Here is a 55,128-nt window from a genome sequence, read left to right as displayed (position 1 = left end):
AGACCGTGGCGCTGATCGCCGGCGGCCACACTTTCGGCAAGACCCATGGTGCGGGTCCGGCGGATCACGTTGGCGCCGAACCCGAGGCAGCCGGCCTCGAGGAGCAGGGGTTGGGCTGGGGCAGCTCGTTCGGCAGCGGCAAGGCCGGCGATGCCATCACCAGCGGCCTGGAAGTCACCTGGACGACGACGCCTGCGCAGTGGAGCAACAACTTCTTCGAGAACCTTTTCGGGTTCGAGTGGGAATTGACCAAGAGTCCGGCGGGCGCCCACCAGTGGGTGGCCAAAAACGCCGAGGCGATCATCCCTGATGCGCACGACCCATCGAAGAAACGTCTGCCGACCATGTTGACTACCGACCTGTCGCTGCGCTTCGATCCGGCCTACGAGAAAATCTCCCGGCGTTTCCTGGAGAACCCGCAAGCGTTCGCCGAAGCATTCGCCCGCGCCTGGTTCAAACTGACCCACCGCGACCTCGGTCCGAAGTCCCGTTACCTGGGCCCGGAAGTGCCGAAGGAAGAGCTGCTCTGGCAAGACCCGGTGCCAGCTGTGCATCATCCGCTGATCGACGCTGCCGACGTCGCCGCGCTGAAGGCCCAGGTGCTGGGCTCCGGTCTGACGGTGTCCGAGCTGGTTGGCACGGCGTGGGCTTCGGCCTCGACCTTCCGGGGCTCCGACAAGCGTGGCGGTGCCAATGGCGCCCGTGTTCGCCTGGCGCCGCAAAAGGATTGGGCTGCCAACCAGCCTGAGCAGCTGGCCAGGGTGCTGGCAACGCTCGAGGGGATCCGTGGCGAGTTCAACCGCACCGCTACCGGTGGCAAGCAGGTCAGCCTGGCCGATTTGATCGTACTGGCGGGTAATGCCGGTATCGAGCAGGCCGCCGGCAAAGCCGGTCACTCGGTAAGCGTGCCGTTCTCGGCAGGGCGCGCCGATGCCTCGCAGGAGCAGACCGATGTCGATTCCTTCGCCGTGCTCGAGCCGATCGCCGACGGTTTCCGCAACTACCTCAAGGGTCGCTACAGCGTGCCGCCGGAGGCGTTACTGATCGACAAGGCGCAGTTGCTGACCCTGACCGCGCCGGAGCTGACCGTACTGATCGGCGGCCTGCGGGCGATCAATATCAACGTGGGTGACGCTGGGCATGGCGTATTCACCGACCGGCCGGGTGCGCTGAGCAACGACTTCTTCGTCAACCTGCTCGACATGGGCACGGCGTGGAAGGCGGTGCCAGGCGATGCCAACCTGTACCAGGGACGTGACCGCAACAGTGGCGAGCTGAAGTGGACCGCTACCCGCGTGGACCTGGTATTTGGCTCCAACGCCATTCTGCGTGCACAGGCCGAGGTATACGCCAGCACCGACGCCCGCTTCATCGAGGATTTCGTGGCCGCCTGGACCAAGGTCATGAACCTCGACCGCTTCGACCTCGCCTGATCGCTGGCCGGGCGCTCGCGTCCGGTCTGCTGAGCCGATGCAGCCAACGCCTCCGCCAAGGGGGCGTTGTGCTTTTTACTTGACCCCAACGGATGATGGGTCGAGCATTCACCTATTCCATTCGCTGCACCAAGGATTTCCCCGCATGAAGGGCCACATCGAAGTCATCGACTACCTCAAAACCCTGTTGAAAGGCGAGCTGGCCGCGCGCGATCAGTACTTCATTCACTCGCGCCTGTATGAGGATTGGGGCTTCAGCAAGCTCTACGAGCGCATCAACCACGAGATGGAAGAAGAGACCCAGCACGCGGACGCGTTGCTCAAGCGCATCATCTTCCTGGAAGGTGTACCGGACATGGTGCCCGACGCCTTTACTTTCGGTCAGACCGTACCGGATGCCTTGAAGCTGGATCTGGCCCTGGAGTACCAGGTGCGTGCCGCGCTGAGCAAGGGCATCGAACTGTGCGAGCGCCATCAGGATTACCAGAGCCGCGATATCCTGCTGCTGCAACTCAAGGATACCGAGGAAGACCATGCCTACTGGCTGGAGATCCAGCTACAGCTGATTGCCAAGCTGGGCCTGGAGAAGTACCTGCAGAGCCAGATGTAAAATCGCAGCCAAGAAAAAGCCCCGCACATGCGGCGCACATGCGGGGCTTTTTCGTGAGCGAGCGGGTCGTCAGGCCCGGTCACGCTCCAGCAACGGCTTGAGGAAGTGCCCGGTGTGGGACTGCGGCATCTCGGCGACTTCTTCCGGCGTGCCCACGGCGATGATCTGGCCGCCTTTGGAGCCGCCTTCCGGGCCCAGGTCTACCAGCCAGTCGGCGGTCTTGATGACGTCCAGATTGTGCTCGATCACCACCACGGTGTTGCCGTGATCGCGCAGGCGATGCAGTACGTCGAGCAGCTGCTGGATGTCCGCGAAGTGCAGCCCGGTGGTCGGCTCATCGAGGATATACAGGGTCTTGCCGGTATCGCGCTTGCTGAGCTCACGCGATAGCTTGACCCGCTGCGCCTCGCCGCCGGACAGGGTGGTCGCCGACTGGCCGAGCTTGATGTACGAAAGGCCGACGTCCATCAGCGTTTGCAGCTTGCGCGCCAGCGCTGGTACGGCATCGAAGAATGCGCGAGCGTCCTCGATGGTCATCTCAAGCACTTCATGGATGCTCTTGCCCTTGTACTTGATCTCCAGGGTTTCGCGGTTGTAGCGCTTGCTCTTGCACACGTCGCAGGGCACGTAGATGTCGGGGAGAAAGTGCATCTCCACTTTGATCAGGCCGTCGCCCTGGCACGCTTCGCAGCGGCCGCCCTTGACGTTGAACGAGAAGCGGCCCGGGCCGTAACCACGTGAACGGGATTCCGGCACGCCGGCGAACAGCTCGCGGATTGGCGTGAACAGCCCGGTGTAGGTCGCCGGGTTGGAGCGCGGCGTACGGCCGATCGGGCTCTGGTCGATATCCACCACTTTGTCGAGATGCTGCAGGCCGTCGATGCTGTCGTGGGCCGCCGCTTCCAGCGTGGTGGCGCCGTTGAGGGCGGTGGCGCTGAGCGGGAACAGGGTGTTGTTGATCAGTGTCGACTTGCCCGAGCCGGAGACCCCGGTCACGCAGGTCAGCAGGCCGATGGGGATGTCCAGATTGACGTTCTGCAGGTTGTTGCCGCGGGCGCCCTTGATTTTCAGCGAGAGCTTCTTGTCGCGCGGCGTGCGCTTGGCAGGCACGGCGATCTTCACGCGGCCGGACAGGTATTTGCCGGTCACCGAGTCGGGGTGGGCCATGACTTCCTCGGCGGTGCCCTCGGCGACGATCTGGCCGCCATGCACACCGGCGCCGGGGCCGATGTCGACCACGTAGTCGGCCATGCGGATGGCGTCTTCATCGTGTTCGACCACGATCACCGTGTTGCCGATGTCGCGCAGGTGGCGGAGGGTTCCGAGCAGGCGCTCGTTGTCGCGCTGGTGGAGGCCGATAGAAGGTTCGTCGAGGATGTACATCACGCCCACCAGGCCGGCGCCGATCTGGCTGGCCAAGCGGATGCGCTGGGCCTCGCCACCGGACAGGGTGTCGGCGCTGCGATCCAGAGTCAGGTAGTCGAGGCCGACGTTGACCAGAAACTGCAGGCGCTCGCAGATTTCCTTGAGGATCTTGCTGGCGATTTCACCGCGCCGGCCTTCCAGCGTCAGGTCGCCGAAGTACTCGCTGGCGGAGCCAATCGGCATGCCGGTGACCGCCGGCAGGGTCTTCTCGCCCACCCATACGTGACGGGCTTCGCGGCGCAGGCGGGTGCCACGGCAGTCGGGGCAGGGTTGCGTGCTGAGGAACTTGGCCAACTCTTCGCGCACGCTGGTGGACTCGGTCTCGCGATAGCGGCGCTCGAGGTTGGGCACGATGCCTTCGAACGGGTGCGAGCGTTTGACGATATCGCCGCGGTCGTTGAGGTATTTGAAATCGACGTTCTGCGAGCCGCTACCGCTGAGAATTACCTTCTGGTGGTCACTGTCCAGCTCGCCGAACGGTTCATCCAGGCTAAAGCGGTAATGCCCGGCGAGTGAGCCAAGCATCTGGAAGTAATAGACGTTGCGCCGGTCCCAGCCACGTATCGCACCTTCGGCCAGGGTCAGCTCCGCATTGACCAGGCGTTTGGTATCGAAGAACTGCTTCACGCCCAGGCCATCGCACGTCGGGCAGGCACCGGCAGGGTTGTTGAAGGAGAACAGCTTGGGTTCGAGCTCGCTGATCGAATGGCCGCACACCGGGCAGGCGAAGCGGGCCGAGAAGATGATCTCCTCGCCTTCTTCGCCTTCCATGGGTGCGATCAGCGCCAGGCCATCGGCCAGCTTGAGGGCGGTCTCGAAGGATTCGGCCAGGCGCTGTTGCAGGTCGCCCCGGGCCTTGAAGCGGTCGACCACGGCATCGATGCTGTGCTTTTTCTGCTTGTCGAGCTTCGGCAGCTCATCCAGCTCGTAAATCTTGCCGTTGACCCGTACACGCACGAAGCCCTGCGCACGCAGCTCGTCGAACACAGCCAAGTGCTCGCCTTTGCGCTCGCGAATGATCGGCGCCAGCAGCATCAGCTTGGCGCCCTCGGGCATGGCCAGCACCTGATCGACCATCTGGCTGACGGTCTGCGCCTCAAGCGGCAGGTCGTGATCCGGGCAACGCGGTTGGCCGGCGCGTGCATAGAGCAGGCGCAGGTAATCGTAGATCTCGGTGATGGTGCCGACCGTCGAGCGGGGGTTGTGCGAGGTGGACTTCTGCTCGATGGAAATCGCTGGCGACAGTCCTTCGATGGTGTCGACGTCGGGCTTTTCCATCATCGACAGGAACTGCCGGGCATAGGCCGACAGCGACTCGACATAGCGGCGCTGACCTTCGGCATACAGGGTATCGAATGCCAGGGACGACTTGCCCGAGCCGGACAGGCCGGTGATCACGATCAGCTTGTCGCGTGGCAGGGTCAGGTCAATATTTTTCAAATTGTGGGTGCGAGCACCCCGGATCAGAATCTTGTCCAAAACAGCCTCGCGTTGCGGGCGGATAAACCGCCGAGTATACGGGGGGCAACAGCCGTGCGGCAAAGCGCCGCTGCTGTGCCAGTAGGGTTTCGACTGGTAGAATCGCCGGCTTGTTTCAACAGGTTATCGACGATGCGCGATTCGCACAGCGAACGCATGAGTGGCGCGGAGACTCGGGCGGCCGGTGGGCTGGCGCTGGTGTTCGCATTCCGCATGCTGGGCATGTTCATGGTATTGCCGGTATTGGCTACCTATGGGCAAGAGCTCGCCGGTTCAACCCCGGCACTGATCGGTCTGGCGATCGGCGCCTATGGCCTGACTCAGGCCTTTCTGCAGATTCCCTTTGGCGTGTTGTCCGATCGCATTGGCCGGCGCCCGGTGATTTACTTTGGTCTGGTGATCTTTGCGGCAGGCAGTTTACTGGCGGCCAACGCCGACTCCATCTGGGGGGTGATCGCCGGGCGCGTGCTGCAGGGCGCCGGGGCGATCTCCGCGGCGGTGATGGCGCTGCTTTCCGACCTGACCCGCGAACAGCACCGCACCAAGGCCATGGCCATGATCGGCATGAGTATCGGTTTGTCCTTCGCCATCGCCATGGTGGTCGGCCCGCTGCTGACCCGTGCGTTCGGCCTGTCCGGCCTGTTCCTGGCCACCGGCGCCATGGCGCTGCTGGGCATTCTCATCGTTGCCGGGCTGGTGCCATCCAGCGCCGGGCCGCTGCAGCACCGTGAGTCGGGCGTCGCCAGGCAGGCCCTGTGGCCGACCCTGACGCACCCGGACCTGCTGCGCCTGGACTTCGCTATCTTCGCCCTGCATGCCATCCTCATGGCCAGCTTCATCGCCTTGCCACTGGCACTGGTGGAGCAGGGCGGGCTGCCCAAGGAGCAGCACTGGTGGGTGTATCTCACCGCGCTGTTGGGGGGCTTCTTTCTGATGGTGCCGTTCATCATTTACGGCGAGAAGAAACGTCAGATGCGTCGCGTGCTGATCGGCTCGATACTCGTGCTGCTCGGCTGCGAGCTGTTCTTCTGGGCATTTGGCCACGGGCTGCGCAATCTGGTGCTCGGTATCGTGGTGTTCTTCACCGCGTTCAACCTGCTGGAGGCCTCGCTGCCTTCGCTGATCAGCAAGGTGGCGCCTGCGGGTGGCAAGGGCACGGCGATGGGCGTTTATTCGACCAGCCAGTTCCTCGGCTCGGCCCTGGGCGGCATCCTTGGCGGCTGGCTGTATCAGCACCATGGCCTGGCCGGCGTGTTCGGCGGCTGTGCGTTGTTGACGGTTCTCTGGCTCGCCTTTGCTGTTACTATGCGTGAACCGCCGTATGTGACCAGCCTGCGTTTGCCGCTATCCAGCGGGGCGCTGCAGGAAGCAGGCCTGGCCGAGCGAATTCAGGCGGTGCCCGGCGTGGCAGATGCCGTGGTAGTGGCCGAAGAGGCTGCCATCTATGTGAAGGTAGACACCCAACAATTGGATCGCACGTCGCTGCAGCGCCTGATCGAAGCGGCGCCGGTGACGTGCTGAAAGTAGGAGAGCGTTATGGCCCGTGGGGTTAACAAAGTTATTCTGGTCGGTACCTGCGGACAGGATCCGGAAACGCGCTATCTGCCCAGCGGCAACGCCGTGACCAACCTGAGTCTGGCAACCAGCGAGCAGTGGACCGACAAACAGACCGGTCAGCGCGTCGAGAAAACTGAATGGCACCGCGTGTCGCTGTTCGGCAAGGTCGCGGAAATCGCCGGTGAGTACCTGCGCAAGGGCTCCCAGGTCTACATTGAGGGCAAGCTGCAGACCCGCGAGTGGGAAAAGGATGGTGTGAAGCGCTACACCACCGAAATCATCGTCGATATGCAGGGCACCATGCAGCTGCTTGGCGGCCGTCCAGACGGCGCCAGCGCCGGCGGTGGCGACTCCGCTCCGCGCCAGTCGCGCCCGGCCCCGCAGCGCGAGCCGCAACACCAGGCGCCGCGTCAGTCCGCTCCGCAGCAGCAGAAGCCGCAGCCCGCGCAGGACTACGACAGCTTCGACGACGACATCCCGTTCTGATCGTCTGGCGTTAATACAAAGGCCCCGCAATGCGGGGCCTTTGTCGTTGTACCTGCCAACGCTGTCAGGCTGGGCTGTAGAGGCGTTTGCGCAGCAGGTCCTGACCGATCCACAGCGCCAGGGCGATGCTGATGCCGCAGAGGTTGGCGAGCATGTCCCACTGGCTGAATTCGCGGCTGGTCTGCAAGACGTGCTGCAGCCATTCCAGCAGCGGTGCCTGGATGTACAGCAGGCCCCACAGCAGCCAGCCGGATACGTTGGGGAAGGCGATGCGGGTAACCAGCGACAGACCGGTAAATGCCAGCAGGTGCAGAAATTTGTCCGAAGCCTCGAACAGGTCGGGGGGCGACTCCGGGCGGAACAGGCCGTAGGCAAGCACGGCGCAGCAGGCCAGGAACATCAGCTTTTTCAATTTTCCGTCCTTTGTTCATCAGGCGTGTGGCACTGTGACCACAGCATGCGCTGCAGGTTGCCGGTGCGGGGCTACCCGGTGAACAGGTGTCTTGGCATCGGCGGAGCGCGTCAAGAGAGTGCGTGGTGGATGACGCCACCGGCTAAAAACAGCAAAATGCAGGCCATAGGGCTGAACCGTCCGGGATCTGCCGAGTATTTAGCGGCTGGCGCGCCATGATGCGGTGCGAGCTCAAACCTGATTGTGGAGCCTCTAGTTTCGTTATGCGCATGCGCCTGTTGTTGCTGGGTGGTGGCAGTACGCTGGGTAAGGCGTTGATTCGCCTGGGAGCCGAAGAGGATATCGGTTTTCTCGCCCCGCGCCCGCCAGCCCAGGGTTGGGATGCCGCGAGCCTGACCCAGTTGGTCGACGATACCCGCCCCGACGCGGTGATCAACTTCGCCTATTACTTCGACTGGTTCCAGGCCGCGAAGGTCAGCGAGGAACGTTTTGCCGCGCAGGAGCGCGCCGTGGAGCGTCTTGCCGAACTGTGCCAACACCATGATATCCGTCTGTTGCAGCCCTCCAGCTATCGCGTGTTCGACGGCACTCGGGCAACCGCCTACAACGAAAAGGATGATCTGCAACCGCTGAGCCTGCGTGGCCAGGCGCTGGCACGGATGGAGCAGAGTGTGCGCGCCGTGTGCCCGCGCCATGTGCTGTTGCGTTTCGGCTGGTTGCTGGATGACAGCCCGGATGGCTTGCTGGCGCGGTTCCTGGTGCGTGCCGAGCACGATCAGGCGCTTTATCTCGCCGATGACCGGCGCGGTAACCCGACGCCTGTCGAAGATGCCGCACGGGTCATCCTGGCTGTGCTCAAGCAGCTCGACTGTGCTGCGCCGCTATGGGGCACTTACCACTATGGAGGCCACGAGGCGACTACCGCGCTGGCGCTCGGCCAGGCGATCCTGAGCGAGGCGCGGCACCTGCGCGCCAATCTCCTCGACGACATCGTCGGTCAGGCTCACGCCGCCCGGGCGGACGCAGCCGATGAGCCGCAACACGGCGTGCTGTCGTGCAAGAAAATCCTTCATACCTTCGGCGTCAAACCGCGTGCCTGGCGCGCTGGCCTGCCGAGCCTGCTGGAGCATTACTACCGTCATGTCTGACCCCATCATCCTCGTGACTGGCGGTGCCGGTTTCATCGGCTCCAACCTGGTCGACGCCTTGCTGGCCCGTGGCAACCAGGTGCGTGTGCTGGACAATCTGTCCATGGGCAAGCTCGGCAACTTGCCGGTCAGCGATCCGCGACTGACCTTAATCGAAGGCGATGTAGTCGACGCGGCGCTGGTCAGCCGCTGCGTTGCCGGCTGTGCGGCCGTGGTACACCTGGCCGCCGTGGCCTCGGTGCAGGCTTCGGTAGACGACCCGGTCAGCACCCACCAGAGCAATTTCATCGGCACCCTGAATATCTGCGAGGCAATGCGCGAGCATGGCGTGCGCCGCGTGGTGTTCGCCTCCAGCGCCGCGGTGTATGGCAACAATGGTGAAGGCGTGGCCATTGACGAGCAGACCGCAAAGGCGCCGCTGACACCCTACGCAGCAGACAAGCTGGCCAGCGAGCACTACCTGGAGTTCTATGGAAGGCAGCACGGCCTGGAGCCGGCGATCTTCCGATTTTTCAATGTGTTCGGGCCGCGTCAGGATCCGTCGTCGCCCTATTCGGGGGTGATCAGCATCTTCACCCAGCGCGCCCAGCAGGGCTTGCCGATAAGCGTCTTCGGCGACGGCGAGCAGACCCGCGATTTCTTCTACGTGGCCGACCTGGTCGAGTTGTTGTTACAGGCGCTGGATGCCGGGCAGGTGGCGCAGGGGGCGGTGAATGTCGGCTGGAACGAGACGGTGAGCCTCAAGCAATTGCTGGCGCAGATCGGCGAGTTGCTCGGTGGCCTGCCGACAGTTACCCACCTCGAGCCGCGGGCAGGCGACATTCGCTACTCGCGAGCCGACAATAGCCGCCTGGCTGCCAACTACCGGCTGCCCGTGCAGACGTCGCTACGCGATGGTTTGGCAGCGTTGCTCAGTAGCTGAGGCGTTCACCGCAGCACAGAAAAAGCCGGCATTGCCGGCTTTTTTGCGTTTGGATGGGCCGCGGGAGAGATCCATGTGGGCGCGGGCCATGTCCGCGATTTCTGCGCGTGGTGCACTCGCGCAAGGGAACGCTAAACGCCCGCGCGACCCAAGTCACCCGTTAGAACCTGTAACCCAGCCCAACCATGTAGACGAACGGATCGACGTCCACGTCGACCTTGGCGCGCACGCCGAGATCGGGGTGGTCGACATAGGCGGTGGTGTCGATATCGATGTAGCGCGCCTGGGCGTTGATCATCAGGTTATCGGTGAGCATGTAATCGGCGCCGACCTGCCAGGCCAGGCCCCAGGAATTCCTGGCGCGGAAATTGTCGAAGCCGGCTGCCGAGGCGCCGCTGCCCACGTGTTCATCGTAGATCCAGGTGTAGTTGATGCCTGCGCCTACGTAAGGCTGGAACACGGCGTGCGAATCGAGCGGGTAATACACCACGCTCAGGGTCGGCGGCAGGTGCTTGAGAGTGCCGAGTTTGCCGTTGGCGGCATCCAGGGCGGTGCCCCTGATCTTTACGTCGTGCTCGAAGGGGGTGGCGGCGAGCAGCTCGATGCCGATGTTGCTGGTGAGCATGTAAGCGACGTTGAGGCCCAACTGGGTGTCGCTGCCCATGGTCGCCTTGCCGCCCAGGTCGGTGCCGGCGAGGCCGCCGCGATCGACCTTGACCGTAGAGCTGTCGGCCTCGGGATTGACCGTGATGGCGCCGGCGCGGACCAGGATATCTCCGGCCTGATGCGCCTGAGCCATGGGGGCGGCCAGCGCCAGGGCGATCAGCGAGGCAGGGAACAGCGACTTGTGCATGGTGAGCTCCTAACGGGTCATTCGAATCATCTCGGATGGCGTCAGGGTAGGGCGCTGGGCGATGCGTCCCTTGACTCAGCTCAATGCCCGTGGGGTAAGCGGTGCGACCTTTTGCCGCGATGTCAGTTGGCCGGCAGCTCGTAGGGGTAGATCTTGTCTGCGGCCAGTTGGTAGCCGACCTCGGCCAGTTCGCTGCTGCTGTGCTCCACCTTGAGCGGGCCTTCGATCCAGAACGGCTGATACAGCGCATCGAGCAGCACGCCCAGCTCGGTGTGGACGTGGATGATCTGGTTGGACGGCGGTGGCGGCACGTGGATGCAGGCGCCGAAGTAGGGCACCAGCAGAAACTCGGTCACGCGGCCTTCCTCGGTCACATCCAGCGGCACGATGTAGCCGGGAATCTTCACCTGCTGCCCATCCATTTCCTTGACCACCGGCGCCGAGGGGAACTGCTGCAGCGACACGGCGCCCCCTTCGGACAGCGCGTCGCCGAGCTGCGACATGTCGTGCATGGGCGTCATCTGGCTGGCCTGGGGCGGGGCATCCTTGGGGATCAGTTCCTGCCAGTTCAGGGTGCGCAATTCGGCGGCCCAAAGTGGCGCGGCCAGGGCAAGGAGAAGCGTGGTGAGCAGAGCGCGACGCATGACACTACCTTTAGATGGGAGACGCAGCCGGGGCCGGCAGACCCGGCTCCGTACGTTCAGAGGCGAATCGACAGCCCATCTGCCAAAGACTGCCGATAGGCCCGCCAGGCAGGCACGCAGCCCATCAGCAGGGCGGCGGTCAGGATAGCGCCGAGCAGCGTCCACTCATAGGGCGTCGGCGCACTCAACGGCAGATACAGGCCGTAGTTGGCCTGCACATAACCCTGCGCCCCGGCGATGCCGCCATACAACAGTGCAACGCCGGCCACCACACCGGCCACCGCCAGCGAAAAGGCTTCGAGGATCAGCAGGCTGGCGACATGCCACGGCCGCGCGCCCACGGAGCGCAGGATGGCCATTTCCCGGCGCCGCTCGTTGAGGCTGGTGAGAATGGCTGTGAGCATACCGATCAGGCCGGTCAGCACCACGAACAGCGACACCACGAACAGCGCTTTTTCCGCCGTGCCCATCAAACTCCACAACTCCTGCAGGGCAACGCCTGGGAGAATCGCCAGCAGCGGTTCGCCGCGGTATTCGTTGACCTCGCGCTGCACTGCGAAGGTGGCGATCTTGCTTTTCAAACCCAGCATCACCGCGGTGATCGCCTTGGGTTGCAGGTCCATGTGGCGTGCCTGGTCAGCGCTGACCTTGCCGGCGCCGCGAGCCGGCACGCCGTTCTGCCAGTCGACGTGCAGCGCCTCCATGCCCTCCAGGGAAATGTGCAGGGTGCGGTCCACCGGCGTGCCGGTACGGGCAAGGATGCCGCTGACCACGAAGGGCTTGTCGTCATGCTGCTGCAGGCTGATGGTCGCCACCCCGTGAGACAACACCAGCTTGTCGCCAAGCTTGTAGTTCAGCGCCTGGGCCACTTCGGCGCCGAGCACCACGTCGAACAGGTCGTCAAAGCGCGCCCCCTGGGCCAGTTGCAGGGCCTGGCCACGACCGTAGTGGTAGTGATCGAAGTAGCCCGCGTTGGTGCCCATCACTCGGTAGCCGCGGTGCGAGTCGCCCAGGGAAATGGGGATGGCCCAGTCGACCTGGCGATGGGCGGCGAGCTTCTCGAAGCTGTCCCAACGAATGTTGTTGGTTGCATTGCCGATGCGAAATACCGAGTACAGCAGCAGGTTCACGCTGCCGGAACGCGCGCCGACGATCAGGTCGGTGCCGCTGATGGTGTTGGCGAAACTGGCGCGTGCCTCGGTGCGCACCCGCTCCACGGCGAGCAGCAGGCACACCGACAGGGCGATGGCGAACGCCGTGAGCAGGGCGGTGAAACGGCGGTTGGCCAGGCTGGCCAGGGCGAGTCGTAACAGGAACACCTCAGACCTCCTGGGGTTTGCTGGCGCGATTGAGTTCAGCCAGTGACAGGCTGCGGTCGAACAGCGTGGCCAGGCTCTGGTCGTGGCTGACGAACAGCAGGCTGGCCCCGACGTCGCGGCATTCGCCAAACAGCAGTTCGAGAAAAGCCTGGCGCGCATCGGCGTCCAGCGCGGAGGTCGGTTCGTCGGCGATCACCAGTTCCGGCTGGCCGATCAGCGCGCGAGCGGCAGCCACGCGCTGCTGCTGGCCGATGGACAGTGAATCGGCGCGACGCTCGAGCAGCGCCGGACGCAGGCCCAGGTGTTCCAGCAGGCTGGCGGCCGCCTGGTCGATGCTGCCGTAACGCTGCGCGGCGCGATCGGCGCGCAGGCGGGAAAAGCGGCACGGCAACTCGACGTTGGCGCGCACGCTGAGAAAGGGCAGCAGGTTGAATTGCTGGAAAATATAGCCGGTGTGGTCGACCCGGAAACGGTCCCGTCGCGCCGCCGAGAGGGCCGCGAGGTCTTCACCGAGCAGGCGAACATGGCCTCGGCCAGGCTTCTGTACACCACCGAGCAGGCCCAGCAGGGTGGTCTTGCCGCTACCGCTGGGGCCTTTGAGAAACAGTGTTTCGCCGCGCTGCAGATTGAAATTCGGGATATCCAGAAGCTCTTCCTGGCCGGGCCAGGCAAAGCCGAGGTCGGTGAGTTCGATCAGTGCTGAGGTCATGGGGGCTGCTGGCAATGAGGGCAAACGGCAAGTGTGCCAGATACGGAGCAATCGACCAGGGCTGCGCTGTTGCAGCACATTGGAAGAGCGGGCGCCGGTGCGGCACCCGCCGTGCGATCAGAACGTCAGGCGCGGATTGGCTGGCGTCGACTCGACACCCTGCTGGCCGCTTGGACCGATCAGTTGCACATTGATCTTCTGGGTGGCCGGGAACTGCTTGTAGAAGGCCGACAGGTCGAGGGTCTTCAGGGCCTCGGGCTGCTTGCAGGTGAAGGTGTAGTCGGCGTCGATATCGCTGTGCTCGTGATCATGGTCATGATCGGCTGCATCGTCGTCATGGTCGGCAGTGCCGAACAGCGGGCTGTGCAGCTCGTGCTCGGTCAGGCTGCAGCCAGCGGCGGCAGGCAGGCTGAACAGGGCCAGTGGTTTCTCCAGCTGGGCGCGGGCGGCCGCGACGGTTTTCTTGTCGGCATCGCTGGTCGCGGCATGTTCGAAGCCAACGATATTCATGGCCGGGCTTTCCAGCTCGATTTCCAGGGTGCTGCCTTCCAGCGCCACGTTTAGCGTGGCAACGCCATGCTCATGCTTGCCGAGGCTGCCGTGGTCATGGTCGTGATCATGGGTTTGTGCCTGGACAGCGGCCAGGGGAAGCAGGGCGAATGGCAGGGCGAGCAGTAAACGGCGCATGGAGCGGCTCCGGGCAGGGAATGGTGTTGATACGTTATAACAAATTGATGCCCGGTGGTAGGGGTGCTTGGTTTGCTGGCGCGCGCGTGGGAGCATGGCGCATCGACAGGCTGGAGGGATTATGGTGCGTATTCGTGGGCGAATCGGTGACTGGCCGGTGGATCTGACCATAGAGCTCGATCCAGAGGATTGGGCACAACTGGCGGCCGCCGCGCCGCCGGTTGCACAGGCTGGTGCCGCTGCGCCTCAGGCCGCGCCGCCGCCGGACCAGGATGCGCAGTGGCAGACCGTATTGGAGCTGCTGCGCCGCGCCGGGCGCGTCGAGGGCCCGCAATTGCTGGCGCAGCTGGCAGTACTGGCCGGCGGCGAGATGGCCGGCAAGCGCCTGCTGGTGCGGTTGCGCCATTGCGAGCAGGTGCGCATGGAAACCAGCGGGGATGCGCCGGTTTACTGCTGGGTGGAGCAGCCGTAAGCGGCCACGCTTTCGCAGTGGTGAACGCCTACCTTGGCAGCGGCCCGCAGCCTTGAGCGGGTGCGTGGGCGCTCGACGGCTGTCTAAACGGTGCTCAGTACAGCGCCTGGTAGACGCGGCGGCGGTACAGGGTCACCAGCGGGTGATCATTGCCGAGCAGATCGAAGACCTGCAGCAGCGTCTTGTGCGGCAAACCATCGGCGTAGTTGCGGTTGCGCACGAAAAGCTTCAGCAGGGCGTCCAGGGCTGGCTCGTACTGCTGGCGGGCGAGTTGCTGAATGGCCAACTGGTGAATCGCTTCGTCATCCTCGGCGTTCTGCGCCACACGGCTCTTCAGGGTGGCGGCATCCGGCAGGTCGGCGGCTTCGCGCAGAAAGGTCAGTTGCGCGCGTGCGCCGGCCAGGGCCTGTTTGTGTTCATCGCCCTTGACGGCATCGAGTACCTGCTGGGCCTCGCCCAGCTCGCCGCGTTCGGCCAGACAGCGGGCGTAGAGAATCAGCGCGGCACCATTGCTGTTGTCCTCGCCGAGCAATTGCTTGAGCAGCGCTTCGGCCTCGCCGATGCGGCCGTCGGCGAAGGCCTGCTGGGCGACCTCCAGCAGATCGGCCTCGGGCGCCTGCGGTTCGGCAACATGGGGTTGCAGCAGCGCGCGGATCGCCGACTCGGGCTGTGCGCCCTGGAAACCATCGACCGGCTGGCCGTTCTTGAACAACACTACGGTCGGCAGGCTGCGAATGCCGAAGCGCGCGACGATTTCCTGCTCGATATCGCAGTTCACCTTGGCCAGCAGCAGTTCACCCTGATAGCCCTCGGTGATCTGCTCCAGCAGTGGCATCAGCGCCTTGCAGGGCGCGCACCAGTCGGCCCAGAAATCCACCAGCACCGGTTTGGTGAAGGAGTTCTCGATCACCAGCTGTTCAAACTGGACGGCGCCATTGATATCGAAGATGTGGGGGGTGTCGCTCATGATCGGTCTCTGTCCGGGCGAAAAGTGATGTGACTAAAAATGTGGGCGCCGGTGCACGGCTACAAGGGGGCGCGGTCGGCGTGATACAGGCTGACGTGACGAAAGGTTTCCGGCTCGGCCAGGTCGGGCCAGGTGCACCCCTTGAGCCCGGCGATGCGCCGGTAGGCCGGATGGCTGAAATCGCGCACCCGTGAGTCGGCTACCAGCACCTCGCGGGCGTGCTCGAGCACGCGGTCGAGCAGCGGCAGGTTGGCGCGGTCGTAGAGCACATCGGCAACGATTGCCAGGTCATAGTCGCGGTGTTCGGCGAACAGGTCGGCCGAGTAGCCCAGCGACACGCCATTGAGTTCGGCATTGGCCCGGCAGGCGGCCAGTGCCAGTGGATCCAGGTCGCAGGCCACCACCTGGGCGGCGCCGGCGCGCGCTGCGGCAATGGCAGCTACGCCGGAACCACTGCCAACATCCAGCACTCGCTTGCCGCGCACCCACTCGGGGTGCTGCGCCAGCCAATCGACCAGTACCAGGCCGCTGGCCCAGCAGAAGCACCAATAAGGTGGCTCTTCAAGGATGCGCCGGGTCTCCTCCGGGCTGAAGCAGCGATCCATGTTCGCGGGGTCGAGCAGCCACAACCGCAGGTCAGTGCCCGGCAGCGTCGTCGCGCTCAGCCGCGCATCACCAAGCAGATCGCTCAGTGCCGCCTGCAGCGCCGGAGGTGGTGTCACAGTGCGGGCGTGACGCGGATTTCCCCGAGCGCCTGGCTCTGTGGCTCGCGGATCAGCTGGCTGGGCATGTGCAGCACCAGCTTGGCGGACTGGTGCACGCGGCCGCGCAGCTCGACGCGAATCCCCTGGTCGAAATTCTCAGGGTTGAATTGCAGGCGAAACGGCAGCGGCGCGCCAGTGCCGCGCAGCTGGATATTGCCGAGCAGCTTGAAGGGCAGGCCGCGTTCGTTGATGGTCAACAGCGCCAGTTCGACCTCGGCGCCTGCTGGCACATCGAGCAGCGTGCCGGTGAGGTCGCGCAGGTGCGCAGGCGTGGCGGCAGGTTGCGGTTTGGCAGCAGGCGCGGCAGGCGGTGTGGCGGGCGCTGGCGGTTCGCCGGCGCAGGCCACCAGCAGGGCGGCAAGGCTGAGCAGAGCAAGGGGGCGCAATGGCATGGGGCAATCCTCGGGACGATGGCTGGATTCTCCCCATAGCCACCTGCGAATGCAAAGGAAAGTGGCCTTGCGGCGCTTGGCACCGAGCCCGGTGGATGCGCTAACATGCGGGCTTTCCCGCCCGGCTGTTCCGATCATGCATTGCCCTTTTTGCTCTGCCAACGACACCAAAGTCATCGATTCGCGTCTGGTCGCCGAGGGCGAGCAGGTGCGTCGCCGCCGTGAATGCCTGGCCTGCGGCGAGCGCTTCACCACGTTCGAGACCGCTGAACTGGTGATGCCGCGCCTGATCAAGCAGGACGGCAGCCGCCAGCCCTTCGATGAGGAGAAGTTGCGCGCCGGCATGCAGCGTGCGCTGGAAAAGCGCCCGGTGAGCATCGAGCGGCTGGAGGCGGCCATCGCCCATATCAAACATCGCCTGCGTGCCACTGGCGAGCGCGAGATCAAGTCGCTGGTGCTGGGCGAACTGGTGATGACCGAACTGCAGAAGCTCGACGAGGTGGCCTATATCCGCTTCGCCTCGGTGTACCGGCGTTTCCAGGATCTCAACGAGTTCCGTGAGGAAATCGATCGTCTTTCCCGCGAGCCCAATCAGGATTGAGATGAGCCACAGCGACCAGGCATTCATGGCCCGCGCGCTCGAGCTGGCGCGCAAGGGGCTGTATTCCACCCATCCCAATCCGCGGGTCGGCTGCGTGATCGTGCGTGACGGCAGGATCGTCGGCGAGGGCTGGCACGCCAAGGCCGGCGAGCCCCATGCCGAAGTCCATGCGCTGCGCCAGGCTGGCGACCAGGCCCGCGGCGCCACGGCATACGTGACCCTGGAGCCATGCAGCCACCATGGGCGCACGCCGCCGTGCGCCGATGCGTTGGTCGCGGCCGGCGTCACTCGGGTGGTGGCCGCCATGCAGGACCCCAACCCGCAAGTGGCCGGCCGTGGCCTGTTGCGCCTGATGAATGCCGGCATTGCCGTGCAGAGCGGGGTGCTGGAAGTTGATGCACGTGCGCTGAACGCCGGCTTCGTCAAGCGCATGGAGCGCGGCTTGCCACTCGTGCGGGTCAAGCTGGCCATGAGTCTGGACGGGCGTACGGCTATGGCCAGTGGTGAGAGCCAGTGGATCACCGGGCCAGCTGCGCGCGCCGCGGTGCAGCGCTTGCGCGCACGCTCCAGCGTGGTGCTGAGCGGCGCCGATACCCTGCTCGCCGATGCGGCCCGCCTGACGGTGCGCCCCGACGAGCTGGGCCTGGGCGCCGAACTGACCGCTCTGGCGCAGGCCCGCCCGCCGTTGCGGGTGCTGGTCGACGGGCGCCTGCGCGTGCCCTTGAGTGCCCCGTTCTTTCAGGCCGGCCCGGCGCTGGTGGCCACCTGTGCCGCTGCGGCCTCGCGTGATCGCTATGTCGATGACGGCCATGAGCTGCTGGCGATGCCTGGCAGCAATGGGCATGTCGACCTGCGCAAGCTGTTGCTGGAGTTGGCGGGGCGCGGTGCCAACGAGGTGTTGGTCGAGGCCGGGCCGAAATTGGCCGGGGCGTTCGCCCGGTTGGGGCTGGTCGATGAGTACCAGCTGTTCGTTGCACCGAAGTTTCTCGGCTCCAGCGCCCGGCCGCTGCTCGATCTGCCGCTGGCGCGCATGGCAGAGGCCAAGCCGCTAAAGATCGTCGACATACGTGCAGTGGGTGACGACTGGCGCATCATCGCCGTGCCCGATTCGGCCACCTGACGCACGCCGCTCGGGCACTCGCGCCGTGCACCACTGCGGCAACTATGGTAAAACGCCTGTCGGCCGCACCGCGTGGCCACAACGTTCTCAGGGCGGGGTGCGATTCCCCACCGGCGGTAATGACGCGCAATGCGCCTAGCCCGCGAGCGCCCGATACGGCACCAGCCGCTCGGGGTCCAGCAGATCCGGTGTGATTCCGGAGCCGACGGTATAGTCCGGATGAAGAGAGAGCGGGATTTGCCTGACTAGGCGCCCATTCGGCTGCCGATTGTCCGTGATGTCCCTATCGATCCAAGCTGCCCTGTTTTAACCAAACAGGAGTTGAACATGTCCATTGCTTCTCACGTGCGCCGGGTCGCCTTCGTACAGGCCTGTTGGCACCGTGAAATCGTCGACCAGTCCCGTCATGCTTTCATCGAGGAAATGCAGCGCCAGGGCTATGCCGCCAGCGAGATCGACTGCTTCGAAGTCGGCGGTGCTTTTGAAATCCCGCTGCATGCCAAGCGCCTGGCCAAGAGCGGTCGCTACGCTGGCATCGTTGCCGCCGGGCTGGTGGTCGATGGCGGCATTTACCGCCATGAGTTCGTCGCCCAGGCCGTGATCGAAGGCCTCATGCAGGTGCAGTTGGAAACTGACGTGCCGGTATTCTCGGCGGTGCTCACACCCCATCATTTCCACGCCGGCGAAGAGCACCAGGCGTTCTTCCGCGAGCACTTCCTGGTCAAGGGCGCCGAAGCGGCGCGCACCTGTGCCGACACCCTGCGCAAACTCGCAGAACTGCCTGTCTGAGAGGATTCTTCATGTTTACCGGAATCATCGCATCCATCGGCAGCATCGCCGCCATCACCCCCAAAGGCGGCGACGTGCGTGTCTACGTGAAGACCGCCAAGCTCGATTTGAGTGACGTGGTGCTGGGCGACAGCATCGCGGTCAATGGTGTATGCCTGACTGCGGTCGAGCTGCCGGGCGACGGCTTTTGGGCCGACGTCAGCCGCGAAACCCTGGCGCGCACTGCGTTCATCGACCTCAAGAGCGGCAGCCGGGTCAACCTGGAAAAGGCCCTGACGCCGACCACCCGCCTGGGCGGCCACCTGGTCAGCGGCCATGTCGACGGCGTTGGCGAGATCGTATCCCGCGAGGAGAACGCTCGCGCCATCCAGTTCAAGGTGCGCGCACCGCGCGAGCTGGCCAAGTACATCGCCCACAAGGGCTCGATCACCGTCGACGGTACCAGCCTGACGGTGAATGCCGTGGACGGCGCCGAGTTCGAGCTGACCATCGTGCCGCACACCCTGGCCGAAACCATCATGGCCGACTACCGTCCCGGGCGTCGGGTCAACCTCGAGGTCGACCTGCTGGCCCGTTACCTGGAGCGTCTGTTGCTCGGTGACAAGGCCGCCGAGCCGACCAGCGCCGGGCTCACCGAAGGGTTTCTCGCCGAACACGGCTACCTGAAGCATTAAGGACACCGCCACCATGGCACTCAACAGTATCGAAGAACTGGTCGAAGACATTCGCGCTGGCAAGATGGTCATTCTCATGGATGACGAAGACCGCGAGAACGAAGGCGACCTGATCATCGCCTCGGAATGCGTGACCGCCGAGCACATCAACTTCATGGCGCGTTTCGCCCGCGGCCTGATCTGCATGCCGATGACCCGCGAGCGCTGCGAAACGCTCAAGCTGCCGCTGATGGCGCCGCGCAACGGGTCGGGTTTTGGCACCAAGTTCACCGTGTCAATCGAAGCCGCCGAGGGCGTCACCACCGGCATTTCCGCCGCTGACCGGGCGCGCACCGTGCAGGCCGCTGCGGCCAGGCATGCGGTGGCTGAAGACATTGTCAGCCCCGGCCATATCTTTCCGCTGATGGCCCAGCCCGGCGGCGTGCTGGCCCGAGCCGGCCACACCGAGGCGGCCTGTGACCTGGCACGCATGGGCGGCTTTGAACCGAGTGGGGTGATCTGCGAGATCATGAACGACGACGGCACCATGGCCCGTCGCCCGGAGCTGGAAGTGTTCGCCGAGCAGCACGGCATCAAGATCGGCACCATCGCCGACCTGATCCACTACCGCATGCTCCACGAACGCACCGTGCAGCGCATCACCGAGCAGCCGCTGGACAGCGAAGTCGGCCATTTCAACCTGGTGACCTACCGCGACTCGGTAGAGGGCGACGTGCACATGGCGCTGACCCTGGGCACCATCTGCGCCGAAGAGCCGACCCTGGTGCGGGTGCACAACATGGACCCGATGCGTGACCTGCTGATGGTGCGCCAGCCTGGCCGCTGGAGCCTGCGTGCGGCGATGACCGAAGTTGCCAGCGCCGGCAGTGGCGTGGTGTTGCTGCTCGGCCACTCACTGGGCGGTGATGAAGTGCTGGCACACATCCGCGAGGCGGACGGCACTGCTACCACCAGGGCGCCGAGCACCTACAGCACGGTCGGCGCCGGTTCGCAGATACTGCGTGACCTCGGTGTGCGCAAGATGCGCCTGATGAGCGCGCCGATGAAGTTCAACGCGATATCCGGTTTCGATCTGGAAGTTGTAGAATACCTGCCCCCGAAATAATGGGGTGACCACCGCGGTGAGCTATTTTCAACTCATCGCCACATTTTCAGGGCCTGCCGCGGCATGCCCTGGCTCTTTAAGACAGCTCGAGAACTCGCTATGACACTCAAGACCATCGAAGGTACTTTCATCGCTCCCAAGGGCCGCTTCGCCCTGGTGGTCGGCCGCTTCAACAGCTTCGTGGTCGAAAGCCTGGTCAGCGGCGCCGTCGACGCGCTGGTGCGCCATGGCGTCAGCGAAGACGACATCACCATCATCCGCGCGCCGGGTGCCTTCGAAATTCCCCTGGTCGCCCAGAAGGTTGCCCAGCAAGGCGAATACAACGCCATCATCGCCCTGGGGGCGGTGATCCGTGGCGGTACCCCGCACTTCGAGTACGTGGCGGGCGAGTGCACCAAGGGTCTGGCCCAGGTGTCCATGGAGTTCGGCGTACCGGTTGCGTTTGGCGTACTGACCGTCGATTCCATCGAACAGGCCATCGAGCGTTCCGGCACCAAGGCCGGCAACAAGGGCGCCGAAGCTGCCCTGTCCGCCCTGGAAATGGTCAGCCTGCTGGCGCAGTTGGAGGCCAAGTGAGCCAGAACGACAACAAGCCGGCCAAGAAGGGCCCGAGCGCCAAAGTGCTGGCTCGCCGTCAGGCGCGCACCCTGGCCATGCAAGCGCTGTACTCCTGGCACATCGCCGGGCAGGCGCTCAACGAGATCGAAGCGCAGTTTCGCGTCGACAACGACTTCACCGCGGTCGACGGCGCCTACTTCCACGAGATCCTGCACGGCGTGCCGCGCCAGAAGAGCGAGATCGACGGCGCCTTCGAGCCGCTGCTCGATCGCCCACTGGCCGAGATCGACCCGGTGGAGCTGTCCATCCTGCGCCTGTCCACCTACGAGCTGCGTAACCGCATCGACGTACCCTACCGCGTGGTGATCAACGAAGGCATCGAGTTGGCCAAGGTGTTCGGTGCCACCGACGGGCACAAGTTCGTCAACGGCGTGCTGGACAAGCTGGCGCCGACGCTGCGTGCCGACGAAGTTCGCGACTTCAACAGCAAGCGCTAAGCGTGTTGGGCGAGTTCGAGCTGATCCGCCAATACTTCGCCGCGGCCGCCTGTGCGCAGGTGGCCGATGGAGTGGCGCTGGGCATCGGTGACGACTGTGCCCTGCTGGAGGTGCCCGCCGGCGAGCGACTGGCGGTATCCACCGACACCCTGGTGGCGGGTGTGCACTTTCCGCTCAATGCCAATGGCCGGCTGCTCGGCCAGCGCGCCCTGGCCGTCTCGGTCAGCGACCTGGCCGCCATGGGTGCCACGCCGCTGGCGTTTACCCTGGCCCTGACACTCCCCGACGTTACCCCCGGCTGGCTGGCCGACTTCACCGCCGGGCTGGACAGCATGGCGCGCCAGTGTGGCATCCGTCTGGTCGGTGGCGACACCACCCGTGGACCGCTGAGCCTGACCCTGAGCGTATTCGGCCGTGTGCCCAGCGGCCTGGCGCTGACCCGCGCCGGCGCCCGGGCCGGCGATCTGCTGTGCGTGGGCGGGCCATTGGGCGATGCGGCCGGCGCCTTGCCATTCGTGCTCGGCGAGCGAGACATCCAGGAGGACGCCGCGCAGTTGCTCGCCCATTATTGGTCGCCAGCGCCGCAGCTGGCGCTCGGGCAGGCGTTGCGCGGGCTGGCGACGGCCGCATTGGATGTCTCCGATGGGCTGCTTGCCGATTGCGCGCATATCGCCCGGGCGTCAGGTGTAGCACTGATCGTCGAGCAGGAGCGCCTACCAATCTCCGCTGCGTTGCGAGCCTGTGTCGGCGACGAAACGGCGCGCCAATTGGCGCTTGGTGGTGGCGATGACTACGTGCTTGCCTTTACCCTGCCAGCCGAGAAGCTGGACGCGCTGTGCGCCATGGGGCAGCCTGTACACGTTATCGGTCGCGTCGAGGCCGGGCAGGGCGTCCATCTGCAGGACGCCGAAGGCCGTGCCATCAAGCCGCTGTACCGCGGCTACCTACATTTCGGATCGCAAAGTGACTGACCATCCCAAGCAAGTCCCCGCCGAGTTCGTGCCACCGTCCGTGTGGCGCAACCCGTGGCATTTCCTGGCCTTCGGGTTCGGCACCGGCACCATGGCCAAGGCCCCGGGTACCTGGGGCTCGCTGGCGGCAGTGCCGTTCATTCCGTTGTGGCAAATGCTGCCGGATTGGGGCTACTGGCTGATGCTCGGCGTGACCATGGTGTTTGGCGTGTGGTTGTGCGGCAAAGTTGCCGAGGACTTGCGGGTGCATGACCATGAGGGCATCGTCTGGGACGAGATGGTCGGCATGTGGATCACCCTCTGGCTGGTGCCGGAGGGCTGGGGCTGGATCCTGGTGGGGTTCCTGATGTTCCGCTTCTTCGACATCATCAAGCCCTGGCCGATTCGCTGGATCGACCGGCACGTGCACGGCGGCTTCGGCATCATGCTCGACGACGTGCTGGCCGGTGTGTTCGCCTGGCTGGCCATGCAGGGTTTGGTCTGGGGCTGGAGCAATGGCCTGGCGACCAGTCTGGGCTTCGGGTAAGGCTGGAGGAGCGATGATTCGCGGTTTCTGCTTGGCTGTGCTGTTGTCGTTCACCGCCTGGGTTCAGGCGAGCAGCGACCTGCCCGCGAACATCCGCATGGCCAGCGACGTCTGGGTCGACCGGATCAATGCCGATGGTACCGGCCTGTCGTGGGACATCCTGCGCATGGTCTTCGAGCAGGGCGGGGTCAGGCTGGACATGCAGATCGTGCCCTATACCCGCTCCGTTGGCCTGGTCAAGCGTGGCGAAGCGGACGCCTGGGTGGCCTCCTACCAGAACGAGGTCAGCGGTGGCGTGGTGTACCCGACCTGGCACTACGACTCGGACCTGATCAGCGCCCTGAGCCTGACCACCAAGCCCGAGCCGAATCAGAAGATTCTCGCCGGCTCGCGCCTGGTGTGGATGCGCGGCTACGAATACCAGCGCTACATTGCCGGGCTCACTCACTACAACGAGCTGCTGCGCCGCGGCGGCATCCTGCCGATGCTCGACTATGACCATGCCGACTACTACATCGACGCGCAGCCCGAGGTGCTGGAAGTGCTCGCCACGGCCAAGGACCCGTCCCGGTATCGGATGACCGACCTGATCCGGCTGCCTCTGTACATCGGCTTCGCCGACACACCCCGCGGGCGTGCGCTGGCGAAATTCTACGACCAGCGTATGGGCGAACTCGTCGAACACGATGCCCTGCGCCCGGTTTTCGAGCGCTGGGGCCAGCATTACCCCTTCGACTAAGCGAGAGAGGCAAGGATGCGTCGATTGATCGTTGGCATCGCCAGCCTGCTGGTGGTGCAGCTCTGCCAGGCCGCGCCTCAAGTGCAGGTGGTGGGGTTGTTTCCCGGCGCTGCGGTGATTTCCGTGGACGGCCAGCGCAAGCTGGTGCGCGTCGGCCAGAGCGGGCCTGGTGGTGTGCAGGTGGTGAGCGCGGACAGTCGCAGCGCCGTGCTGCGGGTCGCTGGCGTGGAGCGCACCTACAGCCTCAGCCGCGAGTACAACGCCAGCGGATTTGCCGAACCGCAGAAGCAGACCTTTAGCATCGCGCGCAGCAACGGCGGCCATTACTGGGCCGCTGGCGCGATCAATGGGCAATCCCAGCAGTTTCTGGTCGACACCGGCGCCACCTCGATCGCCCTGAACGAGAACCATGCCCGGCGCCTGGGGCTCGACTACCGCACCCGCGGCCAGCCGATTCAGGTCAACACGGCCAGCGGCACTGCCCGTGGCTGGCGCCTGACACTCGACAAGGTCAGCGTAGGCGGGCTGCAGGTGCTCGGCGTCGAAGCCGTGGTGCTGGAGGGCGCGTCACCGAATGAGGCACTGCTCGGCATGAGCTTTCTCAACCGGGTCGGCTGGCGGGTAGAGAACAACCTGCTGGTACTCGAATCGCGTCTGTGAACGCGGGCACCGATGACGGCGCCCCGGTTGCTCAGTGTCGACCGTCTGCGGCGGCTGGCGGCTGGTCGCGGTACAGCCGGCTGACCAGTGGCCCGATGGACAGGCCCTGCACCAGGATCGAAGTGAGCACCACGATGTAGGTCAGGCTCAGCAGCAGGTCGCGTTCCTCGCCCAACGGCAGCGACAGCGCCAGGGCGACCGATACGCCACCACGCAAGCCACCCCAGGTCAGTATCCGGATCGCACCGTGGGACACCTGCCGGCGCCCGCCGGCGCGGCGGCGCATGATGAAAACTGCCGGCGCCACGGTCAGCAGGCGTGCCATCAGCACTGCACCGCCGAGCACGAAGGCCGCGACGATGTGCAGCCAGGAGAACGGCAGGAGCAGCAGTTCCAGGCCGATCAGGGCGAACAGCAGGGCGTTGAGGATCTCGTCGATCAGCTCCCAGAAACCATCCACGTAACGCCGCGACTCGTCCGACATGGCGTGCTTGCGGCCCAGGTTGCCGATGATCAACCCGGCCACCACCATGGCGATCGGCCCCGACACGTGCAGGCGTGACGCCAGCGCCGCACCGCCGAATACCAGCGCCAGGGTGAGCATCACCTCGACCTGATACTGGTCGACGCTGCGCAGCATCAGCAGCACGCCGTAGCCGAGCGCCGCGCCGACCAGCAGCCCGCCCACCGCTTCGTGGATGAACAGCCAGCTCACCGTGCCCAGGGTCGGTGTGCTGCCCAGTTGCAGGATGCCGAGCAGGATGGTGAACACCACCACCGCCGTGCCGTCGTTGAACAGCGATTCGCCGACTATGGTGGTCGCCAGCGGTTTCGGCGCGCCCGACGACTTGAGAATACCCATTACCGCGATCGGGTCGGTCGGCGAGATCAGCGCGCCGAACAGCAGGCAGTAGATGAAATCCACCTGCCAGCCAAACAGCGCAAAGATGGTGTAGGCCAGGGTTCCAATGACGCTGGTGGCGATCAGCACACCCACGGTGGCCAGCAGGCCAATCGGCCACTTGTAGCTGCGCAGGTCGCTCAGGTTCACGTGCAGGGCACCGGCGAACAGCAGTGCCGGCAGGAACCAGGTCATCAGGATGTCGGAGAAATCGATACGGCGAATGATTTCCTGCGCTTCCCGTTCGATCAGCGGATAGCCGAGTTGGCTGAGCCCCTGAACGATCAGCGAAAACACCAGGGCCGTGGCCATCACGCCAATGGTTGGCGGCAGGCGGATGAAGCGGTAGTTCACGTAGGTGAGCAGGGTGGTCAAAACGATGAAAGCAGCGACGAGGTCGAGCACGAGGTCTCCTTTGAAAGGTGGGTGGTCGCCTTCCTGGCGAACCGCTTGGAGCACCGATGATACCTGCGTTGTAACAGGGTGTGTGGCGGGATCCGGCCAGGCGGACATGGCGTAACGCTGGCAATTGGTTGGAACCGAAGCGGCGATGAACGGTCGAGTACACATGGGTCGGAGGGCTGCAAGGCGCGGCTGCAGAGGCATGCAGCGCAGCTTGCAAAATATTTCTTCCTCCGGCGTTTGACGGCCGACGCGCAAGGCGTCCGGCCAGCTCGACGGGATTTTACCCGTCGTCGATTGGAGTCGAAACATGCTGAAAAGCTTGGGCAAGGTGCTGCTGGGCGCTGTGGCGCTGCTCGCGGTACTGGCCTTGCTGGTCCACTGGATCACCCCTGCAGTGCTCCATGAGCACCGCGAAGACCTGCTGTTCTACCTGCAGGCGCACCTGTACCTGGTGTTCATGTCGATGTTCGCCGCGCTGGCAGTAGGCATCCCCGCTGGCATCCTGCTCAGTCGACCCGGGCGCGAACACAGCGCCGAACGCTTCATGCAGGTGTTCAACGTGGGCAATACCGTGCCGCCGCTGGCGGTGCTGGCGATTGCCCTGTCCGTCATCGGGATCGGCAATGGCCCGGCGGTGCTCGCGCTCTTTCTGGCCTCGCTGCTGCCGATCGTGCGCAATACCTACGAGGGCCTGCGCAACGTACCCGGGTCGTTGAAGGAAGCGGCTACCGGCATCGGCATGACCCCCGGGCAGGTGCTCTGGCAGGTCGAACTGCCGAACGCCGTGCCGATCATCGTCGGCGGCGTGCGCGTTGCCCTGGCGCTGAACGTCGGCACCGCACCGCTGGCCTTTCTGATCGGCGCCAACAGCCTTGGCAGCCTGATCTTTCCCGCTATCGCCCTGGAGAACCAGCCGCTGCTGATTCTCGGCGCGGCGGCCACTGCGTTGCTGGCGCTGCTGCTCGATGGCCTGGTGGCTGCCGTCAGCCGCTTCTGGTTCGAGCGTGGGGTGGCCCGTTGAAGGAATCCATGATGAAGTTTTTCGTTGTTTGCCTCGGCCTGTTGCTGGCTGCTGCCAGCCACGCCGCGGAGATTCGCATCGGTGCCAAGGTGTTCACCGAGCAGGCGATCCTCTCCGAACTCACCGCCCAGTACCTGCGGCCCCATGGTTATCAGGCGCGCATCGTCGGCAACCTGGGCAGCACCATCGCCTGGAATAGCATGAAGAGCGGCCAGCTGGACCTGACCTGGGAATACACCGGCACCTCCCTGGTGGCCTTCAACAAGGTTACCGAGCGCCTCGACAAGGAGGCCGCCTACCAGCGCGTCAAGGAGCTGGATGCCAAGGCAGGTGCGATCTGGCTGGCGCCAAGCCGCTTCAACAACACTTACGCCCTGGCATTGCCGGAAAAGGTGGCCGAGCAATTCCCGGACATCAAGACCATCAGCGACCTGGCCAGGGTGCTGCAACAACCGGCTCGGGGCAGTCGCCTGCTGGCGCTGGACATCGAGTTCGCCAACCGCTCCGATGGCCTCGATGGGCTGGTCAAGGAGTACGGCCTGACATTCACCCGCGACGAGGTCCGCCAGATGGACCCCGGGTTGGTCTACACCGCCCTGAGCAACGGCCAGGTGTTCGTCGGCCTGGTGTACACCACCGACGGTCGCCTGGAATCCTTCGGCCTGCGTCTGCTGGAAGACGACCGCGGCTATTTCCCGGACTACACCGCCGCACCGGTGGTCAACGCCGATTACCTGAAGGCGCACCCGGACCTGGCCGACCTGCTCAAACCGCTGGCCGAGCGCCTCGACGACGCCACCATGCGCCGCCTCAATGCGCGGGTGGATGTCGACCGCGAGACGCCTGCCGCAGTGGCCGCCGATTTCCTGCGCCAGGAAAAACTGATCGGGGAGGCGCGCTGACATGGATTTCATGACCGCTTTCCAGCACATCGACTGGGCGCAAGTCGCCAGCCTCACTGGCGAGCACATCGCCCTGGTCGGCATCGCCGTGGGCCTGGCGATCGTCATCGGCGTGCCGCTGGGCATTTTGATGACGCGCTTCCCCTGGCTGGCCGGGCCGCTGCAGGGTGCCGCCACCGTGGTGCTGACGCTCCCGGCCATCGCCCTGTTCGGCCTGCTGTTGCCGTTTTACTCGCAATTCGGCCAGGGCCTGGGACCGTTGCCGGCCGTCACCGCGGTGTTCCTGTATTCGCTGCTGCCGATTCTGCGCAACACCTACCTGGCGCTGAGCAGCGTCGAACCGGGCATTCGCGAGGCCGGCAAAGGCATCGGCATGAGCTTCTGGCAGCGTCTGCGCATGGTCGACCTGCCGATCGCCGTGCCGGTGATCCTCGCCGGCGTACGCACCGCCGTGGTGATGAACATCGGCGTGATGACCATCGCCGCCACCATCGGCGCCGGCGGCCTCGGTGTGCTGATTCTGACCGCCATCAGCCGCAGCGACATGGCCACCCTTTTTGTCGGCGCGGTGCTGGTGAGCGTGCTCGCCATCGTTGCCGACCTGTTTTTGCAGTGGCTGCAGAAAACGCTCACTCCCCGTGGCCTGAAAGCCGCTCGCTGAGGAACCGAACATGATCGAACTCGACAAGCTCACCAAGAAATTCCACCAGAAGGGCAAGGATGTGATCGCCGTCAACGAGGTCAGCCTGACCGTAGACGAAGGTCAGATCTGCGTGTTCCTCGGCCCCTCGGGCTGTGGCAAGAGCACCACGCTGAAGATGATCAATCGACTGATCAAACCGACCTCCGGACGCGTGCTGATCAACGGCGAAGACACCACCGGCATCGACGAGGTGACCCTGCGCCGCAACATCGGCTACGTGATCCAGCAGATCGGCCTGTTCCCCAACATGACCATCGAGGAAAACATCACCGTGGTGCCCAAGCTGCTCGGCTGGGACAAGAAGCGCTGCCACGAGCGTGCGGTGGAGCTGATGAGCATGGTGCAGTTGGAGCCCAGGCAATACCTGTCGCGCTACCCGCGCGAACTGTCCGGCGGCCAGCAGCAGCGCATCGGGGTGATTCGCGCGCTGGCCGCCGATGCACCGGTGCTGCTGATGGACGAGCCGTTCGGCGCGGTCGACCCGGTCAACCGTGATGCCATCCAGAACGAGTTCTTCCAGATGCAGCGCGCGCTGAACAAGACCGTGATCATGGTCAGCCACGATATCGACGAAGCCATCAAGCTGGGCGACAAGATCGCCATCTTCAAGGACGGCACGCTGCTCCAGTTCGATCACCCGGACACCCTGCTGGCGCACCCGGCAGACGATTTCGTCAGCGGTTTCGTCGGCCAGGACAGTACCCTCAAGCGCCTGCTGCTGATCCGCGCCGAGGACGCCGCCGACGATGCACCGTCGGTGCTGCCGGAGACCTCGGTGGCGGATGCCGTCGAGCTGATGGAGGAGCACGACCGCCGACACCTGGTGGTGACCGACGCCAGCCGAAAGGCCCTGGGCTACATTCGCCGCCGCGACCTGCGTGGCCAGGGCGGCCCGGTGCAGCCGTTCCTGCAGACCTTCAACGCCACGGCCTCGCATGACGAACACCTGCGCATCCTGCTGTCGCGCATGTATGAGTTCAACCGCTCCTGGCTGCCGGTGCTCAGCGCCGAGAATGACTTCCTTGGCGAAGTTACCCAGGAGTCCATCGCCGACTACCTGAGCTCGGGCCGCTCGCGCGGCAAGAGCAGCATCGTCTCGCCGGCCGAGCAGATCGCCAACTGAGGCACTGCACCAGGGCCTGTCAGGCCACCGGCCCTGGTGTGGCCTGTCAGGCCTGCTCGAAGATCACGTATACCTTGCGGCACGGCTCCAGCACTTCCCAGGTGCCGACGAAGCCGGCCGGGATCACGAAGCGGTCCCCGGCGCGCACCGTCTTGGCATTACCGTCGGCGTCGCGCAGTACCGACACGCCCTGAAGGATTTCGCAGTATTCGTGCTCCGTGTAGCTCACCGCCCACTGGCCGATCTTGCCCTCCCAGACGCCGGCATTGAACTGGCCGCACGGGCTGGCGTAGTGGTTGCGTACCTGCTGCTGCGGGTCGCCCTTGAGGATTTTCTCCGCGGCGGGGCGGTACTCTTCGGCGCTGCCGCCGCCCTGGGCGAAATCGATGATCTGCTGGATATTCATATTCGCTTCCGTGGTCAGTCCGAGAAGGTGCGGCTGTCATCCCAGGCCGGTGGCGCTGGGACAGCGCGGCGTCACTGGCCGTCGAACGCTACCAGCCGCGCCTATGCTTTATCAACGCTGGGGTAACGCGTCGTTTCGAAAGCGGCGATTGCGGTAGCGGCACCACGCTGGAGCAGCCTGTGGCTTCTGGATCATTGGGGGGTTCTGAAGCCGAGTTGCTTTCGCGGACCAGTTCACTTGCAATCCGCGCACCCGGCTTTTCCCGCCGGGAACCAAGGAAGGCTAGCGGTTGATTCGGTTGCGGCCCTCTTGCTTGGCTCGGTAAAGGGCCTGATCGGCCCTCATCACAGTGACCTCGAACGACGAGTCGCTGCTTCGATACATCGCAATACCTAGGCTAAGTGTCATCGCAATTGATTGCTGATCTATCATAAATGGCGTTGCTGCAATTTCTCGGAGTAAGCGCTCACCCAACTGCTCCGCTTCATCGATAGCAGTACCTGGCAAGATAATCAGAAACTCCTCGCCTCCCCAGCGTACCGCGTTGTCGCGCTTGCGCATGCAGGTTCTCAAGCGCTCGGCGAACAGGTTCAGCACCTTGTCGCCTGCTTCATGCCCCAGAGAGTCATTGATCTGCTTGAAGTGATCCACATCGCCGATCAGCACACTGTAGCCCTCATCATCAGAGGCGTCACAATGAAGTTTCTCCAGCAACCTGTTCCCGGCCCGGCGATTGGCTAATCCCGTCAATGGATCCGTCTCGGCCTGTCGCTGCAACTCCAGGGCCGCCCGCTCGCCGGTCATCGCTATATAACCGAAATACACCAGAACACTCGCTGCCTGGTCGAACGCCATGGGGGTGATCGCACTTGTGCTTGCATCGGCGGCGAGCCTGCCGGCCATTATCAGTATGGCGCTGACAGCGAGTACCACCGTATACACGGCGAAGGAGAGTGCCACCACATATTGAGATAATATGCGGCGATCAGGGGACTTCAAAATTTCAACAAGGGTGATCGCAGCCAGTGAGGCGGCGCTCAGACAATAGAACGCGAGTGTCACTCTCACGGACATGCCGGCTTGGACGCCAAAGGCGTAGAGCGAAGTAGGCAGAAAAACCAGCAGCGCGACCACGAGAAGATGGGTCGATCGTCCGTAAAAACAACGCAGGCCCGCCCAGGATGTCGCAATACTGGCAAGGAAAAGCATCATGATGAAGAGGTCAAGCAGTGATGAATGCCCTGACGGATCCGCGTAGTAAAAACTTAATACGGTGCCCATGCCGGAACAGAGCAGGGCGCTACTCCAGTACCAAAGATAACGGGCATGGGGTTGGCTGAATAGCAATACTGCAAATATGAACAAGATCGTCGTGCGGCTTACGGTGCTGCTGAAGTAAAGCGTTTCAATACTGAGCATGATGTGTCTGATCTCGCACCAATCTAACGTTAGCGCTGTCTCGCGCTGCAAACAGTATGAAAGTACATGAACGTTAGAACCTCAGTCCCACTCCCGCTCCCACCACGACACTGTTCATGGACAGGGTGGTGTTAAACCCCTGGCCTTGAAAGCGGTATTCCGGGCTTAGTATGTACTGGGCACTGGTGCTGACGGTCCAGCGTGCGTCGAGACGGTAATCGAGCCCAGCGGCCACTATTGTGCTGGTAACATCGCGGACCTTGAAATCAGGAATGCCGGCGGCAGGTTTAACCTGGCGTACCCATGCGTGGTTTACTCCTAAACCCAGGTAGGGGCTCCATTGTGCCTGTGGGTATAGGTGATACTGGAGCGTCAGTGACACCGCGATGTTGGAAATGGAGCCAATATCAAAGCTGCCCAGGGCCGAATCTGTTATCCGGTATGTGCGTTCAAAGGGGCCACCTTGAAGTTCAACAGCCCAATGGCGTGTCAGGAAGTAGCTGAGATTCCCGCCGACGATGCTTGTACGGGGCACGTCAACGCTGCCGCCGATGGTTGGGATCTCTGACTTCACACCAACGGGCACTATTTCCAGCGCCATTACCCTTAGCAAAAATGAACCCTGTTCTGGCGCCGTATGCTGGCGCGCGAGGTCAGTTGCCAGCGCATTAAAGGGTGCCATCAATAGCATTCCCAAGACGCTAACAATCAATGCGCGTATTTCCAGTCTACTGGCCATGTTTACTCCAATGATCGGCACAGACTTCAGGCATTAGCTATGCGCCCAGGGTGGCCTTATGATATCGCGCTCCCCGCAGTGCCTGCCGGCTTTTTAGATGGCCGGTTCGGTTCTGGATATCTCAGTGGCGCTGCGGGACAGATTGCTGACTGGCAGCGGGAATAACGCGCGGGGAATCTGGCTGACCTTGTTGGGATCACGCTGCGACGATTCATCTCATGGCCTTTTGCGCAGTGCCAATTCGGAGCAGGCCAGATGATTTACTAGCCCATCGACCGCAACGTCAGGATCACGCCTGTAAAGCGACAGCGGGTCGCGCTGAAGGGGTACGCTGTGGTGGACAAATCAGCAACTGTTGCTCGGTTTCATCGAGACCATTGTTTAATATCTTGAACGAAGGGCCGGCATTTCCCGACCAAGTGTCAAGAATATTGAAAAGCCTGCGGGCGCTGGTTTAGTGTGGTTCGCAGTTTCCGAGGCGCCAGGCGCCTTCACCGACAGAGAGGATGATCGCATGACCCGTTTGACGCGTGCCGACTGGGAACAGCGTGCCAAGGACCTGAAGATCGAGACCCGGGCCTTCGTGCAGGGTGAGTACCAGGCTGCCCAGAGCGGTGAAACCTTCGAGTGCATCAGCCCGGTCGACGGCCGGGTATTGGGCCAGGTCGCCAGTTGCGACCTGGCCGACGCCGAGCTGGCGGTGAAGTCGGCGCGTGCCGCGTTCGACTCCGGCGTGTGGTCGCGCATCGCGCCGGCCAAGCGCAAGGCCAAGATGATCCGCTTCGCCGAACTGCTGCTGGCCAATGCCGAGGAGCTGGCATTGCTGGAAACCCTCGACATGGGCAAGCCGATCAGCGATTCGCTGGGCATCGATATTCCGGCGGCGGCCAATGCCATCCGCTGGAGCGCCGAGGCGATCGACAAGGTCTACGACGAAGTCGCGCCAACGCCCCATGACCAGCTCGGCCTGGTCACCCGCGAGCCGGTGGGCGTGGTGGCGGCCATCGTGCCGTGGAACTTCCCGCTGATGATGGCTTCCTGGAAGCTCGGCCCGGCGCTGGCCACCGGTAATTCGCTGATCCTCAAGCCGTCCGAGAAATCGCCGCTGACCGCGATTCGCGTCGCTGCCCTGGCCATCGAGGCCGGCATTCCGGCTGGCGTGTTCAACGTGCTGCCCGGCCATGGCCACACCGTGGGCAAGGCCCTGGCGCTGCACATGGATGTCGACACCCTGGTGTTCACCGGCTCCACCAAGATCGCCAAGCAGTTGATGATCTATGCCGGCGAGTCGAACATGAAGCGCGTGTGGCTGGAGGCGGGTGGCAAGAGCCCGAACATCGTCTTCGCCGATGCGCCGGATCTCAAGGCCGCGGCCGAGTCCGCGGCCAGCGCTATCGCCTTCAACCAGGGCGAGGTGTGCACCGCGGGTTCGCGCCTGCTGGTGGAAAACACCATCAAGGAGCGCTTCCTGCCCATGGTGGTCGACGCCCTGAAAGGCTGGAAGGCTGGCAACCCGCTCGACTCGGACACCACTGTCGGCGCCCTGGTGGACACCCAGCAGATGAATACCGTGCTGGGCTACATCGAGGCCGGCCACAAGGACGGCGCCAAGCTGCTGGTGGGAGGCAAGCGCACGCTGGAAGAGAGCGGCGGCACCTATGTCGAGCCGACGATCTTCGATGGCGTGACCAATGCGATGACCATCGCTCGCGAGGAAATCTTCGGGCCGGTGCTGTCGGTGATCGGCTTCGACAGTGCCGAGCAGGCGGTGCAGATCGCCAACGACACCGTGTATGGCCTGGCGGCTGCGGTGTGGACGGCGGACATCTCCAAGGCGCACCTGACCGCCCGCGCCCTGCGTGCCGGCAGCGTGTGGGTCAACCAGTACGACGGCGGCGACATGACCGCACCTTTCGGTGGCTTCAAGCAGTCGGGCAACGGTCGTGACAAGTCGCTGCACGCTTTCGACAAGTACACCGAACTGAAAGCCACCTGGATCAAACTCTGATCCTCGGATAGCCTCGCCTGCGGGCGAGGGTGCTCAACCCGGCGGCCGGGCTCCATGGAGCCCGGCCGCTGTGCTTTGCCTTTGGAGCCAGTGATGCGTTGGGGAACCTATTTCGCCGTCTGCGCGGCGGTGATCAGTATCGGCCTGGCCATGGGCACCACCATGCCGCTGGTGTCGCTGCGCCTGGAAAGTTGGGGGTATGGATCGTTCGCCATCGGCATCATGGCGGCCACCCCGGCTATCGGCGTGCTGCTCGGCGCCTCGCTGGCGGGCGTGCTGGCATCGCGCTGCCCCACGCCACGGCTGATGCAACTGTGCCTGCTGGCCGGTGCGCTGTCGGTCAGCGGCCTGGCGCTGATGCAGAACTACGCCGTCTGGATCGTGCTGCGCCTGATGCTCGGGGTGACCCTGACCGTGGTGTTCATCCTCGGCGAGAGCTGGATCAATCAGCTGGCCGTGGAGAAGTGGCGCGGCCGGCTGGTGGCGCTGTACGGCACCGGCTATGCGCTCAGCCAGCTGTGCGGGCCGCTGTTGCTCAGCGTGCTGGGCACCGCTACGGACCTGGGTTTCTGGTTTGGCGTGGTGTTGCTGATCGGCGGCTCGCTGTTGCTGATCGGCCGCACCGGTGCCCCAGTGGTCAACGCGCACAGCGCCTCCGGGCGTGGCCTGTTGGTGTTCTGCCAGCGCATGCCGGCGATTGCCTGGGCGGTGATGCTGTTCGCCGCCTTCGAGGCGATGATGCTCACGCTGTTGCCAATCTACGGGTTGCGCCAGGGGTTTACTCAGGAAGTGGCACTGTTCATGGCCAGCGTGGTGGTGGTCGGTGATGCCGCGTTGCAACTGCCGATTGGCTTGCTCGCTGATCGCATCTCGCGGGTGATGCTGTTTCGCGTCTGCGGGGTGGTGCTGCTGTTCTCCAGCCTGGGCATTCCGGCATTGCTGCACACGCCGTTGATCTGGCCGGTACTGGTGCTGTTCGGCGCCAGCGCGGGCGGCTTGTTCACCCTGTCGCTGATCCTCATTGGCGAGCGTTTTCGCGATGACCAACTGGTGCGCGCCAATGCCCATGTGGCGCAACTGTGGGGCATTGGCTGCCTGATCGGGCCGCTGGCCACTGGCGCGGTGAGCCAGTGGGTCAGCGGGCATGCCCTACCGTTGCTGATGGCAGCCGGCGCGGCGGCGTTCATCTGGCTGGCCTGGCGGCCCAATGCCTTCGACGAGCGCGCGGCGCTATAGCATCCTCTCCAGGCCGATCACCCGGGCGAACCACGCGTTGAAGCGCCGCCAGCGATTGCCAGGCTCCTCGTCGAGCACGAATTGCTGGCCGTCTTTCTCGCCGATCCAGACCATGCGCGTGCCGTCGCCGTCCGGCTGCAGGCGCACTTCATAGCTGACCGAGGGCTTCATGCCCTGCAGCGCCAGCTCGCGCAGGTAGGCGGCGAGTTTGGGGCTGTCCACCAGCACGCCCACCTCTGTGTTCCACAGCACCGAGCGGGGGTCGAGGTTGAAAGAGCCTACGAAGGATTTCCGCCGGTCGATCACCAACGCCTTGCTGTGCAAGCTGGAATCGGAGCTGCCGCTGAAACTGTATGCCGGCGGCGAGTCTGCGCCCGGTTGGCGGCGCAGCTCGAACAAGCGTATGCCATGCTCGAGCAATTCCTGCCGATAGGGCGCGTAACCACCGTGCACGGCAGGCACGTCGGTGGCCTCCAGGGCGTTGGTCAGCAGGCGGATGTCCACGCCCTGGTCAGCCAGCCCGGTGAGGTACTTCAAGCCAGTTTGAGCAGGAACGAAATACGCGGAGACCAACACCAGATCGTCCTTTGTCGCGTCCATATGCGGCGCCAGCTGGGTGGTTAACAGCAGATGCGGGTCGGGCTCACCGCTGGCCAGCACCTTGCTCGGTGCGTCCCACAGCGCGGCGCCGGGCGCCCAAATGAGCTCATCGAGCCATGTTTGCAGTTTTGGGTATTGCTGATAGGCGAGCAGGCGATGATAGAGCTTCGGCTGCTCGACACGCGCGGTGTCCAGGTAAGCCTGCAGCCCCTCGCGCACCTTATCCAGCGCCTTCTGATCAGGTTTATTCCAGACGAACTGCTGAATGGGTTTGCTCAGCGAACTGTTCCAGTACTGGTCGAAACTCTGCGACAGATCCCGCGCCACCGGGCCGATGGCGAGCATGTCGATGTCGGTGAAATTCATGTTGGGCTCGGCATCGAAGTATTCGTCACCCAGGTTGCGCCCGCCGACAATGGCCGCGGCGCTGTCGGCCAGCCACAGCTTGTTGTGCATGCGCCGGTGCTGTTGCGCCAGGTTCAGGCCACGGCCAATCACCCGGGTAATTCCGTTCAGACGGCCCAGTTGCAGCGGGTTGAAGACGCGGATCTGGATATTCGGGTGAGCGGCCAGCAGGGCGATCCGGTAATCCTTGCCATCGCTGGTGAGGTCGTCGAGCAGGATGCGGATGCGCACACCACGGTCGGCTGCCTGCAGCAGCTCCTTGACCAGCGCACGGGTGCTCAGCCCGTCGTGCACGATGTAGTACTGCAGGTCGAGGCTGTGCTGCGCTGCGCGGATCAGTTCGGCGCGGGCGGCGAAGGCTTCGTTGCTGGCCGGCAACAGTCGAAAGCCGGAGTGGCCCTGATGCGCCGCCGCACGCGCTTCAAGGGTGGCACCAAACGCAGACTCCGCAGCGGGGATCGCCTGGCTGGGGATGATCGGCACTTGATTGGCGCAGCCAGCCAGGCTCAGCAGGACAATAAAGAGCATGCGCAAAAGCACTGTTGCAGCCTCCATCCGGCTGTCTGTGTGCTGATAGGACGCGGCTGCGTTTGAAAAGATTCAGTCTACAGTCGGCAAGGCTTCATCCAGCATCGCCGCCACGGTTTCGCCCACCTTGCGCACTGCCGCTTCAACGACTGTGGCGTGACGCGAGGCGTAATTCATGCGCAGGCAGTTACGGTATTTGCCGGCCGCCGAGAAGATGCTGCCCGGTGCGATCTGCACCTTGTGCACCGCCAGTTCACGGTTCAGGCGCTGGCTGTCGAAGCCCTCGGGCATTTCCACCCAGAGCATGAAACCTCCCTGGGGACGGCTGACGCGTACCGACGTGGGGAAGTATCGGCTCACCCAGTCGGTCATCTGGTCCAGGCCACGGGCGTATTGCGCGCGCACCCGGCGCAGGTGCGGTTCGTAATGGCCGCCCTCGAGGTACTCGGCCAGAGCCAACTGCGGCAACTGGGCCGTGGCGCCGGTGCCCAGGTACTTCATGTGCAATGCCTGATCGAGGTAGCGGCCGGGAGCTATCCAGCCGACGCGCAGGCCCGGTGCCAGGGTTTTGGAGAAGGAGCTGCAAAGCAGCACCCGACCGTCGTCGTCGTAGGATTTGATGGTGCGTGGGCGCGGGTAGTGGTACGCCAGTTCACCGTACACGTCGTCTTCGATGATCGCCACGTCATGGCGCTGGGCGAGGGCCAGCAGGGCGCGCTTGTTGGCCTCCGGCATGATGTAGCCCAGCGGGTTATTGCAGGTGGGCGTGAGCTGAATGGCCTTGATCGGCCATTGCTCGAGGGCCAGTTCCAGGGCTTTCAGATTGATTCCGGTGATCGGGTCGGTGGGCAACTCGAGGGCTTTCATGCCGAAGCCCTTGAGGGCCTGCATCACGCCATGAAAACTCGGCGAGTCGACGGCGACGATATCGCCAGGCTGGCAGATCGCGCGAATCGCTGCGGAGAGTGCCTCATGGCAGCCGGTGGTGATGACGATGTCGTCCGCCGACAGCTGGCAGCCAGAGTCCAGCGCCAGGCGGGCGATCTGCTCGCGCAGGCGCTGGTCGCCGTGGATGCTGCCGTAGGTGAGGGTCTGCAGATCCTGCTTGCGGCTCAGCCGGGACAGCGAGCGCAGCAGTGGCCTGAGCGTCGGTGTGTCGATATCCGGGCGGCCGCGGCCCAGCTGCACGAAGTCGTTGCGCGGCGGCAGGGAGATCTGTTCGAGCACCTGGTCCCACTGCGAAACCTCCACGGGCCGTTGCGGCGCCCGGCTGATCTTCGGCAGTGCCGGCTTGTGGCGGCCCTGGGGTACGAAGTAACCGGACTTCGGCCGGGGCGTGGCCAGGCCGCGATCCTCCAGACGTCGGTAGGCCTGCTGCACCGTACTCAGGCTGACGCCATGCTCCTGGCTCAGGGCACGCACCGACGGCAGGCGATCACCCGGGCGGTACAGGCCCTGTTCGATGCGATCGCCGAGCAGCTCGGCCAGGCGTGTGTAGAGCGTCATGGGCAGCACCTGTATGAGTGGTGTGGGCGGGTGACCATTACAGATGGCCGTGCTTATGGCCATTCAGTTGCGGCTTGGCTGTATCTGTATGGATCTAATTCCTATTTTTTGAGTCTGTCATGCATTTTTGCCTCTTGCCATCATGGTCGCCCATGACTCGAGGGTGGAGAAGCGTGCAATGAACGGATTGAGCGACGTGCGATTGACCCTGAAGAGTGGCGAGCTCGATGCCAATGGACGGCAGCGCGTGACGGCGCCTGCGCGCACCGCGCTGGGCCGGCGCTGGAAGCTGTTCCTGCGCCGCCTGCTGACGCGGCGGGCGCTGCTCGACCTGACTGACGCCCAGTTGCGAGATGTCGGGCTGAACCGCCAGGAGGCCCGGCGCGAGGCCTCATTGCCATTCTGGAAGCTATAGGGCGGCCAGCCAGCGTGGTGGGCGTTGGTGCGGTGGGCTCAGACGAGCTCTTTGAGCCGGTGCCATACCATGCCCAGCGCCAGCAGCGGCGAACGCAGCAAGCGGCCGCCGGGGAACGTCATGTGCGGCACCTTGGCGAACAGCTCGAAGCCGCCGCCGGCCTGCCCGGCGATGGCTTCGGCGAGCAGTTTGCCGGCCAGGTGAGTGGCATTCACGCCGTGGCCCGCATACGCCTGGGCGTAGAACACGTTGGGGTGGTCCCTGAGCCTGCCGATCTGTGGCAGGCGGTTGGCACCGATGCCGATCATTCCGCCCCACTGGTACTCGATGCGCACGCGCTGCAACTGGGGAAATACCGCGAGCATCTTTGGGCGCATGTACGCGGCGATATCCGCCGGGTCGGTGCCGGAGTAACGACAGGCACCGCCGAACAGCAGGCGGCGGTCGGCCGACAGGCGATAGTAGTCGACGGCAACGCGCTGGTCGCAGAGCGCCATGTTCTGTGGAATCAGCGCGCTGGCCTGCCCCTCGCCGAGCTGCTCGGTGGCGATTATATAGCTGCCGGCGGGCAGCACCTTGCCGCCCAGCGTCGGGTTCAGGTCGCGGATATAGGCGTTGCACGCCAGCACCAGCTGCGCCGCACGCACCACCCCCTGGGCCGTGTGCACGCGGATCTCGTTGCCGTAGTCGATGCGCGTGGCCGGCGAGTGTTCGTGCAGCCGAACGCCCAGGCGCTGCGCCGCGGCGGCTTCGCCAAGGGCCAGGTTGAGCGGGTGCAGATGCCCCGAGCCCATGTCGATCATGCCACCGACATAGCGTGTCGAGCCGACCACTTCGTGCATCTGCTGTGGTTGCAGCAGGCGCAGTTCGTGGCGATAGCCCAGGCTCTGCAGCTCGGCGGCGTCCTCGGCGAAGCCGGCCAGTTCAGTGGGCTTGTTGGCAAGGTCGCAGTAACCCCAGGTCAGGTCGCAATCGATGGCGTAGCGCTCGACCCGCTGGCGGACGATCTCCACCGCTTCCAGGCCCATCAGTTTCAGCTCGCGCACGCCTTCGCTGCCAATCACCGGCGCGAACTGCTCGACGCCGTGGCCGACGCCGCGGATCAGCTGTCCGCCGTTGCGGCCGCTGGCCCCCCAGCCGATGCGATGGGCTTCCAGCAGCACCACCGAGAGTCCTTTCTGGGCCAGTTCGATTGCCGTGTTCAGGCCCGAGAAGCCGCCACCGACGATGCACACGTCGGCGCGCTGCTCGCCCTGCAGAGGCGCGAAGTCGAGCTGCTGGTTGGCGCTTGCAGCGTAATAGGACGGGGCATGCTCGGCGCTATGAACCGGTGGGTGGGCGCGGGCGGTCATCTGCGAAATCCTGAATGTTGCGTCGATCAAAATTGGCGAAGCATAAGCGCAGAGTTCGCTTCGAGCCAACCGGCGAGTGCGCGGGCGGCGGAGCCTTTGCGGCGTGCGGGCTGGCCTGTACCATGCGCGTCTGCCGTTTCCGAGCCAGACCATGACCTGCACCAGCCGCAAGATCGACCTGCTGCGTCGCCAGATCCCGCGCTTCGACTGCGTGCCCGGCTGCCACGATTGCTGCGGCCCGGTCACCGCCTCGTCGGAGGAAATGTCGCGCCTGCCGCGCAAGACCGCCGCCGAGCAGGACGCCGCCCTGGCCGAGTACAACTGCGTGCACCTCGGCCCTCAGGGCTGCCAGGTGTATGACCAGCGCCCGCTGATCTGCAGGCTGTTCGGCACCACCTCCAGCCTGCCGTGCCCCCACGGCCGAGGGCCGGAGCAGCCCATCGAGGCGAGCGTCGAGCGCCAGGTGCACCAGCTCATCGCGAGTACGCGACAGGTGCTGGTCTAGGCATTTGGCGAGGCCTGATGGTGCCCACGTTCCCGTGTGAGAACGTTAACCGGGGGCGCTGCGTCGGACATCAAGTAGGGTGGATAACGCGAAGCTTATCCACCCATCACGGCATGAGGCTGTGCCGGCGTTGGGTCAACCGGTGGAAAACGCTTCGCGGTTTTCCACCCTACGGTCAGTTGCCGTTCGCCTAGCAACTTGCCGCTGCTTATTCCGGCACCGGCAGCGCCAAACTCTCCTTCACTTCTTCCATCACGATGTAGCTCTTCGACTCGCGCACGTGAGGCAGCTTGAGGAGTATGTCGCCGAGCAGCTTGCGGTAGCTGGCCATTTCGTTGATGCGCGCCTTCACCAGGTAGTCGAAGTCGCCGGACACCAGGTGACATTCCAGTACGTGGGGCAGCTTGAGTACGGCACGGCGAAAATCCTCGAAGGTGTCGCCGGACTTGTAGTCCAGGCTGATCTCCACGAACACCAGCAGGCTGGCCTTGAGATTCTGCGGATTGAGGCGGGCGTGGTAGCCCATGATGATGCCTTCGCGCTCCAGGCGGCGCACCCGCTCGGTACAGGGTGTGGTCGACAGGCCGACCCGCTCGCCCAGTTCGGTGAAGGATATGCGGCCGTCTTCCTGGAGGATGCGCAGGATGTTGCGGTCGATCTTGTCCAGCTCGCGGCGGCTCTGGTGTTGCGTACGCATGCTCGGCACCCCTCCGTGAAAGGCTCGTATGGCCAGAATTCTCTTCAAATATAGGCGCGTATACAGTGAAAAGCACTGCCTTCCACTTTCTATACTGTACGCATCGACTTCTCAAATCGTAATACGCCAGTGCATCGTCGCGGCGAGGAGAACAACATGCGGGTTCTGGTGCTCGGTAGCGGTGTGATCGGTACGGCCAGCGCGTATTACCTGGCCCGACAGGGTTTCGAAGTGGTGGTGGTGGATCGTCAGAATGGGCCCGCCCTGGAAACCAGCTACGCCAATGCCGGCCAGGTGTCGCCGGGTTACGCTTCGCCGTGGGCGGCTCCGGGCGTGCCATTGAAAGCCATCAAATGGTTGCTGCACAAGCACGCGCCGCTGGCCATAAAGGCCACTGGCGATGTCGATCAGTACCTGTGGATGGCGCAGATGCTGCGCAATTGCACGGCCCGCCGCTATGCGATCAACAAGGAGCGCATGGTGCGCCTGTCCGAGTACAGCCGCGACTGCCTTGACGAGTTGCGAGCGGAAACCGGCATCGGTTACGAGGCGCGCCAACTCGGCACTACCCAGTTGTTCCGCACCCAGGCGCAGCTCGACAACGCCGCCAAGGATATCGCCGTGCTCCAGCAGTCGGGCGTGCCCTATGAACTGCTCGACCGCGCCGGCATCGCCAAGGTCGAACCGGCCCTGGCCGGCGTCGCCGACAAGCTCGCCGGCGCCCTGCGGCTGCCCAATGATCAGACCGGTGACTGCCAGCTGTTTACCCGCAAGCTGGCCGAGATGGCGGCCGCGCTGGGGGTGCAGTTTCGCTTCGGTCAGACCATCCAGCGGCTGGACGTTGCCGGCGATCGCATCAACGGTGTGTGGGTCGATGGCAAGCTGGAAACCGCCGACCGTTACGTGCTGGCGCTGGGCAGCTACAGCCCGCAGTTGCTCAAGCCGCTAGGCATTCGCGCGCCGGTTTACCCGCTCAAGGGCTATTCGCTGACGGTGCCGATCATCAACCCGGACATGGCGCCGACCTCGACCATCCTCGACGAGACCTACAAGGTCGCCATCACCCGTTTCGACCAGCGCATCCGCGTGGGCGGCATGGCCGAGATCGCCGGTTTCGACCTGAGCCTCAACCCGCGCCGGCGTGAAACCCTGGAGATGATCGTCGGTGACCTGTACCCGCAGGGCGGCGATCTGGGCCAGGCCGACTTCTGGACCGGCCTGCGCCCGGCGACGCCGGATGGCACGCCCATCGTTGGCGCCACGGCATACCGAAACCTGTATCTGAACACCGGACACGGTACCCTAGGCTGGACCATGGCCTGTGGCTCTGGGCGGTTTCTCGCCGATATCATCGCCAGGAAGCGCCCGCAGATCAGCAGCGAAGGCCTGGATATTTCCCGTTATGGCACAACCAAGGAGTCCCACACGCATGTCCATACAGCGCCTGCGAACTGAACCGCGTCTGAGCGAAATCGTCATTCACAACGGCACCGTCTACCTGGCCGGCCAGCTGGATGAAAACCACAGTGACGGCATCGAGGCGCAGACCAAAGCGACGCTGGACAGCATCGACACCTTTCTCGCCGAAGCCGGTACCGACAAGACGCGCATCCTGTCGATCACCATCTTCCTGAAGAACATCGATGATCGCGATGGCATGAACACCGTCTGGGACGCCTGGGTACCGGCCGGCCATTCGCCTGCTCGTGCGTGCGTCGAGGCCAAGCTGTACTCGCCGGACGTGCTGGTCGAAATGACCGTGATTGCTGCTTTACCCTAAGGGGCGGGCTTACGATTTACCGCGATGTTCCGGCGGCAATAATGCAGCAGCAGACGTAGGGTGGATGACGCTCTTTTCATCCACCATTGCGATCGCAGAGCGGTGGACGGGTCGGGCCGCGTAGGTGAGGCGTCGTCCACCCTACGACCGTGGGAGCGGGCCGTGCCGGCGAATAATCACGGGCATGGCCCGTTCCCACAATGAATCACCGAAAGTCTGTTTTCGCCTTAGTAGTGTTTTCTTCCGTTATTCGAGATAACCATGCGTCCCGCCCGTGCCCTGATCGATCTACAAGCCCTGCGTCACAACTACCAACTGGCCCGTGAACTATCCGGCGCTCGCGCGCTAGCGGTGGTCAAGGCGGATGCCTACGGGCACGGCGCGGTTCGTTGTGCCAAGGCGTTGCAGCGTGACGCCGATGGCTTTGCAGTCGCGTGTATAGAAGAGGCACTGCAACTTCGCGAGGCGGGCATCAGCGGGCCGATTCTGCTGCTCGAAGGCTTCTTCGAGGCGGCCGAGCTGGCGCTCATCGACCGGCATGACCTGTGGTGCGTGGTGCATGCGCACTGGCAGCTCGACGCCATCGAGCAGGCCAAGCTGGCGCGCCCGCTGAACGTTTGGCTGAAGCTCGACAGCGGCATGCACCGTGTCGGCTTTCACCCGGCCGACTACCAGGCTGCTTACCAGCGTTTGCTGGCCAGTGGCAAGGTGGCGAAGATCGTGTTGATGAGCCATTTCGCCCGTGCCGACGAACTCGACAGCCCGCGCAGTGAGCAGCAACTGGCGGTGTTTCAGGAGGCACGCCAGGGGCTGGCCGCCGAGGTCAGTCTGCGCAATTCGCCGGCACTGCTTGGCTGGCCGGCGATTCCCAGTGATTGGGTGCGGCCCGGCATCATGCTCTACGGCGCCACGCCGTTCGAGCAGCCCCACGAGGCAGCGTCTCGCCTGCAGCCAGTGATGACCCTGGAGTCGCGGGTGATCAGCGTGCGTGACCTGCCCGCCGGCGAGCCGGTCGGCTACGGGGCGCGCTTCACCAGCGAACGGCCAACCCGCGTGGGCGTGGTCGCCATGGGCTACGCCGACGGTTACCCGCGGCATGCGCCAACCGGCACCCCGGTGCTGGTCGATGGCCAGGCCTCGCGCATCATCGGTCGGGTGTCCATGGACATGCTTACCGTCGACCTCAGCGACCTGCCCGGCAGTGGCCTGGGCAGTAGCGTCGAATTCTGGGGGCGCAACGTGCTCGCCAGTGACGTGGCGCTCGCCGCCGGAACCATCCCTTACCAGCTGTTCTGCAACGTGCGCCGCGTGCCGCTGGTCTACAGCGAGGGCTAGGGCAGGTTGTGTCAGCGTGTTCAGGCTGTTGTAAATACTGAACACTGTTGCCATGATACGGCCAAATTCCTTGTCTTCTCTGGGGGCATCCTGCATTGGACGTCGGTCTTCGCCTGCAATCCATCCGTAAGCTCAAAGGGCTCTCCCAGCGCGAACTCGCCAAGCGGGCAGGGGTCACCAACAGCACCATCTCGATGATCGAGAAGAACAGCGTAAGCCCCTCGATCAGCTCACTGAAGAAGGTATTGGCGGGCATTCCCATGTCGCTGGTGGAGTTCTTTTCCCTGGAAGCGGAGCAGGACAACCAGGTGCAGGTGGTCTATCGCGCCAGCGAGCTGACCGACATCCATAGCGGTGCGATCACCATGAAGCTGATCGGCAAGGCGCATCCGAGCCGGGCTATTTCGTTTCTTGACGAAACCTATCCGCCGCACAGCGACACCGGCCTGGAGATGTACGCCCACGAAGGCGAGGAAACCGGCATGCTGGTCGAGGGTCGTCTCGAACTGACCGTCGGCGATGAGGTGTTCATTCTCGAAAGCGGCGACAGCTATTACTTCGAGAGCAGCAAGCCTCACCGCTTTCGCAATCCCTTCGATCAACCGGCCCGGTTGATCAGCGCGACCACTCCCGCGAACTTCTGAATCGGCGACCGGCAGGGTGTGATTCACGCTGCCGTTGATCTGCGTCATGGGTTCAATACCCCTGCGACAAGTTGGGATATTTTCGGCGTTTCGACCTGCCGTTATACTGCGCGGGCTTGCGAAACCGTGGCCGCAGGCGTGACCAGCCGCCCATGAGGGCAACCGTGTGAACCCAATTCGTAGCAGGCTGGCGGTACCGGCGATGGTGCTGGCGCTGTTGGCCCTTAATGCTCAGGCAACTACCGACCAGGCGATTGCCGAGCGGATCAAGCCGGTCGGTCAGGTGTGTATTGCCGGGCAGGCCTGCGACGGCATCGAAGCCGCTCCCGCGCAGGCCGCCAGCACGGCACGGAGCGCCGACGATATCGTCGCCCGGCATTGCACCGCGTGCCACACGCCAGGGCTGCTCGGTGCGCCGAAGATCGGCGACAGTGCTACCTGGAAGGCGCTCGCGGACGAGCAAGGCGGCATGGACGCAATACTCGCCAAGGCCATCGAAGGCATTAATGCCATGCCACCGAAAGGGACCTGTGGCGATTGCTCGGATGACGAATTGCGTGCCGCCATCGAGAAAATGTCCGGTCTTTAACTGGCGATTTTTCAAGGCATAGAGCCGCCTGCAGGCGGCTTTGTTGTGTCAGCACGATGACAACATGCAGCAAAAGCGACGAAGCGGCAGTCCAACGACCACTGCCGTGACCATTGACTGGAGAGCTGCATGCCCCATGAGTGTTCGATCGAGCAAGCTGTCGACCGCGTTCTGGATGAGATCGACGGGCCCATACACCTGGGCCTGCCGCTGGGTCTGGGCAAGCCGAATCGCTGGGTGAATGCCCTCTATGCACGGCTGCGGGCGTTGCCCGACCGGCAACTGACCATCTACACCGCCCTGTGCCTCGGCCGGCCGCGGGCTGGCCAGGAACTGCAGCAGCGGTTTCTCGAACCCTTCGTCGAACGTGTGTATGGCGACTATCCGGAGCTGGATTTTCTCGCCGACCTGCAGGCCGATACCTTGCCCGCCAACGTCCGCGTCGAACAGTTCTTCCTGCAACCCGGCAGCCTGCTCGACAGCGATCCCGCGCAGCAGGACTACACCAGCAGCAACTACAGCCACGCAGCCCGTGACCTCAATGGCAAGGGTGTCAACGTGATTGCCCAACTGGTCGCCGAGGACGCCACGCGGCCTGGGCACTACAGCCTCAGTTGCAACCCGGACATCACCCTGGACCTGCTGCCTTTGCTGCAGGCTCGCCGTGGGCGTGGCGAAACCATCCTCTGCCTGGCTCAGGTGCACGAGCGCTTGCCGTACATGGCCGGCGATGCCGAATTGCCTCGCGACACCTTCGATATCCAGTTGCAGGAGCCCGAGCGCGCCACGCTGTTCTCCACGCCGAACATGCCCGTCACGGTGCAGGACCACTGCATCGGCCTGCATGCCAGCGCGCTGGTGCGTGACGGCGGTACCCTGCAGATCGGTATTGGTGCGATGGGCGATGCGGTGAGCGCCGCGTTGCTGATGCGCCATTGCGACAACGCGCGCTACCGCGCGGTGTTGGCGGACCTGAACGAAGGTCGGGCGCATCCGCTGCTCGGCGTTATCGGCGAGCAGCAACCCTTCGCCGATGGCCTGTATGGTTGCAGCGAGATGTTCGTCAACGGCCTGCTGGCGCTGGCGGAAGCAGGCGTGGTGCGCCGTGTCGTCTACCCGGACGTGCGCGTGCAGCGCCTGGCCAGCGCCGGTGCGCTGGACGCCCAAGGCCAGCCTCGTAGCGTACAGGCCCTGCTGGATGCCGGCCTGCCGGAACGGCTCGACGAAGCCACCCTGAACTGGCTGCAGGAGGGTGGCCTGCTGGCCGCCAACCTCAAGTTGCAGGGCGAAAACCTGCTGTTGCCGACCGACCAGCAGTGTTCCACCGAGTTGTCCGACCCGCTCAGCCAGGCCGCGCTACGCGATTACCTGACCCCTGCCACGCAGGGCGTGTGCGTGCACGGCGGCTTCTTTCTCGGCCCCCAGTCGTTCTATCAGCGCCTGAACGAGATGGACGGTGCTGGGCGCAGCCGCTTCGGCATGACCGGCATCGGCTTCATCAACGAGCTGTACGGCCAGGAGGAGCTCAAGCGCCTGCAGCGCGTCGAGGCGCGCTTCATCAACAGCGTGTTCACCGTCACCCTGCTCGGTGCGGCGGTGGCCGATCAGCTGGAAGACGGCCGGGTGCTCAGCGGCGTGGGCGGGCAGTACAACTTCGTCGCCCAGGGCCATGCCCTGCCACAGGCGCGCTCGATTCTGCTGCTGCGCAGCTGGCGCGAATCGGCGGGGGAGGTGAGCTCGAACATCGTCTGGGATTACGGCCACGTGACCATCCCGAGGCACCTGCGCGATGTGGTGATCACGGAATACGGCATTGCCGACCTGCGCGGCAAGACCGACGCCCAGGTGATAGAAGCCCTGCTGGGCATTAGCGATTCACGGTTCCAGGGCGAACTGGCGGCGCGGGCCATCGAGGCCGGCAAATTGCCCAAGGGCTTTGAGCTCGATCCGCGCTTTGCCGAGAACACCCCGCAGCGCCTGCAGGCGCTGGCGGATCGGCACGCCGAGTTGTTCGTGGAATACCCGCTGGGCAGTGACTTCAGCTCCCAGGAACAGGAACTGTTACGCGCCCTGACCTGGCTGAAGGGCAAGTTCAGGTTGAGCGAGGTACTGGAGCTGGGCAAGGCGGCATTCGATGCGCCACCTGCCGACGCCTTCCCCGACCACCTGCAGCGCATGGGGCTGGAGCAGCCCGATGGTCTGCGCGAGGAGCTGTACCAGCGGCTGCTGCTGGCCGGGTTGCAGGCAACCGCTACTCGAGGAAGGTGACCTTGCCGCCGGCCAGGGACTGGATACGTGCCAGGGATTCGATGCGGTAACCCTCGGCGTCCAGGGCAGCGCGGCCGCTCTGGAACGATTTCTCGATCACCACGCCGATACCAGCGATGCTGGCGCCGGCCTGGCCGACCAGGTCGATCAGCGCCTTGGCGGCGTGGCCGTTGGCCAGGAAGTCATCGACCAGCAGCACGTGATCGGTGGCATTCAGGTGCCTGGAGGAGATCGCCAGGGTGCTCTCGGTCTGCTTGGTGAACGAGAACACCTTGGAGATGTACAGGTTGTCGGTGAGCGTCAGCGACTGGTACTTGCGGGCGAAGATCACCGGCACGCCGAGTTCCAGGCCGGCCATCACCGCAGGGGCGATACCCGACGCTTCGATGGTGACGATCTTGGTGATGCCCTGGCCCTTGAAGCGCTCGGCGAACTCGTGGCCGATCTGCTGCATCAACAGTGGGTCGATCTGGTGATTGAGAAAGGCGTCGACCTTGAGCACCTGCTCGGACAGGACGGTACCTTCACTGCATATCTTCTGTTTCAACGACTCCACGATCGATCCTCTGGGCTCAAGAGCAAAGCAGCGGATTTTCCCTCAAATTGCTGCGCATTTGTAGCGAAACCGCAGGCGATATCGCCCCAGGTCCGACGGCTGACGCGCGCGGCGGGGACGGGCAGCACGGGTACTGGCTCATGCGCTCCTGGTCAGACGCCGCAGAATGTCCTTCGGGATGCCGCGGGTATCCAGCGGCAGCTTGTCCGGCGCCGGCTCCAGGCCCAGCTCGAACAGCCAGTTGAGGGCGTACTCGCGCAGCTGTTTCTGTTCATAGGCATGCCACTGCTGGCGCAGTGCCGGAAAGAAATCGATCTCGTAATCGAAGGCGCGCAGTGGCTTGCGGCCGGTCAGCGCGGCGCTGAGCAGCGGGTGTGCATTGAGGTCGGTAAGGGTGAACAGAAAGGATTCGCGCAGCGCCACGCGCTGCGCGGTGTCCAGGTTGGGCACCGCGGCGTAGCGGTCAGGCTGCAATTGCAGTTGCTGGCGTTGCTCGCTGTCCTGGTCGTCAGGTGCCAGGGTCAGCACCGTACCGGCCTCCATGTCCAGCCAGTGCTCATGGGTCTCGCGACCGTTGATCAGGTGGGTCAGGGTATCGAGGTCGAGAGTGAGCGTGCGCATGGTGCCGGGCCTCTTGCAGAACGAGCGTGACGAGTGTCGGGCCGGCAGTTGCCGCCAGCCTCTCACTCTGACTACGAAATGTTACGCAGGTGCCCGTCGAGGTCGCGGGCCCGGTGAAAACCCGGCCTGGGTCGAGCAGGGCACTCCCCCGGCAGATTTCAGGCTGACGCTGCGCTCGACCCGGCGCAGCGTCAGCGCTTGAGCATGGCGCGCATGTTGGCCAGCGCATCGTTTCCGCGCGCCGCCTTGACTTCCACGGGGGCCTCTTCCTGGCCTTCCCACACCAGGTCCTCTGGCGGCAGTTCATCGAGGAAGCGGCTCGGCGTGCACTCGATGATCTCGCCGTACTGCTTGCGCTTGGCAGCGAAGGTCAGGGCCAGGTTGCGCTTGGCGCGGGTGATGCCCACGTAGGCCAGGCGCCGCTCTTCCTCGATGGTGTCAGCCTCGATGCTGGAGCGGTGGGGGAGAATCTCCTCCTCGAAGCCGATGATGTACACCGAGGGGAATTCCAGACCCTTGGAGGCGTGCATGGTCATCATCTGCACGCCGTCGGCACCTTCTTCTTCCTCCTGCTGGCGTTCGAGCATGTCGCGCAGCACCAGCTTGCCGATGGCGTCCTCGATGGTCATGTCGCCCTCTTCATCCTTGTCGAGGGTGTTCTTCAGGGCGTCGACCAGAAACCACACGTTGCCCATGCGCGCATCGGCGACCTTGTCGCTGGAAGCGTTCTGGCGCAGCCAGTTCTCGTAGTCGATGTCCATCACCATGCTGCGGATGGCGGCAATCGGCTCATTGACCACGCACTGTTCGCGCACGCCGTCCATCCAGCGCTTGAAGCGCGCCAGGCGCTCGGTGTAACGGCTGTCCAGGTGCTCGCCGAGGCCGATCTCGTCGCTGGCAGCGTACATGCTGATCTTGCGCTCGCTGGCGTAGTTGCCGAGCTTTTCCAGTGTGGTGGAGCCGATTTCGCGGCGCGGCACGTTGATCACCCGCAGGAAGGCGTTGTCGTCGTCCGGGTTGACCAGGAGGCGGAAGTAGCTCATCAGGTCCTTCACTTCCTGGCGGGCGAAGAAGCTGGTGCCGCCGCTCAGGCGATAGGGGATCTGGTGGTGCTGCAGTTTGAGCTCCATCAGCTTGGCCTGGTAGTTGCCGCGATAGAGGATGGCGAAATCGCTGTAGGGCCGCTGGGTACGCAGGTGCTCGGTAAGGATCTCCAGGGCCACGCGCTCGCACTCGGCGTCTTCGTTGCGGGTGCGGATCACACGGATCTCGTCGCCCATGCCCATCTCGCTCCACAGCTGCTTCTCGAACGCGTGGGGGTTGTTGGCGATCAGCACGTTGGCGCACTTGAGGATGCGGCTGGTGGAGCGGTAGTTCTGTTCCAGCATCACCACCTTGAGCGACGGGTAGTCTTCCTTCAGCAGGTTGAGGTTCTCCGGCCGCGCGCCCCGCCAGGCGTAGATCGACTGGTCGTCGTCGCCAACCACGGTGATCTGGTTGCGCATGCCCACCAGCAGTTTCACCAACAGGTACTGGCTGGAGTTGGTGTCCTGGTATTCGTCGACGAGCAGGTAGCGGATGCGGTTCTGCCACTTTTCGAGGATGTCCTGGTGCTCCTGGAACAGCTTCACCGGTAGCAGGATCAGGTCGTTGAAGTCCACCGCGTTGTACGCCTTGAGCGTGCGCTGATAATGCAGGTAGACGATGGCGGCGGTCTGCTCCTTGGGGCCGCGGGCGTTGGCCAGGGCCTCGTCGGGCAGGATCAGGTCGTTCTTCCAGCTGTCGATGGTGCTTTTGATCTCGTCGGCGCCGTCGTCGCCGGCGTATTCCTTCTGCATGATATCGGTGAGCAGCGCCTTGATGTCGCCGTCATCGAAGATCGAGAAGCCAGGTTTGTAGCCCAGGCGCGCGTACTCCTTGCGGATGATGTTCATGCCCAGGTTGTGAAAGGTGGATACCGTCAGGCCGCGGGCTTCGGCGCCCTTGAGCAGGGTGCCGACACGCTCCTTCATCTCGCGCGCGGCCTTGTTGGTAAAGGTCATGGCGACGATGTGCTGGGCGCGGATGCCGCAGTTCTGCACCAGGTGGGCGATCTTGCGGGTGATCACGCTGGTCTTGCCGGAGCCTGCGCCGGCGAGCACCAGAAGAGGGCCGCCGACGTAGTTCACGGCTTCCTGTTGCCGGGGATTGAGTCGGGACATCGTGTCTATCGCAAAGGGAAAGGGCCGCGCATTTTAGCTGAAACTCATCGGGTGTTCGTGGCTTTCATGGGGCGACCGACGGCCGCGGCCTGTGGCGCCCCTGAGGGGAAGCTGGGAGGCGGCGATGGCGCCAAATTGGTGGCGACTTTCGTCGATGGGCTTGTCGGCTCTGCCGGTTTATCGCAGGATGTCCCGCGTTCCACACGGAAGTGCTTGATTTGACGCCGGATAATGGCGCGCCAGGGGGCGATTTCAGCGCCCATATTTTCGTGCATCGGGGGAGCTTTCTTGAGCGCATTCGTCGAGCCATTGCGCCTGGTCCTGCTGGCTGAAACGCCGCTGTGGGGCGAGCTGTTGCACGAGCGCCTGGAGGCCCTCGGCGACCCGGCGCCCTTGACCTGCGTGCCAGACTGGGCAGCCGCCGAGGCGCTGCTGGCACAGGCCCATGACGCCGTACTGCTGGCCACTCCCGCCTGCCTCCCTGCCTCGGACGATTGCCGCGTACCGATCATCCTGCTGCTCGAATGCGAGCCCGAACAGGTGCCGGACCCGGCCTGCGACTGGCTGGTACGCGACCAGTTGAGCGATGACGTGGTGCGCCGCTGCCTGCGCTACGTGCGGGGCCAGAGCCGCCTTCGCGCCACCCTGCAGGACCTGGCCGAGCAGGATGCGCTGACCGGCATCGCCAACCGGCAGGGCTTCCAGACCCTGCTGGCCGCGCGCCTTGGCGATCACGGCCGACGTGGCCTGGCCCTGGTGCACCTGGATCTCGACAACTTCCACCAGGCCAACGACACCCTTGGCCATCGCGCTGGCGATCACCTGATCCAGCAGGTGGTGGCCCGCCTCAAGCTTCATCTCGGGCGCGGTGATCACCTGGCTCGCCTGGGTGGCGACGAATTCGCGCTGCTGCTCGACCGCGACGACCCAGCCAGTGTGAGCAGTTGGGCGCAGCGCGTGGCCGATGCGCTGGGCGAACCTTACTGGGTCGAAGGCGAAAGCCTGGTGCTGGGCTGCAGCCTCGGCGTCGCCCGTGCCAAGCCGGTCAGCAACGCCGACACGCTGATGTGGCACGCCCATGTCGCCATGCAACAGGCCAAGGGCCGTGAAGGCTGCACCTTCCACCTGTACGACGAGCGCCTGGATCACGACATGCGCAGCCAGGCCGACCTGCAGCGCGAATTGCGCCGCGGCCTGCGCCGTGAAGAGCTGCAACTGCACTACCAGCCGCGGCTTTGTCTGCGCACGGGCCGTATCGTCGGTCTGGAGGCGCTGGTGCGCTGGCAGCATGACCGGCTAGGTCTGCTGATGCCCGGCTCCTTCGTGCCCATGGCCGAGGAGTGCGGGCTGATCGTGCCGCTTGGCTATTGGGTGATCGACCGTGCGCTGCGCGACCTGCAATGGCTTGGCGAGTGCGGTCATCCGCAGTTGCACATGGCGGTCAACCTGTCATTCCGGCAGTTCCAGGACAGCCAATTGTTGCCGACCCTGGAGCGCCTGATCGAAGGCTGTGGCATCGACGGTCGCTGGCTGGAGTTCGAACTCACCGAAACCGCGGTGATGCGCCGCAGCGATTACGTGCAGCAGACCATGCACCGGCTTGGCCATCTCGGCGTGCGCTTCTCGCTGGACGATTTTGGCACCGGTTTCTCGTCGTTCGAGCACCTCAGCAACCTGCCGATCGCCCTGCTGAAGATCGACCGCAGCTTCGTCACCGGCATGGAGCTGAACCCGCAGAGCCAGCGCCTGGTTCAGGCGATGATCAACCTGGCGCATAACCTGGAACTGCAGGTGGTCGCCGAGGGCGTGGAAAACGCCGAACAACTGCAACTGCTGCGCGAGTTCGGCTGCGATCAGGTACAGGGCTATCTGGTCAGTAAGGCGATGCCGTTGGCCGAGCTGGCGCGCTTTCTGTCGGCGGGCGTGCGCCAGTCGCTGCGCTGCGGTCGACCCTAACCGCTGCAATGGCAGCCGCTTATTACAGGTAGGCCTGCATGGCTTTCGGCCGTTGCAGGCGCGCAGTCTTCCAGCGAAAGCCCAGCACCAGGCCGCTCGCCGTCACCGCCAGGCCCGCAGCCAAGCCCCACCAAACGCCTTGGGCGCCCCAGCCGGCCGGGAAGGCCAGCAGCCAGGCCAGCGGCGCGCCAATGCACCAGTAGCCGGTCAGACCGATTACCAGAGTCAGGCGACCGTCGTTAAGGCCACGGATCGCGCCCATGGCGATGCTCTGCAGGCCGTCGAACAGCTCGAACCAGGCGGCGATCGCCAGCAGGCTCACCGCCAGGGTGACGATATCGGCGAACGCCGGATCGTGGCGGTCGAGATACAGGCCGATGATCCATTCCGGCAGCAACCAGAACGCCAGGGCGAACAGCAGCATAAGCACGGCGCCCATACCCATGCCCAGGTGCCCGGCCAGGCGCGACAGGTGCAGGCGGTCGGCGCCGTAATGCATGCCGACCCGAAAGGTCACCGCATAAGAAAGACCATGGGGCACGATAAAGGCCAGGGCGACCGATTGCATGGCGATCTGGTGCGCCGCCAGCTGCACGCTGCCCAGGGCGCCCATGCACAGGGTGGCGAAGGTAAACAGGCCCTGCTCGGCCGCGTAGGTGCCGCCAATCGGCAGGCCAAGGCGCAGCAGGGCACGGATTTCGGCGCGCTGTGGGCGACCCAGGCCACCGCGCAGCTTGTAGCGCTGGTAGGTCGGCGACATCAGGATGTACAGCCCCAGGGCCAGCGCCATGGCGCTGCTGACCAGCGCGGTGGTCAGACCGATACCGCTCAGGCCCAGGTCTACACCCAACCAGCCTTTGATCAACGCATAGTTGATGACAAAGTTGGCAAGGGTGCCGACGATGCTGATGGTCATCACCGGGCCGGGACGGCCGATGGCGCTGGTGAAGCCGCGCAGGGCCATAAAGCACAGGTAAGCGGGCAGGCCCAGCGACAGCGGGCGCAGGAAATTCATGGCCTGACTGGCGGCGTCGGGGTCCTGACCCAGGTGCGGCAGCAGTGGGCCAAGGCCATTGAGGCACAGCGCGCTGATGACGCCCAGCAGCAGGGCCAGCCACAGGCCATTGCGCAGCAGGCGAGTGACGCCTTGCGGGTCGCCAGCGCCGTGGCGAATAGCGATCATGCTGCCCACGGCGGCGATCACCCCCGTGCAAAAGATCGAGAAAATGAAGTAGCAGGTCGCGCCCAGCGCGCCGCCGGCCAACTGCCCGGGACCGAGCATGGCCATCATCAATGTATCGGTGAAGATCATCAGCGCATGAGCCAGCTGCGCAGAGATCAGCGGGCCTGCCAGGCGCAGCAGCGCACGCAGCTCGTGAACAAGGGGATTTTTCATGATGAGCAAAACTTCAGTAGGGTAACCATCCCCAGACTGTCGGGAGATGAGCAATGACGGCTATTCTCGGGTTTGTAGCCAGTGCCCACAAAAGGAAAATAGCGATGCTAGGCATGATTAAAACTCATGGTTCAATGCGGTGACGCGGCGCTTGCCGCCTCTCTATGCCCTGCGCGCCTTCGAGGCCGCCGCGCGGCATTGCTCCTTCACCCGTGCCGCTGATGAGCTGGCGATCACCCAGAGCGCAGTGAGCCGGCACATTCGCAGCCTGGAGGATTACTTCGCCTGCCGGCTGTTCGAACGCCGCGGCCGGGCGGTGCACCTGACCGAGCCGGCGAGTCTGCTGCTGCCGGGCGTGCACGAAGGTTTCGAGTCCCTGGAGCGGGCCTGCG

At 64.3% G+C, this 55,128-nt stretch carries 56 protein-coding genes and 1 riboswitch (2 of these 57 only partly in view); of the genes, 34 read left to right on the top strand and 22 right to left on the bottom strand.

Going from position 1 to position 55,128, the window contains the following annotated elements:
- Nucleotides 1-1,433: the 3' portion of a catalase/peroxidase HPI gene (gene katG, locus ACZ0AV_RS10450; RefSeq protein WP_499150979.1), read on the top strand. 856 nt of this gene lie to the left of the window's left edge; 1,433 of the gene's 2,289 nt are visible here — the last part of the coding sequence; its start codon lies beyond the left edge, outside the window; it ends in the stop codon at nt 1,431-1,433.
- Between the two features lie 145 nt (nt 1,434-1,578).
- A complete protein-coding gene (bfr, locus tag ACZ0AV_RS10445; RefSeq protein ID WP_499150978.1) occupies nt 1,579-2,043 on the top strand; it encodes a bacterioferritin in 465 nt (154 codons plus the stop codon).
- 69 nt (nt 2,044-2,112) lie between these two features.
- Here bfr and uvrA read toward each other — a convergent pair whose 3' ends face one another.
- The gene (uvrA, locus tag ACZ0AV_RS10440) at nt 2,113-4,947 is read right to left on the bottom strand and encodes an excinuclease ABC subunit UvrA (RefSeq protein WP_172139569.1); all 2,835 of its coding nucleotides are present in this window, start codon (nt 4,945-4,947) and stop codon (nt 2,113-2,115) included.
- Nucleotides 4,948-5,079: 132 nt separating this feature from the next.
- Here uvrA and ACZ0AV_RS10435 point away from each other — a divergent pair, with 132 nt between their 5' ends.
- Nucleotides 5,080-6,468, top strand: coding sequence for an MFS transporter (locus ACZ0AV_RS10435; protein ID WP_499150977.1), 1,389 nt, complete (start codon nt 5,080-5,082; stop codon nt 6,466-6,468).
- A 15-nt stretch (nt 6,469-6,483) separates the two neighbouring features.
- Nucleotides 6,484-6,990 (top strand): single-stranded DNA-binding protein, encoded by a 507-nt coding sequence (locus tag ACZ0AV_RS10430; protein ID WP_499150976.1) that lies wholly within the window; start codon nt 6,484-6,486, stop codon nt 6,988-6,990.
- Between the two features lie 64 nt (nt 6,991-7,054).
- Here the strand turns inward: ACZ0AV_RS10430 and ACZ0AV_RS10425 are convergent, their stop codons facing one another.
- Entirely contained in the window at nt 7,055-7,402 is a 348-nt protein-coding gene (locus ACZ0AV_RS10425) for a VanZ family protein (RefSeq protein ID WP_499150975.1), read from the bottom strand.
- A gap of 263 nt (nt 7,403-7,665) precedes the next feature.
- On the opposite strand from ACZ0AV_RS10425, the gene ACZ0AV_RS10420 reads away from it, so the two are divergent.
- The gene (locus ACZ0AV_RS10420) at nt 7,666-8,550 is read left to right on the top strand and encodes a sugar nucleotide-binding protein (protein WP_499150974.1); all 885 of its coding nucleotides are present in this window, start codon (nt 7,666-7,668) and stop codon (nt 8,548-8,550) included.
- Nucleotides 8,543-9,472, top strand: coding sequence for an NAD-dependent epimerase/dehydratase family protein (locus ACZ0AV_RS10415; RefSeq protein ID WP_499150973.1), 930 nt, complete (start codon nt 8,543-8,545; stop codon nt 9,470-9,472). The genes ACZ0AV_RS10420 and ACZ0AV_RS10415 overlap by 8 nt, the downstream gene beginning before the upstream one ends.
- Nucleotides 9,473-9,632: 160 nt before the next feature.
- Here the strand turns inward: ACZ0AV_RS10415 and ACZ0AV_RS10410 are convergent, their stop codons facing one another.
- The 5 genes from ACZ0AV_RS10410 to ACZ0AV_RS10390 all read right to left on the bottom strand — a co-directional run bounded on the left by ACZ0AV_RS10410 (nt 9,633) and on the right by ACZ0AV_RS10390 (nt 13,684).
- The gene (locus tag ACZ0AV_RS10410; protein WP_499150972.1) at nt 9,633-10,325 is read right to left on the bottom strand and encodes an OmpW/AlkL family protein; all 693 of its coding nucleotides are present in this window, start codon (nt 10,323-10,325) and stop codon (nt 9,633-9,635) included.
- 122 nt (nt 10,326-10,447) lie between these two features.
- Nucleotides 10,448-10,969: a DUF3299 domain-containing protein gene (locus tag ACZ0AV_RS10405; RefSeq protein ID WP_499150971.1), complete on the bottom strand. Its 522-nt coding sequence runs from the start codon at nt 10,967-10,969 to the stop codon at nt 10,448-10,450.
- 56 nt (nt 10,970-11,025) lie between these two features.
- Nucleotides 11,026-12,288 carry an ABC transporter permease gene (locus tag ACZ0AV_RS10400; RefSeq protein ID WP_499150970.1) on the bottom strand — a complete coding sequence of 421 codons (1,263 nt, stop codon included), beginning with the start codon at nt 12,286-12,288 and terminating at the stop codon, nt 11,026-11,028.
- A gap of 1 nt (nt 12,289) precedes the next feature.
- Nucleotides 12,290-12,997 carry an ABC transporter ATP-binding protein gene (locus ACZ0AV_RS10395; protein ID WP_499150969.1) on the bottom strand — a complete coding sequence of 236 codons (708 nt, stop codon included), beginning with the start codon at nt 12,995-12,997 and terminating at the stop codon, nt 12,290-12,292.
- 117 nt (nt 12,998-13,114) lie between these two features.
- Nucleotides 13,115-13,684: a DUF2796 domain-containing protein gene (locus tag ACZ0AV_RS10390; RefSeq protein ID WP_499150968.1), complete on the bottom strand. Its 570-nt coding sequence runs from the start codon at nt 13,682-13,684 to the stop codon at nt 13,115-13,117.
- A gap of 121 nt (nt 13,685-13,805) precedes the next feature.
- Here ACZ0AV_RS10390 and ACZ0AV_RS10385 point away from each other — a divergent pair, with 121 nt between their 5' ends.
- Complete coding sequence (locus ACZ0AV_RS10385; protein ID WP_499150967.1) at nt 13,806-14,156, top strand: hypothetical protein; 351 nt, start codon at nt 13,806-13,808, stop codon at nt 14,154-14,156.
- A gap of 94 nt (nt 14,157-14,250) precedes the next feature.
- On the opposite strand, the gene trxA is transcribed toward ACZ0AV_RS10385, so the two are convergent.
- From trxA to ACZ0AV_RS10370, 3 genes are read right to left on the bottom strand one after another with little or no spacing between them, the layout of a single operon-like run.
- Nucleotides 14,251-15,123, bottom strand: coding sequence for a thioredoxin (gene trxA / locus ACZ0AV_RS10380; RefSeq protein ID WP_499150966.1), 873 nt, complete (start codon nt 15,121-15,123; stop codon nt 14,251-14,253).
- Between the two features lie 59 nt (nt 15,124-15,182).
- The gene (locus ACZ0AV_RS10375) at nt 15,183-15,845 is read right to left on the bottom strand and encodes a class I SAM-dependent methyltransferase (protein ID WP_499150965.1); all 663 of its coding nucleotides are present in this window, start codon (nt 15,843-15,845) and stop codon (nt 15,183-15,185) included.
- The gene (locus tag ACZ0AV_RS10370) at nt 15,842-16,279 is read right to left on the bottom strand and encodes a YbaY family lipoprotein (RefSeq protein WP_499150964.1); all 438 of its coding nucleotides are present in this window, start codon (nt 16,277-16,279) and stop codon (nt 15,842-15,844) included. Before ACZ0AV_RS10370 ends, ACZ0AV_RS10375 begins: the two co-directional genes overlap by 4 nt.
- 136 nt (nt 16,280-16,415) lie before the next feature.
- Between ACZ0AV_RS10370 and nrdR the strand changes: the two genes are divergently transcribed.
- The 11 genes from nrdR to ACZ0AV_RS10315 all read left to right on the top strand — a co-directional run bounded on the left by nrdR (nt 16,416) and on the right by ACZ0AV_RS10315 (nt 24,519).
- Entirely contained in the window at nt 16,416-16,880 is a 465-nt protein-coding gene (nrdR, locus tag ACZ0AV_RS10365; RefSeq protein WP_131182583.1) for a transcriptional regulator NrdR, read from the top strand.
- Nucleotide 16,881: 1 nt separating this feature from the next.
- Nucleotides 16,882-18,000 carry a bifunctional diaminohydroxyphosphoribosylaminopyrimidine deaminase/5-amino-6-(5-phosphoribosylamino)uracil reductase RibD gene (gene ribD / locus ACZ0AV_RS10360; RefSeq protein WP_499150963.1) on the top strand — a complete coding sequence of 373 codons (1,119 nt, stop codon included), beginning with the start codon at nt 16,882-16,884 and terminating at the stop codon, nt 17,998-18,000.
- 79 nt (nt 18,001-18,079) lie between these two features.
- Nucleotides 18,080-18,236, top strand: a riboswitch (FMN riboswitch).
- Between the two features lie 91 nt (nt 18,237-18,327).
- Nucleotides 18,328-18,789: a 6,7-dimethyl-8-ribityllumazine synthase gene (locus tag ACZ0AV_RS10355; RefSeq protein ID WP_499150962.1), complete on the top strand. Its 462-nt coding sequence runs from the start codon at nt 18,328-18,330 to the stop codon at nt 18,787-18,789.
- A gap of 11 nt (nt 18,790-18,800) precedes the next feature.
- Nucleotides 18,801-19,463, top strand: coding sequence for a riboflavin synthase (locus ACZ0AV_RS10350; RefSeq protein WP_070882640.1), 663 nt, complete (start codon nt 18,801-18,803; stop codon nt 19,461-19,463).
- Nucleotides 19,464-19,476: 13 nt separating this feature from the next.
- A complete protein-coding gene (gene ribBA, locus ACZ0AV_RS10345) occupies nt 19,477-20,568 on the top strand; it encodes a bifunctional 3,4-dihydroxy-2-butanone-4-phosphate synthase/GTP cyclohydrolase II (protein WP_499150961.1) in 1,092 nt (363 codons plus the stop codon).
- A gap of 99 nt (nt 20,569-20,667) precedes the next feature.
- A complete protein-coding gene (gene ribH / locus ACZ0AV_RS10340; RefSeq protein WP_073267898.1) occupies nt 20,668-21,144 on the top strand; it encodes a 6,7-dimethyl-8-ribityllumazine synthase in 477 nt (158 codons plus the stop codon).
- Entirely contained in the window at nt 21,141-21,623 is a 483-nt protein-coding gene (gene nusB, locus ACZ0AV_RS10335; protein WP_499150960.1) for a transcription antitermination factor NusB, read from the top strand. The genes ribH and nusB overlap by 4 nt, the downstream gene beginning before the upstream one ends.
- Before the next feature lie 5 nt (nt 21,624-21,628).
- The gene (gene thiL, locus ACZ0AV_RS10330) at nt 21,629-22,594 is read left to right on the top strand and encodes a thiamine-phosphate kinase (RefSeq protein ID WP_499153343.1); all 966 of its coding nucleotides are present in this window, start codon (nt 21,629-21,631) and stop codon (nt 22,592-22,594) included.
- Nucleotides 22,587-23,120 (top strand): phosphatidylglycerophosphatase A family protein, encoded by a 534-nt coding sequence (locus ACZ0AV_RS10325; protein ID WP_499150959.1) that lies wholly within the window; start codon nt 22,587-22,589, stop codon nt 23,118-23,120. The genes thiL and ACZ0AV_RS10325 overlap by 8 nt, the downstream gene beginning before the upstream one ends.
- A gap of 13 nt (nt 23,121-23,133) precedes the next feature.
- On the top strand, nt 23,134-23,859 hold the full coding sequence (locus tag ACZ0AV_RS10320; protein WP_499150958.1) for a transporter substrate-binding domain-containing protein: 726 nt from the start codon (nt 23,134-23,136) through the stop codon (nt 23,857-23,859).
- Between the two features lie 15 nt (nt 23,860-23,874).
- Nucleotides 23,875-24,519 (top strand): retropepsin-like aspartic protease family protein, encoded by a 645-nt coding sequence (locus ACZ0AV_RS10315; protein WP_499150957.1) that lies wholly within the window; start codon nt 23,875-23,877, stop codon nt 24,517-24,519.
- A gap of 31 nt (nt 24,520-24,550) precedes the next feature.
- On the opposite strand, the gene ACZ0AV_RS10310 is transcribed toward ACZ0AV_RS10315, so the two are convergent.
- On the bottom strand, nt 24,551-25,825 hold the full coding sequence (locus ACZ0AV_RS10310; RefSeq protein ID WP_499150956.1) for a cation:proton antiporter: 1,275 nt from the start codon (nt 25,823-25,825) through the stop codon (nt 24,551-24,553).
- Nucleotides 25,826-26,132: 307 nt separating this feature from the next.
- On the opposite strand from ACZ0AV_RS10310, the gene ACZ0AV_RS10305 reads away from it, so the two are divergent.
- From ACZ0AV_RS10305 to ACZ0AV_RS10290, 4 genes are read left to right on the top strand one after another with little or no spacing between them, the layout of a single operon-like run.
- The gene (locus ACZ0AV_RS10305) at nt 26,133-26,846 is read left to right on the top strand and encodes an ABC transporter permease (protein ID WP_499150955.1); all 714 of its coding nucleotides are present in this window, start codon (nt 26,133-26,135) and stop codon (nt 26,844-26,846) included.
- Between the two features lie 11 nt (nt 26,847-26,857).
- On the top strand, nt 26,858-27,748 hold the full coding sequence (locus tag ACZ0AV_RS10300) for a glycine betaine ABC transporter substrate-binding protein (RefSeq protein WP_499150954.1): 891 nt from the start codon (nt 26,858-26,860) through the stop codon (nt 27,746-27,748).
- 1 nt (nt 27,749) lies between these two features.
- Nucleotides 27,750-28,409, top strand: coding sequence for an ABC transporter permease (locus ACZ0AV_RS10295; protein WP_499150953.1), 660 nt, complete (start codon nt 27,750-27,752; stop codon nt 28,407-28,409).
- A gap of 10 nt (nt 28,410-28,419) precedes the next feature.
- Nucleotides 28,420-29,574, top strand: a complete 1,155-nt coding sequence (locus tag ACZ0AV_RS10290; RefSeq protein ID WP_499150952.1) for an ABC transporter ATP-binding protein — start codon at nt 28,420-28,422, stop codon at nt 29,572-29,574.
- A 46-nt stretch (nt 29,575-29,620) separates the two neighbouring features.
- On the opposite strand, the gene ACZ0AV_RS10285 is transcribed toward ACZ0AV_RS10290, so the two are convergent.
- From ACZ0AV_RS10285 to ACZ0AV_RS10275, 3 genes are all read right to left on the bottom strand, one after another.
- On the bottom strand, nt 29,621-29,980 hold the full coding sequence (locus ACZ0AV_RS10285; protein WP_499150951.1) for a cupin domain-containing protein: 360 nt from the start codon (nt 29,978-29,980) through the stop codon (nt 29,621-29,623).
- Between the two features lie 282 nt (nt 29,981-30,262).
- Nucleotides 30,263-31,399, bottom strand: a complete 1,137-nt coding sequence (locus ACZ0AV_RS10280; RefSeq protein ID WP_499150950.1) for a GGDEF domain-containing protein — start codon at nt 31,397-31,399, stop codon at nt 30,263-30,265.
- A gap of 73 nt (nt 31,400-31,472) precedes the next feature.
- Nucleotides 31,473-32,138: an OmpW/AlkL family protein gene (locus ACZ0AV_RS10275; RefSeq protein ID WP_499150949.1), complete on the bottom strand. Its 666-nt coding sequence runs from the start codon at nt 32,136-32,138 to the stop codon at nt 31,473-31,475.
- Between the two features lie 514 nt (nt 32,139-32,652).
- Between ACZ0AV_RS10275 and ACZ0AV_RS10270 the strand changes: the two genes are divergently transcribed.
- Nucleotides 32,653-34,146 carry an aldehyde dehydrogenase gene (locus ACZ0AV_RS10270; RefSeq protein ID WP_499150948.1) on the top strand — a complete coding sequence of 498 codons (1,494 nt, stop codon included), beginning with the start codon at nt 32,653-32,655 and terminating at the stop codon, nt 34,144-34,146.
- A 93-nt stretch (nt 34,147-34,239) separates the two neighbouring features.
- Complete coding sequence (locus tag ACZ0AV_RS10265) at nt 34,240-35,382, top strand: MFS transporter (RefSeq protein ID WP_499150947.1); 1,143 nt, start codon at nt 34,240-34,242, stop codon at nt 35,380-35,382.
- On the opposite strand, the gene ACZ0AV_RS10260 is transcribed toward ACZ0AV_RS10265, so the two are convergent.
- Entirely contained in the window at nt 35,377-36,942 is a 1,566-nt protein-coding gene (locus tag ACZ0AV_RS10260) for a phospholipase D family protein (protein ID WP_499150946.1), read from the bottom strand. The two genes, ACZ0AV_RS10265 and ACZ0AV_RS10260, sit on opposite strands and share 6 nt — an antisense overlap.
- A gap of 45 nt (nt 36,943-36,987) precedes the next feature.
- A complete protein-coding gene (locus ACZ0AV_RS10255; protein WP_499150945.1) occupies nt 36,988-38,421 on the bottom strand; it encodes an aminotransferase-like domain-containing protein in 1,434 nt (477 codons plus the stop codon).
- A 178-nt stretch (nt 38,422-38,599) separates the two neighbouring features.
- On the opposite strand from ACZ0AV_RS10255, the gene ACZ0AV_RS10250 reads away from it, so the two are divergent.
- Nucleotides 38,600-38,836 (top strand): YjiS-like domain-containing protein, encoded by a 237-nt coding sequence (locus ACZ0AV_RS10250; protein WP_499150944.1) that lies wholly within the window; start codon nt 38,600-38,602, stop codon nt 38,834-38,836.
- Between the two features lie 38 nt (nt 38,837-38,874).
- On the opposite strand, the gene ACZ0AV_RS10245 is transcribed toward ACZ0AV_RS10250, so the two are convergent.
- Complete coding sequence (locus ACZ0AV_RS10245; RefSeq protein ID WP_499150943.1) at nt 38,875-40,188, bottom strand: NAD(P)/FAD-dependent oxidoreductase; 1,314 nt, start codon at nt 40,186-40,188, stop codon at nt 38,875-38,877.
- Between the two features lie 151 nt (nt 40,189-40,339).
- Here ACZ0AV_RS10245 and ACZ0AV_RS10240 point away from each other — a divergent pair, with 151 nt between their 5' ends.
- A complete protein-coding gene (locus ACZ0AV_RS10240; protein ID WP_499150942.1) occupies nt 40,340-40,693 on the top strand; it encodes a YkgJ family cysteine cluster protein in 354 nt (117 codons plus the stop codon).
- A gap of 208 nt (nt 40,694-40,901) precedes the next feature.
- On the opposite strand, the gene dadR is transcribed toward ACZ0AV_RS10240, so the two are convergent.
- A complete protein-coding gene (dadR, locus tag ACZ0AV_RS10235; RefSeq protein ID WP_013789818.1) occupies nt 40,902-41,390 on the bottom strand; it encodes a transcriptional regulator DadR in 489 nt (162 codons plus the stop codon).
- Between the two features lie 156 nt (nt 41,391-41,546).
- On the opposite strand from dadR, the gene dadA reads away from it, so the two are divergent.
- The 6 genes from dadA to ACZ0AV_RS10205 all read left to right on the top strand — a co-directional run bounded on the left by dadA (nt 41,547) and on the right by ACZ0AV_RS10205 (nt 48,006).
- Nucleotides 41,547-42,845, top strand: coding sequence for a D-amino acid dehydrogenase (dadA, locus tag ACZ0AV_RS10230; RefSeq protein ID WP_499150941.1), 1,299 nt, complete (start codon nt 41,547-41,549; stop codon nt 42,843-42,845).
- A complete protein-coding gene (locus tag ACZ0AV_RS10225) occupies nt 42,820-43,170 on the top strand; it encodes a RidA family protein (RefSeq protein ID WP_499150940.1) in 351 nt (116 codons plus the stop codon). Before dadA ends, ACZ0AV_RS10225 begins: the two co-directional genes overlap by 26 nt.
- A 261-nt stretch (nt 43,171-43,431) precedes the next feature.
- On the top strand, nt 43,432-44,505 hold the full coding sequence (gene alr / locus ACZ0AV_RS10220; protein WP_499150939.1) for an alanine racemase: 1,074 nt from the start codon (nt 43,432-43,434) through the stop codon (nt 44,503-44,505).
- Nucleotides 44,506-44,600: 95 nt separating this feature from the next.
- Nucleotides 44,601-45,149 (top strand): cupin domain-containing protein, encoded by a 549-nt coding sequence (locus tag ACZ0AV_RS10215; protein ID WP_499150938.1) that lies wholly within the window; start codon nt 44,601-44,603, stop codon nt 45,147-45,149.
- A gap of 202 nt (nt 45,150-45,351) precedes the next feature.
- The gene (locus tag ACZ0AV_RS10210; RefSeq protein ID WP_499153342.1) at nt 45,352-45,738 is read left to right on the top strand and encodes a c-type cytochrome; all 387 of its coding nucleotides are present in this window, start codon (nt 45,352-45,354) and stop codon (nt 45,736-45,738) included.
- Nucleotides 45,739-45,867: 129 nt separating this feature from the next.
- Nucleotides 45,868-48,006, top strand: a complete 2,139-nt coding sequence (locus tag ACZ0AV_RS10205) for an acetyl-CoA hydrolase/transferase C-terminal domain-containing protein (RefSeq protein ID WP_499150937.1) — start codon at nt 45,868-45,870, stop codon at nt 48,004-48,006.
- Here the strand turns inward: ACZ0AV_RS10205 and ACZ0AV_RS10200 are convergent.
- From ACZ0AV_RS10200 to rep, 3 genes are all read right to left on the bottom strand, one after another.
- Nucleotides 47,990-48,562, bottom strand: coding sequence for a xanthine phosphoribosyltransferase (locus ACZ0AV_RS10200; RefSeq protein ID WP_499150936.1), 573 nt, complete (start codon nt 48,560-48,562; stop codon nt 47,990-47,992). The two genes, ACZ0AV_RS10205 and ACZ0AV_RS10200, sit on opposite strands and share 17 nt — an antisense overlap.
- Before the next feature lie 138 nt (nt 48,563-48,700).
- Nucleotides 48,701-49,183, bottom strand: a complete 483-nt coding sequence (locus ACZ0AV_RS10195) for a UPF0158 family protein (RefSeq protein WP_499150935.1) — start codon at nt 49,181-49,183, stop codon at nt 48,701-48,703.
- Between the two features lie 191 nt (nt 49,184-49,374).
- Entirely contained in the window at nt 49,375-51,384 is a 2,010-nt protein-coding gene (gene rep, locus ACZ0AV_RS10190) for a DNA helicase Rep (RefSeq protein ID WP_499150934.1), read from the bottom strand.
- A gap of 288 nt (nt 51,385-51,672) precedes the next feature.
- Here rep and ACZ0AV_RS10185 point away from each other — a divergent pair, with 288 nt between their 5' ends.
- On the top strand, nt 51,673-53,340 hold the full coding sequence (locus ACZ0AV_RS10185; protein ID WP_499150933.1) for a putative bifunctional diguanylate cyclase/phosphodiesterase: 1,668 nt from the start codon (nt 51,673-51,675) through the stop codon (nt 53,338-53,340).
- 22 nt (nt 53,341-53,362) lie between these two features.
- Here ACZ0AV_RS10185 and ACZ0AV_RS10180 read toward each other — a convergent pair whose 3' ends face one another.
- Nucleotides 53,363-54,736, bottom strand: coding sequence for a NorM family multidrug efflux MATE transporter (locus ACZ0AV_RS10180; RefSeq protein ID WP_499150932.1), 1,374 nt, complete (start codon nt 54,734-54,736; stop codon nt 53,363-53,365).
- A 139-nt stretch (nt 54,737-54,875) separates the two neighbouring features.
- Here ACZ0AV_RS10180 and ACZ0AV_RS10175 point away from each other — a divergent pair, with 139 nt between their 5' ends.
- Nucleotides 54,876-55,128, top strand: the start of a protein-coding gene (locus ACZ0AV_RS10175; RefSeq protein WP_499150931.1) for a LysR substrate-binding domain-containing protein. 668 nt of this gene lie beyond the right edge of the window; only the first 253 of its 921 coding nucleotides appear in the window; the start codon lies at nt 54,876-54,878; the stop codon falls past the right edge of the window.

This window comes from Pseudomonas sp. AC532, from assembly GCF_979258965.1.
Note: the sequence above shows the minus strand (reverse complement) of the source record. Positions and strands in the feature narration are given on the sequence as shown.

Excerpts from the sequence above, each read along its gene's own strand:
- bfr (WP_499150978.1), top strand. The coding sequence starts at position 1,579 with ATGAAGGGCCACATCGAAGTCATCGACTACCTCAAAACCCTGTTGAAA.
- nrdR (WP_131182583.1), top strand. The coding sequence starts at position 16,416 with ATGCATTGCCCTTTTTGCTCTGCCAACGACACCAAAGTCATCGATTCG.
- ACZ0AV_RS10405 (WP_499150971.1), bottom strand. The coding sequence starts at position 10,969 with ATGCGTCGCGCTCTGCTCACCACGCTTCTCCTTGCCCTGGCCGCGCCA.
- ACZ0AV_RS10275 (WP_499150949.1), bottom strand. The coding sequence starts at position 32,138 with ATGGCCAGTAGACTGGAAATACGCGCATTGATTGTTAGCGTCTTGGGA.
- ACZ0AV_RS10355 (WP_499150962.1), top strand. The coding sequence starts at position 18,328 with ATGTCCATTGCTTCTCACGTGCGCCGGGTCGCCTTCGTACAGGCCTGT.
- ribH (WP_073267898.1), top strand. The coding sequence starts at position 20,668 with ATGACACTCAAGACCATCGAAGGTACTTTCATCGCTCCCAAGGGCCGC.
- ACZ0AV_RS10280 (WP_499150950.1), bottom strand. The coding sequence starts at position 31,399 with ATGCTCAGTATTGAAACGCTTTACTTCAGCAGCACCGTAAGCCGCACG.
- ACZ0AV_RS10225 (WP_499150940.1), top strand. The coding sequence starts at position 42,820 with ATGTCCATACAGCGCCTGCGAACTGAACCGCGTCTGAGCGAAATCGTC.
- ACZ0AV_RS10245 (WP_499150943.1), bottom strand. The coding sequence starts at position 40,188 with ATGACCGCCCGCGCCCACCCACCGGTTCATAGCGCCGAGCATGCCCCG.
- ACZ0AV_RS10315 (WP_499150957.1), top strand. The coding sequence starts at position 23,875 with ATGCGTCGATTGATCGTTGGCATCGCCAGCCTGCTGGTGGTGCAGCTC.
- ACZ0AV_RS10320 (WP_499150958.1), top strand. The coding sequence starts at position 23,134 with ATGATTCGCGGTTTCTGCTTGGCTGTGCTGTTGTCGTTCACCGCCTGG.
- trxA (WP_499150966.1), bottom strand. The coding sequence starts at position 15,123 with ATGAGCGACACCCCCCACATCTTCGATATCAATGGCGCCGTCCAGTTT.
- ACZ0AV_RS10195 (WP_499150935.1), bottom strand. The coding sequence starts at position 49,183 with ATGCGCACGCTCACTCTCGACCTCGATACCCTGACCCACCTGATCAAC.
- ACZ0AV_RS10305 (WP_499150955.1), top strand. The coding sequence starts at position 26,133 with ATGCTGAAAAGCTTGGGCAAGGTGCTGCTGGGCGCTGTGGCGCTGCTC.
- ACZ0AV_RS10435 (WP_499150977.1), top strand. The coding sequence starts at position 5,080 with ATGCGCGATTCGCACAGCGAACGCATGAGTGGCGCGGAGACTCGGGCG.
- ACZ0AV_RS10385 (WP_499150967.1), top strand. The coding sequence starts at position 13,806 with ATGGTGCGTATTCGTGGGCGAATCGGTGACTGGCCGGTGGATCTGACC.
- ACZ0AV_RS10415 (WP_499150973.1), top strand. The coding sequence starts at position 8,543 with ATGTCTGACCCCATCATCCTCGTGACTGGCGGTGCCGGTTTCATCGGC.
- ACZ0AV_RS10430 (WP_499150976.1), top strand. The coding sequence starts at position 6,484 with ATGGCCCGTGGGGTTAACAAAGTTATTCTGGTCGGTACCTGCGGACAG.
- ACZ0AV_RS10255 (WP_499150945.1), bottom strand. The coding sequence starts at position 38,421 with ATGACGCTCTACACACGCCTGGCCGAGCTGCTCGGCGATCGCATCGAA.
- ACZ0AV_RS10395 (WP_499150969.1), bottom strand. The coding sequence starts at position 12,997 with ATGACCTCAGCACTGATCGAACTCACCGACCTCGGCTTTGCCTGGCCC.
- ACZ0AV_RS10250 (WP_499150944.1), top strand. The coding sequence starts at position 38,600 with ATGAACGGATTGAGCGACGTGCGATTGACCCTGAAGAGTGGCGAGCTC.
- ACZ0AV_RS10205 (WP_499150937.1), top strand. The coding sequence starts at position 45,868 with ATGCCCCATGAGTGTTCGATCGAGCAAGCTGTCGACCGCGTTCTGGAT.
- ACZ0AV_RS10370 (WP_499150964.1), bottom strand. The coding sequence starts at position 16,279 with ATGCCATTGCGCCCCCTTGCTCTGCTCAGCCTTGCCGCCCTGCTGGTG.
- ACZ0AV_RS10260 (WP_499150946.1), bottom strand. The coding sequence starts at position 36,942 with ATGGAGGCTGCAACAGTGCTTTTGCGCATGCTCTTTATTGTCCTGCTG.
- ACZ0AV_RS10410 (WP_499150972.1), bottom strand. The coding sequence starts at position 10,325 with ATGCACAAGTCGCTGTTCCCTGCCTCGCTGATCGCCCTGGCGCTGGCC.
- ribBA (WP_499150961.1), top strand. The coding sequence starts at position 19,477 with ATGGCACTCAACAGTATCGAAGAACTGGTCGAAGACATTCGCGCTGGC.
- ACZ0AV_RS10300 (WP_499150954.1), top strand. The coding sequence starts at position 26,858 with ATGAAGTTTTTCGTTGTTTGCCTCGGCCTGTTGCTGGCTGCTGCCAGC.
- ACZ0AV_RS10285 (WP_499150951.1), bottom strand. The coding sequence starts at position 29,980 with ATGAATATCCAGCAGATCATCGATTTCGCCCAGGGCGGCGGCAGCGCC.
- ACZ0AV_RS10180 (WP_499150932.1), bottom strand. The coding sequence starts at position 54,736 with ATGAAAAATCCCCTTGTTCACGAGCTGCGTGCGCTGCTGCGCCTGGCA.
- ACZ0AV_RS10240 (WP_499150942.1), top strand. The coding sequence starts at position 40,340 with ATGACCTGCACCAGCCGCAAGATCGACCTGCTGCGTCGCCAGATCCCG.
- ribD (WP_499150963.1), top strand. The coding sequence starts at position 16,882 with ATGAGCCACAGCGACCAGGCATTCATGGCCCGCGCGCTCGAGCTGGCG.
- ACZ0AV_RS10295 (WP_499150953.1), top strand. The coding sequence starts at position 27,750 with ATGGATTTCATGACCGCTTTCCAGCACATCGACTGGGCGCAAGTCGCC.
- ACZ0AV_RS10420 (WP_499150974.1), top strand. The coding sequence starts at position 7,666 with ATGCGCATGCGCCTGTTGTTGCTGGGTGGTGGCAGTACGCTGGGTAAG.
- ACZ0AV_RS10210 (WP_499153342.1), top strand. The coding sequence starts at position 45,352 with ATGGTGCTGGCGCTGTTGGCCCTTAATGCTCAGGCAACTACCGACCAG.
- ACZ0AV_RS10350 (WP_070882640.1), top strand. The coding sequence starts at position 18,801 with ATGTTTACCGGAATCATCGCATCCATCGGCAGCATCGCCGCCATCACC.
- ACZ0AV_RS10390 (WP_499150968.1), bottom strand. The coding sequence starts at position 13,684 with ATGCGCCGTTTACTGCTCGCCCTGCCATTCGCCCTGCTTCCCCTGGCC.
- rep (WP_499150934.1), bottom strand. The coding sequence starts at position 51,384 with ATGTCCCGACTCAATCCCCGGCAACAGGAAGCCGTGAACTACGTCGGC.
- ACZ0AV_RS10270 (WP_499150948.1), top strand. The coding sequence starts at position 32,653 with ATGACCCGTTTGACGCGTGCCGACTGGGAACAGCGTGCCAAGGACCTG.
- ACZ0AV_RS10265 (WP_499150947.1), top strand. The coding sequence starts at position 34,240 with ATGCGTTGGGGAACCTATTTCGCCGTCTGCGCGGCGGTGATCAGTATC.
- alr (WP_499150939.1), top strand. The coding sequence starts at position 43,432 with ATGCGTCCCGCCCGTGCCCTGATCGATCTACAAGCCCTGCGTCACAAC.
- ACZ0AV_RS10290 (WP_499150952.1), top strand. The coding sequence starts at position 28,420 with ATGATCGAACTCGACAAGCTCACCAAGAAATTCCACCAGAAGGGCAAG.
- dadA (WP_499150941.1), top strand. The coding sequence starts at position 41,547 with ATGCGGGTTCTGGTGCTCGGTAGCGGTGTGATCGGTACGGCCAGCGCG.
- dadR (WP_013789818.1), bottom strand. The coding sequence starts at position 41,390 with ATGCGTACGCAACACCAGAGCCGCCGCGAGCTGGACAAGATCGACCGC.